We start from the raw sequence: 57671 nt of genomic DNA, 5'->3' as shown, positions 1-57671 counted from the left end.
GTGAGCTCAAGGGCGCCTCGGTGGACATGAGCAGCAGCGCGCACCTGCAGGTCAACGGCAGCAAGGTCCAGGCCACTGCCGGCGATCTCGATGTGCAGGCGCGGGAGGTGACACTGGGGGCGACCCGCAACGACCGTGACACAACCACCCGTACCACCGAAAGTGGTGGCGGGCTGACGGTAACCGGTGGCATCGACCGCCTGGGCAGTTTGTTCGAAGGCCATCACAACCGCGAGGTGCAAGCCGAACGCGACAGCAAGGTGCAGCGCAGCGAGTTGCAGGCCAGCGGCGATCTGAAATTGCGCAGTGATGCACTGCTCACTGAGGCCGCGCACGTCGAGGCCGGCAACACCCTGCAGGTGACCGCCAAACGCATCGACAACCGTGCAGCTCAGGATACCTATGAACATGAACAAAGCCGTGACGACTGGTCGGGTAGCCTGGGCGCCAGTATCGAATACCGCGACCTGACCCGCCCTATCGAACGCCTGGTGCTGGGTGAGGAAGCCCCGCGCTTCCAGCAAGCTTCGCCCGAAGACGCCATGGCACCGCCCAGCGTGGGGGCCGACATGACGGTCGAACACCTCAAGCGCCTGGAAAACCAGCGCCGTGGCATTGCTCAGGTCAGCGAGTTGTCTGCAGCAAAGGTCGAGGTCAAGGCTGACACACTGGCCGACCAGGGCACAGCCTGGCGGGCCAATGCCGGCTCGCTGAAAATCGAGGCGCAGCAGCACCAGGTGAGCGCCGCCGAAAATACCCAGGAAACCACCGTTCAACGCCTGGCCTATGGTGGCGACGCCCGCCTGGACACCAGCACCGGCGAGGACTTGAATGTACGCGCCGCCGGCAAAGGAGGGTCGCTGGATAAAAAGGATATCGCCAGCACCGCCGTGCCCGGCAGCCTCTACGGGCAACAGGGTATCCAGGTACAGCTGGGCAGCGATGGCCGCTACGAAGGGGCCCGCATCGATGGCGGTGAAGGCAGCGTGGTCATGCACAGTGCAGGGTCATTGGCCCTACCCCAGGCGACCGACCAGGCCGAACAGCAGTCACGCCAGCTCGATGGCAATGCCTGGGCCAAAGTCGGCAACCGCCCGGGCAGCACCGGTGTCGATGGCCGGGGCTATCTGGACCATGGCCAGAAGCTGAGCACGCAGAGCAAGGCACAAGTGGCACAAATCGACGCCAAGGGCGAAGTTCAACTGACCAGCACAGGCGACCTGTTGCTCGAAGGCACCCGCATTGGCAACCGCGAGGCCAAGGCCGGCGACATACGGGTGCAAAGCGGCGGCCAGTTGCAGGTCAAGGCGGCCAGTAACACCCAGCAGGCCACAGGCGCCAACCTGGGTGGCGGCATGGAGCTGGCGGCCAAGGCTGGCCAGACCCAGGGGGGAGCCATAGGCGGCCACTTCAGTCACGGCAAGCAGGACGAACATGCGCGTCAGGCGGTCGATGCCCAGTTTGCCAGCAACGGCACACTGACCCTGACCAGCAGCGCCCGCGAGGACATCGCCCTGCACCTGCAAGGCCTGCAGGCCTCGGCCGAACAGATCACCCTCGACGCCTCCAATGGCGGCATGCTGGTTGAAGCCTCTTCCAGCCAGGAGCGACGCGACAACCTCGACATCTCGGCCGGCGCCGGTTTCAACATGGCCAAGGGCGCCTTGGACACCCGCGGCCTGCATGGTCGGCTCAAGGTTGAGCTCGACAAGCGCGACAACCTCACCTGGAATACCAGTGACCTGCGCGCCGAGCGCATCGACCTGCAAAGCCGCGGCGATACCCGCATCGAGAGTGCCACCCTGGATGCAGGGCATATTGGCGGCGCAATCGACGGTGACCTGCGCATCGCCAGCCTCAAGGACAACGTCAACACCCTGAGCGTGAAGGGCGATGTCAGGCTGAGCCAGGAGAAAAACCCGCAGGGCTATGTCAACGCGGCCAAATCGGTGGCTGGCCCGCTGGGAGGCAAGGTCGAGACAAAGGCCGGTTCGGCCCTGAGCAAGGCAGACCCAGGGTTCTCACCGACCGTCAGCCTCGACGTGTCGCATGCACAGCGCGACAACGTAGCGCGTCAGACCATGCTCAAAAGCAGCGACGGCATCGACCTGCAGGTCGGTGGCAACGCTCATCTGGTAGGGGCACGCTTGCAGTCGGCCAAAGGCGACGTGAGGCTCGACGCCAACTCAGTCACCCAGGAAACGCTAAGCGGCAATGACTATCGCCGAGACCTGTCGTTGGATGCGTCCAACTCACCGGTGGATCTGGGCACGGCAATCGCCGAGATAGCCAAAAGCAAAATGGCGGCGGATGGGGAAAATGCGCTGGACCTGGGCGTGTTGAGAACCAGTGGGCATAGTCGCAGCGAGCAATGGGTTTCGAGCATGCAAGGGAAGAAGCACTAAGACGTAATCGCGGCCCTGGCAATTTGGGGGCATGAAATCTTGTGCCCTGCTGCTGACACCCAGACACCGCGTGTCCCCCGCTTCCATAGCGAATACCACAGCCCCATGGGCTTGTGATTACTCTGTGGGAGCGGGCTTGCCCGCGAAGAGGCCGGTACAGGTCAAGCCAGCCTGTGCAGCCCCCGCCACCGATCCAGCCCAAGCAACACCAGCCCTATCCCCCAGAAACCCGCCAGCACCCCGAGGGCGTTGAGCATCACCTGCCCATACCCCAGGCTGGCCACATCAATGAACGGGTAGGCATAGACGCCAATCTCACTCCCCCGCCACAACGCATAACCAAAGTAGACCGCCGGGTACACCGCCCACACCAGCAAATGCCATAGCCGCAACCTGCCCTTGGGCACCTCGCACCACCAGTACACGGCATACAGCACCGGCATCACGTCGTGCAGCAACTCGTCCGCCAGCCATTGCCAACCCTGTGGTTGCCACAAATGACGCAGCAGCACGCTGTAGGCCAGCGCCACCAGCACGATACTGGCGGCCACTGCAGAGCTTACCGATGGCGACAGGAAAAAGCGTTTGCCACGGCCTTCCCGGCCGAATGCGGCATAGCTGAGCACCGTCGCCACCAGGGTATTGGTCAGCACGGTGAAGTAGCCGAACACATTGATCAGGCCGCCAATCAAGCTGGCCTGTTCCTGCCAACGCGCCAGCAGTACCAGGTTCACCTGCACGGCCAGGCCGAACCAGCCCAGCACGGCCATGCCGGTCAGCCAAGGGCGACGCGACATGTCAGGCCTGGCGCTGCAGCTTCACGTACAGCTGCTCGACCTTCTCCCGCGCCCACGGTGTTTTGCGCAGGAACGTCAGGCTCGACTTGATGGTCGGGTTGCTCTTGAAGCAGCGCACATCGATGCGCTCGGCCAGGCCATGCCATTGGTAATGCGCCACCAGCTCGGTGAGGATCTGTTCAAGGGTCTTGCCGTGCAGCGCGTTGTGTTGGGCCGTGCTCATGCTGTGCTCCGTAGGAAAGATGCGCACCTTACACGAGTGTAGTGGTGGGCGGGATCCGTCGAGTCGACAGAAAAATCGCTGGCCAGAGGCAAAACCTCTGTGATGGAATAGTTATGTTATGTTGTAACACTAAAAAGCATCTGCCAAGGTACGCCCCATTCCCATGCTGTACACACCGCTTCGCCTCTCCCCCCTTGCCGTCGCACTTTGGCTGGCTGCATCCCCCAGCCAGGCCGTAGAACTTGAGCCGCAGGTCATCACCGCCAACCCGTTGGGCAACCGCCAACTGGCGGCTCCCAGCACCGTGCTCGAAGGCGACAACCTGCTGCAACAGCAGCACGGCAGCCTCGGTGAAACCTTGAACAAGCAGCCCGGTGTTGCCTCTACCTGGTTCGGCCCTGGCGCCAGCCGACCGGTGATCCGCGGCTTGGATGGCGACCGCATTCGTATCCTGCGCAATGGCGTCGGTGCCCTGGATGCCTCGTCGCTGTCCTATGACCACGCCGTGCCCCTGGACCCGGTGACGGTCGACCGCGTCGAAATCGTCCGCGGCCCGGCCGCCTTGCTGTATGGCGGTAATGCCATTGGCGGCGTGGTCAACACCTTCGACAACCGCATCCCGGACTCGCCGATCGAGGGCATCCACGGTGCCGGTGAACTGCGTTACGGCGGCGCCGACACCACCCGCAGCAGCGCCGGCAAGCTGGAGGCCGGCGACGGCGCCTTCGCCCTGCACCTGGATGCCAACAGCCGCCAGTTCAACGACCTGCGCATCCCGGGCTACGCGCGCAGCGCCAAGGTGCGCGATGCCGACGAGCCCGGCAGCAAACACCGCCTGGAAAACAGCGACGGTCGCCAGGACGGCGGCGCAATCGGTGGTAGCTACCACTGGGACCACGGCTACGCCGGCCTGTCGTACAGCGGTTACGACAGCAACTATGGCTCGGTGGCCGAGTCCGGCGTGCGCCTGGACATGAAACAGGATCACTACGCCTTCGCCTCCGAACTGCGCGACCTCGACGGCCCGTTCAGCTCAGTCAAGGTAGATGCCGGTTACACCGACTACGAACACAGCGAAATCGAGGAAGGCGAGGTCCATACCACCTTCAAGAACAAGGGCTACGAAGCCCGCATCGAAGCCCGTCACCAGCCGCTAGGACCGGTGGAAGGGGTCATTGGGGCCCAGGTCAGCCGTAACGAATTTTCGGCCCTCGGCGAGGAAGCCTTCGTCCCGCATACCGATACCGACAGCGTGGCGCTGTTCATGCTCGAACAGTGGCAAGCCACCGAGCGGCTGAACCTGAGCCTGGGCGCGCGCATGGAGCACACCCGCGTAGACCCAGACGCCAAAGGCAACGAGAACTTCGTCGACGCCGACAGCGCCAGCAGCTTCAACGCCTTTAGCCTGTCGTCGGGAGCTGTGTACCAGTTCGACCCAATCTGGTCGCTGGCCGCTAACCTTGGCTACACCGAGCGCGCCCCTACCTTTTACGAGCTGTACGCCAATGGCGCGCACGTAGCCACCGGCGCGTTTGAAGTCGGTGACACCGGCCTGAACAAGGAAAAGGCCATTTCCGCCGACCTGGCGCTGCGCTTCGACAACGGCACCCACAAGGGCAGTGTTGGGGTGTTCTACAGCCATTTTCGCAACTACATCGGCCTGATCGGCACGGGCAACCTGCGTGAGGGCGGACATGATCACGACTATGACGAGGATGACCACGACCACGATCATGACGACGGCTTCCCGGAATACCAGTACCAAGGCGTGCGGGCGCGCTTCTACGGGATCGAGGCCCAGGACCGCTGGCAACTGGTCGAGAACCGTTACGGCAGCTTTGCGCTGGAGTTGTCCGGTGACTACACCCGGGCCAAGAACCTGGACAGCGGCGAGCCACTGCCCCGCATCGCCCCGCTGCGCCTGAACAGCGGCCTGGTCTGGGAACTGGACCGCTGGCAGGCGCGGGTAGACGTGCAGCACGCTGCGTCGCAGCACCGCAAACCCGCCAACGAAACCAGCACCGATGGCTACACCACCTTGGGCGCGAGCGTTGGCTACCGCTTCGACATTGGTCAAAGCCAGTGGTTGGCGTTTGTGCGCGGCGAAAACCTGACCGACCAGACCGTGCGCTATGCCAGTTCGATCCTGCGCGATATCGCACCGGCGCCGGGGCGCAGTGTGGAAGTCGGGTTGCGTACCACCTTCTGAACCACAAGCGACGAAGATCGGTGTAGAAACGGGTTCACCCGCGAATACGATGGTAGGACAACCGGCGCATTCGCGGGTGAACCCGCTCCTACACCTGCCTCGATTAATGACGACTGTTGCCCGTTCAACAACAATCCTCTGCGACAATTTGTCTTTTTTTCTTATAACTTCCCCTATATCCTCCCCGCCGCAAGCTGAAACGCTTCATCGAACAATCTTGTCGCCATATCCATTGAGGGGCCCGCCCTTCGATGCGCTTGCCGTTTTTTTCAATAATCAAAAGATAGCGCTATCTCATGTTCCAACTGCCTAAAACCTGCTACATCGGCCTCGCCCTCAGTGCCTTGGCAACCCCCGCCGGCGCCAGCGAAATGTTCGCCAGCGACTCCCCTTGGATGCTCGGCGACTGGGGCGGAACCCGCAGCGAACTGCTGGAAAAGGGCTACGAGTTCACCCTTGGCTACACTGGCGAGATGGGCAGCAACCTGCACGGCGGCTACGACCACGACCGCACCGCGCGCTACAGCGACCAGTTCACCTTCGGCAGCCACCTGGACCTGGAGAAGATCCTCGGCTGGCACGACACCGAATTCCAGCTGACCGTCACCGAGCGCCACGGCGACAACATCAGCAACGACCGCATCAACGACCCGCGTGTCGGCGGCTTCACCTCCGCCCAGGAAGTCTGGGGCCGCGGCGAAACCTGGCGGCTGACGCAGATGTGGATCAAGCAGAAGTACTTCGACGGTGCGCTGGATGTGAAATTCGGCCGCTTCGGTGAAGGCGAGGACTTCAACAGCTTCCCTTGCGACTTCCAGAACCTGGCCTTCTGCGGCTCGCAGGTGGGCAACTGGGTGGGTGGCATCTGGTACAACTGGCCAGTCAGCCAGTGGGCCCTGCGCGTGCGCTACAACCTTACCCCTGAGCTGTACGCACAGGTCGGCGTCTTCGAGCAGAACCCTTCCAACCTTGAATCTGGCAATGGTTTCAAGCTCAGCGGCAGCGGCACCCAAGGTGCGGTAATGCCGTTCGAACTGGTATGGACCCCACGTATCCAAGGCTTGAAAGGGGAATATCGTGCCGGCTACTACTACAGTAATGCCAAGGCACAAGATGTTCTCAAGGACAGCAACGGTCAGCCGGCCGCCATCAGCGGCGCCGCCTACCGCAGCAGCTCGAGCAAGCACGGCTTGTGGATTGGCGCCCAGCAGCAGGTCACCTCGCTGGCGTCCGACCAGTCACGCGGCTTGAGCGTGTTCGCCAACGCCACCGTGCATGACAAGAAGACCAATGCCATCGACAACTATGTGCAGGCAGGACTGGTATTCAAAGGGCCCTTCGATGCCCGCGCCAAGGACGACATCGGTTTCGCCCTGGCCCGCGTACACGTCAACCCTGCCTATCGCAAGAACGCCCGCCTGGCCAACCAGGCCGCCGGCCTCTACGACTACGACAACCCAGGCTTCCTGCCCGTGCAGGACACCGAGTACAGCGCCGAGCTGTACTACGGCATTCATTTGGCCGACTGGCTCACGGTACGCCCCAACCTGCAGTACATCCGCCACCCGGGCGGGGTGTCGCAGGTCGATGGCGCCCTGATCGGCGGCCTGAAGATCCAGAGCAGTTTCTAACCCCTTTTTTGACCTGACGGAGAACCTACGATGAGCACTGAAGGTGCGAACCAAGGAAGCCGCTGGCTACCGCGCCTGATTGGCGCGCTGCTGTTGCTGATGGGCCTGGCCCTGCTGGCCGGCGGTATCAAGCTGAGCCAGCTGGGCGGATCGCTGTACTACCTGATCGCCGGTATCGGCTTTGCCCTTTCGGGCATCCTGCTGCTGGCCCAACGCCAGATCGCCCTAGGCCTGTATGGCCTGGTGCTGCTGGGCAGCACCGTTTGGGCCCTGCTCGAAGTGGGCCTGGACTGGTGGCAACTGGTGCCCCGTCTGGCCATCTGGTTCGCCATCGGCGTGGTACTGCTGCTACCGTGGGCACGTCGCCCGCTGATCGGCCCGGCCAGCAAAGCCAATACTGCACTGCTCGGCCTGGCAGTGGTCGCTTCGGGCGCTTGCGCGCTGGGCAGCCAGTTCACCCATCCCGGTGAAGTGTTCGGCGAACTGGGCCGCGACAGCAGCGAAATGGCCAGTGCCGCACCGGCCATGCCCGACGGCGAATGGCAGGCCTACGGCCGTACCGAGCATGGCGACCGCTACTCGCCGCTGCACCAGATCACCCCGCAGAACGCCTACCGTCTGGAAGAGGCCTGGCGCATTCGCACCGGTGATCTGCCAACCGAAAACGACCCGGTGGAGCTGACCAACCAGAACACCCCGTTGAAGGTCAACGGCATGCTGTACGCCTGCACCGCGCACAGTCGCCTGCTGGCGCTGGACCCGGACACTGGCGCGGAAATCTGGCGCTACGACCCGCAGGTCAAGAGCCCGACCGGGACCTTCAAGGGCTTTGCCCACATGACCTGCCGTGGCGTCTCGTACTATGACGAAAACCGCTACGTCAGCCGCGACGGCAGCCCGGCACCGAAAATTACCGACGCAGGCCAGGCGGTGGCCCAAGCCTGCCCGCGTCGTCTCTACCTGCCGACTGCAGATGCCCGCCTGATCGCCATCAACGCCGACAACGGCAAGGTCTGCGAAGGTTTCGCCAACCAGGGCGTGATCGACCTCACCACCGGCATTGGCCCGTTCACCGCCGGCGGCTATTACTCCACCTCGCCTGCTGCGATTACCCGTGACCTGGTGATCATCGGTGGCCACGTCACCGACAACGAGTCGACCAATGAGCCGTCCGGGGTGATCCGCGCCTACGACGTGCACGACGGCCACCTGGTGTGGAACTGGGACAGCAACAACCCGGACGACACCAAGCCATTGGCTGCCGGCAAAATGTACAGCCGCAACTCGGCCAACATGTGGTCGATCGCCAGCGTCGACGAAGACCTTGGCATGATCTACCTGCCGCTGGGCAACCAGACCCCGGACCAGTGGGGCGCCGACCGCACCCCGGGCGCCGAGAAGTACAGCGCCGGCGTGGTCGCCCTTGACCTGGCCACCGGCAAGGCACGCTGGAACTACCAGTTCACCCATCACGACCTGTGGGACATGGACGTCGGCAGCCAGCCGACCCTGGTACACCTGAAAACCGACGATGGCGTGAAACCGGCGATCATCGTACCGACCAAGCAAGGCAGCCTGTACGTGCTCGACCGCCGCGACGGCACGCCAATCGTGCCGATCCGCGAGATCCCCACCCCACAAGGCGCAGTGGAAGGCGACCACACCTCGCCCACCCAGGCCCGCTCCGACCTCAACCTGCTCGGCCCAGAGCTGACCGAACAGGCCATGTGGGGCGCCACGCCTTTCGATCAGATGCTGTGCCGCATCCAGTTCCGCGAGCTGCGCTACGAAGGCCAGTACACCCCGCCATCCGAACAAGGTTCGTTGGTCTACCCCGGCAACGTCGGTGTATTCAACTGGGGCAGCGTGTCGGTCGACCCGGTGCGCCAGCTGCTGTTCACTTCGCCCAACTACATGGCGTTCGTGTCGAAGATGGTCCCGCGTGAGCAGGTTGCCGAAGGCAGCAAGCGCGAGAGCGAGACCAGCGGCGTGCAGCCGAACACCGGTGCACCGTATGCAGTGACCATGCACCCGTTCATGTCGCCGCTCGGCGTACCGTGCCAGGCACCCGCCTGGGGCTACGTCGCCGCCATCGACCTGTTCACCAACAAGGTGGTGTGGAAACACAAGAACGGCACCACCCGGGACAGCACTCCGGTGCCGATCGGCCTGCCGGTTGGCGTGCCAAGCATGGGTGGCTCGATCGTCACCGCCGGTGGCGTCGCCTTCCTCAGCGGCACGCTCGACCAGTACCTGCGAGCCTATGACGTGAACAACGGCAAGGAGTTGTGGAAAGCTCGCCTGCCAGCGGGTGGCCAGGCTACGCCGATGAGCTACACCGGCAAGGACGGCAAGCAGTACGTGCTGGTGACTGCCGGCGGCCATGGCTCGCTGGGCACCAAGATGGGCGATTACATCATCGCTTACAAATTAGCTGAGTAAGCGACACCGCTCCCACAGGCTCAACCCTGTGGGAGCGGCCTTGTGTCGCGATTGGGTCGCGCAGCGGCCCCAACGCTCTAGAATGCTGGATGGATTCTGGGGCTGCTGCGCAGCCCAATCGCGACACAAGGCTGCTACCGAACCATTGAAACCCATCCCTCCCCGCCCCATCTAAGCACCATAGTCATTCACGCAGGTGCCCCATGAGCGACCAGCAGGATTTCCCGGAACACCCGGACGAACACAGCGAAGTCGAACACACCCTCCAGGCCGAAACCGGCCACGCCCTCGCCCTGCCCGGCCAGCAGCTGCCGGACAAGGTCTACGTCATCCCGATCCACAACCGCCCGTTCTTCCCGGCCCAGGTACTGCCGGTCATCGTCAATGAAGAACCCTGGGCCGAAACGCTCGACCTGGTGGCCAAGTCACCGGACCACTGCCTGGCGCTGTTCTTCATGGACACCCCGCCAGAAGACCACCGCCACTTCGACACCTCGGTACTGCCGCAGTACGGCACGCTGGTCAAGGTGCACCATGCCAGCCGCGAAAACGGCAAGTTGCAGTTCGTCGCCCAGGGCCTGTCCCGGGTGCGCATCCGCAACTGGCTCAAGCACCACCGCCCGCCCTATCTGGTCGAAGTCGAATACCCGCGCCAGCCCGCCGAGCCGACCGACGAGGTCAAAGCCTACGGCATGGCACTGATCAACGCGATCAAAGAGCTGCTGCCGCTCAATCCGCTGTACAGCGAAGAGCTGAAGAACTACCTCAACCGCTTCAGCCCCAACGACCCTTCGCCGCTCACCGACTTCGCCGCCGCGCTCACCTCGGCCACCGGCAACCAGTTGCAGGAAGTGCTCGACTGCGTGCCCATGCTCAAACGCATGGAAAAGGTACTGCCAATGCTGCGCAAAGAGGTGGAAGTCGCACGCTTGCAGAACGAGATCTCGGCCGAGGTCAACCGGCAGATCGGCGAGCACCAGCGCGAGTTTTTCCTCAAGGAACAACTCAAGGTCATCCAGCAAGAGCTGGGGCTGACCAAGGACGACCGCAGCGCCGACCTTGAACAGTTCGAACAGCGCCTGGAAGGCAAGACCCTGCCGCCCCAGGCACGCAAGCGCATCGATGAAGAGATGGGCAAACTGGCCATCCTGGAAACCGGCTCACCCGAATACGCCGTCACCCGCAACTATCTGGAATGGGCCACCGCCCTGCCGTGGGGCGTGTACGGCAAAGACAAGCTCGACCTCAAGCACGCGCGCAAAGTCCTCGACCAGTACCACTCCGGCCTCGACGACATCAAGGAGCGCATTCTCGAGTTCCTCGCCGTGGGCGCCTGGAAAGGCGAGATCAGCGGTTCGATCGTGCTGTTGGTAGGCCCGCCCGGGGTGGGCAAGACCAGCATCGGCAAGTCCATCGCCGAATCGCTTGGCCGGCCGTTCTATCGCTTCAGCGTCGGCGGCATGCGTGACGAAGCCGAGATCAAGGGCCACCGCCGCACCTACATCGGTGCTCAGCCTGGCAAGCTGGTGCAGGCCCTGAAAGACGTCGAAGTGATGAACCCGGTGATCATGCTCGACGAAATCGACAAGATGGGCCAGAGCTACCAGGGCGACCCGGCCTCAGCGTTGCTGGAAACCCTCGACCCCGAGCAGAACGTCGACTTCCTGGACCACTACCTGGACCTGCGCCTGGACTTGTCCAAGGTGCTGTTCGTGTGCACTGCCAACACCCTCGATTCGATTCCCGGGCCGTTGCTCGACCGCATGGAAGTGATCCGCCTGTCTGGCTATATCACCGAAGAAAAACTGACCATCGCCAAGCGCCACCTGTGGCCCAAGCAGCTGGAGAAGGCCGGCGTTTCCAAGACCAGCCTCAGCATCAGCGACAGCGCCCTGCGCCTGGTGATCGACGGTTATGCCCGCGAGGCCGGCGTGCGCCAGCTGGAGAAGCAACTGGGCAAACTGGTGCGCAAGGCCGTGGTCAAGCTGCTGGAAAACCCCGACGCCAAGCTTAAGATCGGCACCAAGGACCTGGAGACCGCACTCGGCATACCCGTGTTCCGCAGCGAGCAGGTACTGGCTGGCAAAGGCGTCATCACCGGCCTGGCCTGGACCAGCATGGGCGGCGCCACGCTGCCGATCGAGGCGACCCGCATCCACACCCACAACCGGGGCTTCAAGCTGACCGGCAAGCTGGGGGATGTGATGAAGGAGTCTGCCGAAATCGCCTACAGCTACATCAGCTCCAACCTCAAGCAATTTGGCGGGGATCCAGGTTTCTTCAACGAAGCGTTCATCCACCTGCACGTCCCCGAAGGCGCCACGCCGAAGGACGGCCCCAGTGCCGGCATCACAATGGCCAGCGCTTTGCTTTCACTGGCCCGCGACCAGTCTGCCAAAAAAGGTGTCGCCATGACGGGCGAGCTGACCCTCACCGGTCAGGTACTGCCGATTGGCGGCGTGCGCGAGAAGGTGATTGCAGCGCGGCGGCAGAAGATTTTCGAACTGATCCTGCCGGAGCCTAACCGCGGTGACTTCGAAGAACTGCCGGACTACCTGCGCGAAGGCCTGACAGTGCATTTCGCCAAGCGCTTTGCCGACGTGGCGAAAGTGCTGTTCTAGCCTGCACCGGCCTCTTCGCGGACAAGCCCGCGCCTGCACGGGTACACTATCCCTTCAGGCGCGGGCTTACTCGCGAAAGGGTCGGCACAGGCAGCACAAATTTCCTCGATCATCGGGTATCCTCAGGCCATCGCCAGCCTTCGGAGCCACCATGACCTCTCCTCGTCTGCTCGTTCCCCTGAGCTTCGCCCTGCTTTCTGCCTGCGCGCAACAACCCTCGCAGCCTGTTGACCTGGACGCCGAAAGCGAATGCCCCAAGCGCCTGCAGGTCGGCCAGATCCTCACGCTTACCCTGCCCAGCAACCCCACCACCGGCTACCGCTGGCTGGTACAGAACCCGGCGCCCAACGTATTGCAAAGCCTTGGCCCCGAGGTTTACAGCGCGCCTGAAGACACCGGTATCGTTGGCAGCTCGGGCCTATCGACCTGGCGCTTCCAGGCCCGCGCTACGGGCGAAGGGAACCTGGTGTTGGTCTACCAGCAACCCTGGGCCCCGGAAGTGCGCCCGGTACAGACCTTCGATTGCAGCATCCGGGTCAATTGAACGCAAAGCGCTGGTCAGCCAACCATGCATCAAGGCTGCGGTTTGGCTAGAATGCGCCCCCTGCCTATCACCAGCCGCCTGGATTCGCCGTGAGCAAACAACCCGACCGCCTTTTCTCCCAACCCCTGGAGCAGGTGCCCGACTTCGTCTTCAACGAAGACGTCGTGCGTGTGTTCCCGGACATGATCAAGCGCTCGGTGCCCGGTTACCCAACCATTGTCGAGAACCTCGGGGTTCTGGCCGCTCGGTTCGCCCAGCCAGGCACCGCACTGTACGATCTGGGTGCATCGCTGGGTGCCGTTACCCAGTCGCTGCGGCGCCATGTGCGCAGCGACGGCTGCAGGGTAATCGCGGTGGATAACTCCGCCGCCATGGTCGAGCGCTGCCGCCAGTACCTCACTGCGCAGGATTCGATGTTCCAGGAGTTGCTGCCAGTGCACGTGCTGGAAGCCGATATCCTTGCCCTGCCCTTCGAGCCCGCCTCGGTAGTGGCGATGAACTTCACCCTGCAGTTCATCGCACCTGACCAGCGCCTTGAACTGCTCGGGCGAATCCGCCAGGCGCTGCTGCCCGGCGGCGCGCTGATTCTGTCGGAAAAGCTGCGCTTCGCCGATGAGCAAGAGCAGGACCTGCTCAATGAACTGCACCTGGATTTCAAACGGGCCAATGGCTACAGCGAACTGGAGATCGCCCAGAAGCGCAGCGCCATCGAAAACGTGATGAAGCCCGATACACTCGAAACCCACCAGGAACGCCTACGCGCAGCCGGCTTCTCGAAAGTGGTCCCTTGGTTCCAATGCCTTAACTTCGCCTCGTTGATAGCCCTGCCATGATCGATCTGTCTCCCCTCGTCCGCCGCCTGACGGGCACGCCCCTGGCTTCCTGGTCGCAAGGCCTGCAAGCACAACTGGACGCCAAGCTGGAAAAGGGTCACGGTGACCTCGACCGCTGGCGCGGGGCGCTGGAAGCCCTGCCCGCCCTGCAACCCAGTGAGATCGACCTGGTCAACGGGTTGCGTCTGGATTGCGACTGCGACGACGCCACCCGCGCGCAGATGCGCCAGGCACTGATGGGCCTGTCGCCTTGGCGCAAAGGGCCGTTCGACCTGTTCGGCGTGCACGTTGACACCGAATGGCGTTCGGACTGGAAGTGGTCACGGGTCGGCCCGCACCTGGACCTCAAGGGCAAGCGTGTACTCGACGTGGGCTGTGGCAATGGCTACTACCAATGGCGCATGCTCGGCGCCGGCGCAGACATGGTGATTGGCGTCGACCCCAACTGGCTGTTCTTCTGCCAGTTCCAGGCCGTGCAGCAATACCTGCCGGAGTTGCCGGCCTGGCACCTGCCGTTCGCCCTGGAAGACCTGCCCGCCAACCTGGAAGGTTTCGATACCGTGTTTTCCATGGGCGTGTTCTATCACCGCCGCTCGCCCATCGAGCACTTGCTGGCGCTCAAGGACTGCCTGGTCAAGGGTGGCGAGCTGGTGCTGGAAACGCTGGTTATCGAGGGCGACGAAAACCAGGTGCTGGTGCCTGAGGACCGCTACGCACAGATGCGCAACGTCTGGTACCTGCCGTCGGTACCGGCGCTGGCCCGCTGGTTGCGCCGTGCCGGCTTCAGCGATGTGCGCTGCGTCGACGTGAGCGTGACCAGCGTCGAGGAGCAGCGCAGCACCGATTGGATGCGCTACCAGTCACTGAGCGACTTCCTCGACCCGAACGACCACAGCAAGACCGTCGAAGGCCTGCCTGCCCCTCGCCGCGCCACCCTGCTGGCGCGCAAATGAGAAAGGCGCCCGCAGGGGCGCCTGAATACACTTGCGGCGAGGAGCCGACAAATCAGCGCGAAGCCGCCACGATCAGCGCCTTCATTTCGGCCACAGCAGCCTTGAAGCCGACAAACAGGGCATGCGCCACCAGCGCATGACCAATGTTCAGTTCATTGATACCCTTGATCGCCGCTACCGCCTCGACGTTGTGGTAGTGCAGCCCGTGACCCGCATTGACGATCAGCCCCTGCCCCACGCCAAACGCCACACCCTCGACGATACGCTTGAGCTCTTCAGCCACATCGGTGGGGGTTTCGGCATCGGCATAACGGCCGGTGTGCAGCTCGATGGCCGGTGCACCAACCCGACGCGAAGCCTCGATCTGCCGTTCGTCGGCGTCGATGAACAGCGACACCTCGGCACCGGTACGCGCCAGCCGTTCCACTGCAGCCTTGATCCGCGCTTCCTGCCCTGCCACGTCCAGGCCACCTTCGGTGGTCAGCTCCTGACGGGTTTCGGGTACCAGGCAGATGTGCGCCGGCCGAATCTTTTCGGCAAAGGCCATCATCTCTTCGGTGACGCCCATCTCGAAGTTCATGCGGGTCTGCAGTACATCCTTGAGCAGCACGACGTCACGCTCCTGGATGTGCCGGCGGTCTTCGCGCAGGTGCACGGTGATGCCATCGGCGCCTGCTTCCTCGGCGTCCAGGGCAGCCTTGACCGGGTCAGGGTAGCGCGTGCCACGGGCCTGGCGCAGGGTCGCCACGTGGTCGATGTTGACGCCAAGAAGCATGCGGTTGCTGTGAGTCACGAAAGGCTCTCCTGAGGATTGAGCCCAACAGCATACGTCCTGATCAGCGCTTGCGAAACAGTTCCCGGCTGACCAGCGGTTTTGCCCCCAGGTGAACTGCCAGTGCCTGGCGCATCAGCCGCTTCGCGGCAAGCAAGGCGCCAGGGGCATCCCAGTCGGTTTGGGCCAGGGCCAGCAGTTCGGTGCCACGGAACAGGCCGGGCTGCGCCAGCTCAACACGCTCCAGGCCGGCGTCAACGCGCAAGCGGTACAGGCCATCGGCGGCAATGGGCTGCTCGTTGACGTCATGGTGCAAGGAAAACGCATAACCGAGTTCGTCCAGCAGCCGCCATTCGAACGAGCGCAGCAGGGGTTCCAGCGGGCGACCGGCGCTCAGTGCCTGCAAGGTCAAGGTGTAGTGCTCGAACAGGGCCGGGAACGGCGCTTCGGCAGGCAACAGGCGCATCAGCAGCTCATTGAGGTACAGCCCGCTGAACAGCGCATCGCCGTGAAGCCAGGCGGCGATGCCGGTGCTGTCCATGCGGCTGACATTCTTCAGTTCGCCACGCCCACGCAGCTCCACCTCCAGCGACACGAACGGTCGCACCAGACTACCGCCCTTACCCCGCGCGCGACGCAACACGGCACGCATGCGGCCCTGCGGGGTGAAGAAATCTACCAGCGCGCTGGTTTCCTTGTAGGCACGGCTGTGCAGTACGTAGGCTGGCTGGCCGACAGGTTGTTCCATTAAAAATCACTCGCGCCTAAAGTTGCACCGGCCCTTGTGGGAGCGGCCTTGTGTCGCGAAAAGGGCCGCAAAGCGGCCCCAGATTTTTAGCTTCGCAGCATAAATCGCCGGGGCTGCTGCGCAGCCCTAACGCGACACAAGGCCGCTCCTACAGGGACCAGCGCGCGGCTTACAGGTCGCCGTAGCCCAGCGAACGCAGTGCGCGCTCGTCGTCGGACCAGCCGCCCTTTACCTTGACCCACAGGTTGAGCATGACCTTGGAATCGAACAGCACTTCCATGTCCTTGCGCGCCTCGGAACCGATGCGCTTGATGCGCTCGCCCTTGTCACCAATGATGATTTTCTTCTGGCCATCGCGTTCAACCAGGATCAACGCGTGAATGTGCAGCACATGGCCCTGCTGCTTGAACTCCTCGATCTCCACGGTGATCTGGTACGGCAACTCCGCGCCCAGCTGACGCATGATCTTCTCGCGTACCAGTTCAGCGGCCAGGAAGCGGCTGCTACGGTCGGTGATCTGGTCTTCGGGGAAGAAATGATCGTTCTCGGGCAGGTGCTTGGCGATCTGTGCTTCCAGCGCTTCAAGGTTGTGCCCCTGCTGTGCGGAAATCGGCATCACCTCGGCGTTCGGCAGTTGCTCTTGCAGCCACTGCAGGTGCGGGATCAGCTCGGCTTTCTCTTCCATGCGGTCGGTCTTGTTGACCGCGATGATCAGCGGGCCGGTGACATACTGCACGCGCTCCAGAACCAGTTGGTCCTCGTCGGTCCACTTGGTACGGTCGACCACGAAGATAACCACGTCGACGTCCTTGAGGGCAGCGGAGGCGTTGCGGTTCATGTAACGGTTCAGGGCCTTGTCGTTGGCCTTGTGCATACCGGGGGTATCGACGTAGATGGCCTGCACATCACCTTCGGTCTTGATGCCGAGCATGTTGTGGCGGGTGGTCTGCGGCTTGCGCGAGGTAATCGCCAGCTTCTGGCCCAGGATGTGGTTGAGCAGGGTCGACTTGCCGACGTTGGGACGGCCGACAATGGCTACGTAGCCGCAGCGGGTCGGGTTGCTATCAGTCATTGCCATTCTCCACGCCCAGGGCGATCAGTGCAGACGCGGCGGCGACTTGCTCGGCAATACGCCGGCTAACGCCTTGACCACGGCTCTTGTTGTTCAGCAGTACCACTTCGCATTCGACGAAGAAGGTCCGGCAGTGTGGTTCACCCTGGATATCCACGACTTCGTAACGCGGCAGCTCACAGCTGCGCGACTGCAGGAACTCTTGCAGGCGGGTTTTCGGATCTTTATTGGTGTCGACCAGTGTCAGGCCTTCGAACTCATCGGCCAGCCAGGCCAGGATGCGCTCCCGGGCGGTGTCCATGTCGGCGTCCAGGTAGATGGCACCAATCAGTGCCTCCAGGGCGTCGGCCAGGATCGACTCGCGGCGAAAGCCGCCGCTCTTTAGTTCTCCAGAACCCAGGCGCAGGTAATCGCCCAGGTCAAAACCACGGGCCAGACGGGCCAGGGTCTCACCCTTGACCAACCGCGCACGCAGCCGCGACAACTGGCCTTCGCGGGCCTGCGGAAAACGCTCGAACAGCGCTTCGCCGGCAACGAAGTTGAGAATGGCGTCACCGAGGAACTCCAGGCGCTCATTGTTGCGCCCGGCGTAACTGCGATGGGTCAGCGCCAGGAGCATCTGGTCCTGGTTCTTGAAGGTGTAACCGAGCTTTCGCTCCAGACCGGCAAGGGAAGCACTCATGCGGCCACCCGATCGTTGTTCAACGCGTTGTTCAAATCAACATCCTGAAAGACTGTTTGGCTGTGGTCCGCCGATCGATTTGCGGCGAATCTCCCGATCCCTGAGAACACAGCCTATGTCAGAAATGCATTCGGCGCTGTCTGCTGGACAGCGCCGATGGGTATCAATGGATCAGGCCAACCCGCGACAGGTTGGGCAAGTGGCTGAGTTTGGGCTCTGGCCAGCTCATCCACACCGCGAAGGCCTTGCCGACAATGTTCCGGTCCGGAACCATGCCGTGCAGTTCCTTGGGAATGTTCGGGTCATCCCAGAAACGGCTATCGTTGGAGTTGTCGCGGTTGTCGCCCATCATGAAGTAATGGCCCGCAGGTACGGTCCACTGCTGGTCCGGCGGCATGCGATAACGGCTCATTTCCTTGCGGATCAGGTGTTCGGCCGCGCCGAGCTTTTCCTTGTACAGCTGAGCACTGCCCAGGGTACCCGGCTCGCTGCCCACCAGTTGTTCGGCAACGGGCTGGCCGTTGACGAACAGCCGCTTGTCGTTGGTGTAGCGGACCACGTCGCCCGGCAGGCCAACCACACGCTTGATGTAGTTGACATTCGGGTCGCTCGGGTAACGGAACACCATCACATCCCCGCGTTGCGGGTCACCGACCTCGATGACCTTCTTGTCGATCACCGGCAGGCGAATGCCGTACGAGAATTTGTTCACCAGGATGAAGTCGCCCACTTCCAGGGTCGGTTTCATCGATCCCGAAGGAATCTGGAACGGCTCGACCAGGAACGAACGCAGCACCAGCACGATGAACAGCACCGGGAAGAACGACTTGCCGTACTCGACCAGCAACGGCTCCTTGTTCAGCCGTTCGACCACCGCCATCTCAGGCTGGCTGACGCTGCCCTGATAGTTGGCGATTGCCGCACGCCGGCGCGGGGCCAGGAACAGCAGGTCGATCAAGCCCAGCAGACCGCAGATGAAGACGGCGATGACCAGCAACAGCGGGAAATTTAGCGACATAGGACCTAGCTATCCAACCTGAGCACGGCGAGGAAGGCTTCTTGTGGAATTTCCACATTGCCCACCTGTTTCATGCGTTTCTTACCGGCCTTCTGCTTCTCCAGCAGCTTCTTCTTACGGCTGACGTCACCGCCGTAGCACTTGGCCAGTACGTTCTTTCTGAGCGCCTTGACGGTTGTCCGCGCAATGATCTGGCCGCCAATGGCTGCCTGGATCGCTACGTCGAACATCTGCCGAGGGATCAGTTCCTTCATCTTCTCGGTCAACGCACGGCCTTTGTAGGCCGCGTTGTCGCGGTGCACGATCAATGCCAGGGCATCGACCTTGTCGCCGTTGATCAGCACGTCCAGCTTGACCAGGTTGGCCGACTGGTAGCGATCGAAATGATAATCCAGCGAAGCATAGCCGCGGCTGGTGGATTTGAGGCGGTCGAAGAAATCGAGCACCACTTCGTTCATCGGCATGTCGTAACGCACCTGCACCTGACTGCCGAGGAACTGCATGTCGCGCTGTACGCCACGCTTCTCGATGCACAGGGTGATGACGTTGCCCAGGTGCTCCTGCGGAACCAGGATGGTCGCGGTGACGATCGGCTCGCGGAAGTCGGCTACAGCCGAGACGTCCGGCAGCTTGGACGGGTTGTCGACAACAATGGTTTCGCCGGTTTTCAACTCCAGCTCGTAGATCACGCTGGGTGCGGTGGTGATCAGGTCCAGGTCGTATTCGCGCTCCAGGCGCTCCTGGATGATCTCCATGTGCAACATGCCCAGGAAACCGCAACGGAAGCCAAAGCCCAGCGCGTCGGAGCTTTCAGGCATGTACTGCAGCGAGGAGTCGTTCAGGGTCAGCTTCTGCAGAGCGTCGCGGAAATCCTCGAAGTCGTCGGAACTGACCGGGAACAGGCCGGCATAGACCTGCGGCTGGATCTTCTTGAAGCCTGGCAACACCTCGACTTCAGGGGTCGAGGACAGGGTCAGGGTGTCGCCAACCGGGGCACCGTGGATGTCCTTGATGCTGGCGATGATGAAGCCTACTTCGCCGGCTTTCAGATCAGCAGTCTGGGTGTGTTTCGGGGTGAAGACACCGACGCTGTCGACCAGGTGCACCTTGCCGGTGGACTTGACCAGGATCTTGTCGCCTTTCTTGACGCGGCCCTGGCGCACGCGCACCAGCGAGACCACACCCAGGTAATTGTCGAACCAGGAGTCGATGATCAGCGCTTGCAGCGGTGCATCGATCTCACCTTCTGGCGCGGGGATGGTGTGCACCAGGCGCTCGAGCACCTCGTCAACGCCCATACCGCTCTTGGCGCTGCAGGCCACGGCGTCGGTGGCATCGATACCGATGATCTTCTCGATCTCGTCCTTGACGCGGTCCGGGTCGGCCTGGGGCAGGTCCATCTTGTTCAGGACCGGCATGACCTCCAGGCCCTGCTCGATGGCGGTGTAGCAGTTGGCTACGGACTGGGCCTCCACGCCCTGGCCGGCGTCAACCACCAGCAGTGCCCCCTCACAGGCCGCCAGCGAGCGCGAGACTTCGTAGGTGAAGTCGACGTGGCCGGGCGTGTCGATGAAGTTCAGCTGGTAGGTCTTGCCGTCCTGCGCCTTGTAGTGAAGCGTGACGCTGTGGGCCTTGATGGTGATACCGCGCTCACGCTCCAGGTCCATGGAATCGAGCACCTGGGCTTCCATCTCGCGCGCCGACAGGCCACCGCACATCTGGATGAAACGGTCAGCCAGCGTCGACTTGCCATGGTCGATGTGGGCGATGATGGAGAAATTGCGGATATGACTCAAATCACTCACGGGTCAACACTCGAAAAGGCTGCGAGCCGGACGCCCGCCGAAAAATAGCCGGGAATTGTACCTTAAGCTGCTGGGTTATGGGAGATTCCTCTGTCCGACTGTACACAGCAATCATTCCCGCAATTGTGAATATTCATGAAAAAGGGCAGCCGAAGCTGCCCTTTCGCCTTGCGAAACCGCTTATTCAGCAAGCTTGAAGGTGATGAAGCTGGCACGGCCCTGACGCAGTACGCGCATCGACACGGAACGGTTCTTCGGCAGTTCCTTGGCGATTTCGGTGAATTCCTTGGCCGAACCGATGGCCTGGTTGTTCAGATGGCTGATGACATCACCCGGGCGCAAGCCGATCATGGCTGCCGGACCATCCTGCACTTCCTTGATGACCACACCACCTTTGAGCTCCAGGGATTTTTTCTGCTCGGCGGTCAGGTCGGCGACCGAGACACCCAGGCGGTTGCTGCTGCGCTCGGCGCTGCCTTCGGTGCCAGCGCCAATGTCAACGTCGTCATCCGGCAGCGCGCCGACGCTGATGTCCAGGTTCTGGCGCTTGCCATTGCGAATGATTTCCAGCTTGGCCTTCTCGCCATCCTTGAGGCCGCCTACCAAGTGCGGCAGATCGGCCGACATGACGATTGGCTGGCCGTTCATGCTAAGGATCACGTCGCCCACCTGCAGGCCGCCTTTGGCTGCCGGGCCGTTTTCCAGCACCTGGGCCACCAGGGCGCCCGCCGGCTTGTCCAGGCCGAACGATTCAGCCAGGTCCTTGTTGACCTCCTGAATCACCACGCCCAGCCAGCCGCGGCTGACCTTGCCGTCTTTCTTCAGCTGGTTGGAGACATCGATCGCCACATCGATCGGGATGGCGAACGACAGGCCCATGAAACCGCCAGAACGGGTGAAGATCTGCGAGTTGATCCCCACCACTTCGCCTTTCATGTTGAACAGCGGGCCGCCGGAGTTACCCGGGTTGATGGCCACGTCGGTCTGGATGAACGGTACGTAGGTGTCATTGGGCAGGGTCCGGCCCTTGGCGCTGACGATACCTTTGGTCACCGAATGGTCGAAGCCGAACGGCGAACCGATGGCCAGCACCCACTCGCCCACCTTGAGCTTCTCGGAGTCACCCAGCTTCACCGTCGGCAGGTTCTTGCCCTCGACTTTCAGCAGCGCCACGTCAGTGCGCGGGTCAGTACCGACCAGCTTGGCCTGCAGCTCGCTGCGGTCCGACAGGCGGACGATGATCTCGTCGGCATCGGCCACTACATGGTTATTGGTGAGCACGTAGCCATCACTGGAAATGATGAAGCCCGAGCCCAGCGACTGCGCCTCGCGCTGGCGGTCGCCGCGCGGCGAACGCGGCTGCTGGGGCATGTTGCGCTCGAAGAACTCGCGGAACATCGGCGGCAGGCCTTCCAGATCCGGCATCTGGTTTGCGGCGATCCGGCGGTCAGGCAGTTTCTGCTTGGTACTGATGTTGACCACCGCCGGCGAAGCCTGCTCCACCAGGGTGGTGAAGTCCGGCAGGGCTTCCTCGGCCTGGGCGGTGAGTACTTGGCCGAGCATCAGCACAGCGGCGAACATCATTAGGTAGGATTTCAAGCGTGGTATTGACATACGACTCCCGTCACAACGAGCGGTAGTTTGGAAAGACCCCTGCACAACGCAGAAAAGGCCAGGCTCTTCAAAGCCTGACCTATAGAAAATTTGCCGATGGATTGCAAATGACAATGCTTTAATTTCATTTCAGGCGTATGCCCACCTGCCTTGGCTCGGCACGCAAAAGCGCGCCATTACTGGCGCGCCTGGGCATCCTGGGGGCGCATCGACAGGGCGACGCGTTCTGCCGTACCCAGCGGAACTTCGCCAACTACGGTCACCATCACTTTGCCCTTGGGTGTATTCAGGCGACGCGAGACTGCCGAGGTCGGGCCTAGCTGGGTACGCATGTCGGTGCCGCCATCATCGCTCACTTGCTCGATGAACACCGAAAAACGCGCCAGGCCGTCGTCATACATCAGGCTGCTGACCGAACTGTTGCGCTTGGGATCACGGCGTACCGAGCTGTTGACCAGCTCGAAACCGGGTGGCAGCCAGTCCGAACGCCAACCCGCGACGGTATCATTGCTGCCGGCTGCCACATGCTGCACTGGCTTGCAGGCGGCACCTGGGCGCAAGTCTGCATCGCTGGGTATTTCATCGGTATCGAGACGGGTCATCTGGAAGCGTTCCAGCAACTGCCCCTTGTCGTTGAGCATCAACGAACGCAGCGGCAAACCCGAGTGACGGTCCAGATGCAATTCGAATGCATAGCGATGCTGGTCGCGTGGTGTGAGCGTAATGATCACGGCATCGCGCCCGGCGACCCGTGACTTGCCTGCCACACTCAAATTGTACCAACCCATCAGTTTCAGCGGATCAAGCACACGCGGTGCAGTATCCGGCGGCGCCGTGACACCGCTGGCCAAGGCCCCGCTGACACACTCCACCTTGCCATCCACGCGCACGATTTCCTGGGCGGCGCCATCAAGCTGCAACAGCCGCTCGCTGACTTTGCCGTCGTCGACCCTGTGCCAGATGTCGTGGGAGGAGAAACTGCCGTTGCGTTCGTAGACGAACGACCCTTGATAGCTCTGTTTTTGCTCGGCCTGTGCCAGCTTGTTCAGCCACTCACTCGCCTCAGGCGAAGAATTGGCCGCCAATGCTGGCACCGTCATGCAGCTGCCAATCAGCAGCGACAAGAGAGGTAGCGCGCGCATGATCCTCCTTACTTAACGGTTTTCCAGGCTGGCGGCGCGGGCATACGGCAAGGCGGTTTCAGTGCCCTTGAGCGCAGATTCCTGGGCATGCTGGCGCAGGTAGCCTGGCAGACGCTGATCCCAGCCGGCCTGGTTCTGCAGCACGCCATTGGCCATTGGCCCGGTCGGTTGCTCACTGCTTTCACTATAGCCTGCCAAAACGGCCGGGCCTTGCGCTTGTGGCACACTCAGGCCCTGCTGGACAGGCTGCTGGGCAGCAAGCTCTGCACCCGTGATCTCGTCCTGGTTGTACATACGCACACCGGCCAGTACCGCAACAGTAACCGAGGCGGCTACCGCCAGACGGCCAATGCTGCGCCAAGGGCCTTTCTTGACCTTGGCTGGCACGGCTTCGTCGGCCAGCGCCGCGGACACCGCAGAGGCGATATCCAGGTTAGGCAGCAGCAGCTCCTTGTGCATGGCTGCACGGGCAACCTGGTAACGCGACCAGGTGGCACGGGTTTCGGCGTCGTCGACGGCGTTCAACACCCGACGCAGTTCCAGTTCATCCGCTTCGTTATCCATCACCGCGGACAGCGATTCCTGCAAAGCTTCACGACTCATGGCGGTTCCTCTCTTGGCGCTGTCGCCGCTGTCTCAGGTTTCCTGCAACAACGGCTGCAGGGCTTTATCTATGGCCTCCCGAGCGCGGAAGATTCGAGAGCGCACGGTACCCACCGGACATTGCATGACACTGGCAATGTCTTCGTAACTCAGCCCGTCGAACTCGCGTAGCGTCAATGCAGTACGCAGGTCTTCGGGCAGTTGCTGGATGGTGCGATGGACAGTGCCTTCGATTTCATCCCGCAACAACGAGCGCTCTGGGGACTCGAGATCCTTGAGGCCATGATCGCCGTCGTAAAACTCCGCATCCTCGGAGCTCACATCACTGTCTGGCGGCCGTCTTCCACGGGACACCAGGTAGTTCTTCGCCGTGTTGATGGCGATGCGGTACAGCCACGTATAAAACGCACTGTCGCCGCGGAAGTTGCCAAGCGCACGGTAGGCCTTGATGAAGGCTTCCTGTGCTACATCCTGGGCCTCGTGGGTATCGTGGACAAACCGCACGATCAACCCGAGAATCTTGTGCTGATACTTCAGCACCAACAGATCGAAAGCTCGCCTGTCGCCGCGCTGAACGCGCTCTACAAGCTGCTGATCCTCTTCCTGGGTTAGCATGAACACTCCTCAGTGAACTCGAAGGAGCGTTGCATCAGCCATCGTTCAGGCTTGCAACCATAGACTCGGGCTTTGCGCAAAAGTTCTCCCCTCCAAGCAAGTTTCCTGCAGCCCTTGGTCGGCTTGCACGGAAGACGCGGCGCGGTCACGGCCGGCTACGTCGATAATCAGGTTTCAAATACACAGGGGTAAGCCTGGAAAGGCCTGCCGCCCTGCGTCGCCGCGGCAAATTGTGGCGTACGGGCAGCCTTCATAGGATTTCCGGCCATGTCGGAAAGTTCCCACAAAGGTTGTCGCAACCTGGCAGGTAGCATGGAAATGGGCCACCCGGGGCTGCTATAAAGACATCCCGACACGTTTAACGATAGTTTCACAATGCCATCCGCGCGTGACCATTGTGCCGTGCCCCTCCCAAAGATTACTAGTGTCCCGACATGAGCCAACAATTCCAACATGATGTCCTGGTGATCGGCAGCGGTGCCGCCGGTCTCAGCCTGGCACTTAACCTTCCCAGCCACCTTCGCGTTGCCGTGCTGAGCAAGGGCGACCTGGCCAACGGCTCGACCTTCTGGGCCCAGGGCGGCGTCGCTGCAGTGCTGGACAACACCGATACTGTGCAGTCGCATGTCGAGGATACCCTCAATGCCGGCGGCGGGCTGTGCCATGAAGACGCAGTGCGCTTTACCGTCGAGCACAGCCGCGAAGCGATCCAGTGGCTGATCGAGCAAGGCGTGCCCTTCACCCGCGATGAGCACTACAGCGTCGACGATGGCGGCTTCGAGTTCCACCTCACCCGTGAAGGGGGCCACAGCCACCGGCGCATCATCCACGCCGCCGACGCTACCGGCGCGGCAATCTTCACCACGCTGCTGGAACAGGCTCGCCAGCGCCCGAACATCCAGCTGCTGGAGCAGCGGGTGGCGGTCGACCTGATCACTGAACGCCGCCTGGGCCTGCCCGGCGAACGCTGCCTGGGCGCCTACGTGCTCGACCGCAACACCGGCGAGGTAGACACCTTCGGCGCGCGCTTCACCGTGCTGGCCACTGGCGGTGCGGCCAAGGTTTACCTCTATACCAGCAATCCTGATGGTGCCTGCGGCGACGGTATCGCCATGGCCTGGCGGGCCGGTTGCCGGGTGGCGAACCTGGAGTTCAACCAGTTCCACCCGACCTGCCTGTATCACCCGCAGGCCAAGAGTTTCCTGATCACCGAAGCCCTGCGCGGCGAGGGCGCCCTGCTGCGCCTGCCCAACGGCGAACGCTTCATGCCACGCTTCGACCCACGCGAAGAGCTGGCCCCACGGGACATCGTGGCCCGCGCCATCGACCACGAGATGAAGCGCCTGGGCGTGGACTGCGTATACCTGGACATCACTCACAAGCCCGCAGATTTCATCAAGAGCCACTTCCCCACCGTGTACGAGCGCTGCCTGGCCTTTGGCATCGATATCACCCGCCAGCCGATCCCGGTGGTACCAGCGGCGCATTACACCTGCGGCGGGGTGATGGTCGACGACTGCGGCCACACCGACGTACCTGGCCTGTATGCCATCGGCGAAACCAGTTTCACCGGCCTGCACGGCGCCAACCGCATGGCCAGCAACTCGCTGCTGGAATGTTTTGTGTACGGACGCGCCGCCGCTGCCGACATCCAGGCGCACCTGGGGCAAGTGGCCATGCCCAAAGCCTTGCCCGGCTGGGACGCCAGCCAGGTGACCGACTCGGACGAGGACGTGATCATTGCGCACAACTGGGACGAACTGCGGCGCTTCATGTGGGACTACGTCGGCATCGTGCGCACCAGCAAGCGCCTGCAGCGGGCCCAGCACCGCATTCGCCTGCTGCTGGATGAAATCGACGAGTTCTACAGCAACTACAAGGTCAGCCGTGACCTGATCGAGCTGCGCAACCTGGCGCAAGTGGCCGAACTGATGATCCTGTCCGCCATGCAGCGCAAGGAAAGCCGAGGGTTGCATTACACACTGGACTATCCAGGGATGCTGGACGAGGCCAAGGACACCATCCTCAGCCCGCTCTGAAAAGGGCGTCGCGGCCTTCGCGTGCTCGCCCGCTCCCACAGGGGGTTAACTGCCGTGCAGCATTGCGCAGTACCTGTGGGTGCGGGCGAGCCCAAGAAGAAACTGACCCGATCCTGATCTATGCCCGGCTCACCGCAGCCCAGCGCCGCCGGCTGAACTTCAATCGCACGCGCAATCGCCGATGCTCATCCGGCCCCAGCGCATCCCGCGGTAGGCACTGGCTCTGCCCCAACCACCGCCCCGCCCGCTCAAAGCGCAACACCACCAGCCCAGGCAAAGCCACGCTGTCCCGGCACAAGCGCACTGACTGCCACCCATAGGCACGGCTGAATACCTGCCAGCCCCGCACATCACGGCGCAGGCCGACAACAGCATGCTCATGGGTCAACAGGATACGTCGGGGAATGGCCCAGCCAGCGTGGGCCGTGCAGGCGGCGACAACCGAAAAGGTCAGCCACCCGGGCAGCGGGCTCGCCCACACGGCAAGCCACGCCAGTACCTGACAAGCCAGGTAGGCCACCAGCAGCAGGCGCGAGCCTTGCCAGCGGCACTCGAAGCACTCACTTGGGCTGGACACGGTCCAGAATGATGCGGACCATGCGCTGCAGTTCCGGGTCTTCGGACTCGGTGCGCTCCATGAACCAGCCGAACATGTCCTGATCCTCGCAGCTCAAGAGACGCACGTACAGTTCACGGTCGGTCTCATTGAGGGTGGGGTAGACTTCCTGGGTGAAAGGCACCAGCAGTACGTCCAGTTCCAGCATGCCGCGGCGGCTGTGCCAGAAAAGCCGGTTGAGTTCAGTTTGTTCGACCATGGGGCCCTCCTCGAATGGGCCGCCAGTATACAGCCAGGCGCGCGAAGCGACACCGGGCGTTGGTCTAGTCACCTACCTATTTTGTTACCGGCGTTCTATGATGGCCGCCAGTCTTTAGCCACCGCGATGACCCATGGCCGATTCCGCTTTCTTCTGCCCCCTGTCCCACGAGGGCATCCTCGCCGTCCGCGGCTCCGATGCAGGCAAGTTCCTGCAAGGCCAGCTGACCTGCAACATCAACTACCTCAGCCAGGAACACGCCAGCCTCGGCGCCCGCTGCATGGTCAAGGGGCGCATGCAGTCGAGCTTCCGCATAGTGCCCGAAGGCAACGGCTACTTGCTGGCCATGGCCAGTGAACTGCTCGACGCGCAACTGGCCGACCTGAAAAAATACGCCGTGTTCTCCAAGGCCACGCTGACCGACGAAAGCACCGCATGGGCACGCTTCGGCCTGCAAGGTGGCGACGCTGCACTGCAGGCGCTGGGGCTTTTCGTGCCCGCAGCCGCCGGTAGCACCGTGCGCCATGACGGGCTGATCGCGATCGCCGTGTCCGCCGGCCGGGTTGAGCTGTGGGTGCCGGCGGCTGACGCCGAGCCTGTACGCCAGGCCCTTGCCGCAGCGCTGCCCGAAGGCACGCTAAACGACTGGCTGCTGGGCCAGATTCGCGCAGGTATCGGCCAGGTCATGGGCCCGACCCGTGAACTGTTCATCCCGCAGATGATCAACCTGCAGGCCGTCGACGGCGTCAGCTTCAAGAAAGGCTGCTACACCGGCCAGGAAATCGTCGCCCGCATGCAGTACCTGGGCAAACTCAAGCGCCGCCAGTACCGCCTGGCCCTGGACCAGCAGGCCATTCCGGCCCCGGGCGCCGAGATTTTCTCACCCACCCATGGGTCGTCGGTCGGTGAAGTGGTCATTGCTGCCGGCAACGGCACGGGCTGCGAACTGCTCGCGGTGCTCAGCGCCGAGGCAGTGGAAGACGGCAACCTGCACCTGGGCAGCCTCGAAGGCCCGCGCCTGCAGGTGCTGACCCTGCCTTACGAACTGGACCGCGACCGGGAAATCCAGCGCTGACCAGCCTGCCCCACCCCTGTGGCGGGGCCGCACCACCACTGCGGTAGACATGCCCATGAACAAGCTGGCCGAGTTGGTTCAAGCACAATTGCTTGACGCCATCGAAAAGGATGACCTGGTCCTGCCAACCCTGCCCGAGGTTGCCTTGAGCATCCGTGAAGCAGCGGAAGACAGCGAGATCAGCGTAGCGGCCCTGAGCAAGGTGATTGGCCGCGACGCGGCCCTGTCAGCGCGCCTGATCAAAGTCGTCAACAGCCCACTGCTGCGTGCTGCGGTCGAAGTGACCGACCTGCATACCGCCATCACGCGGCTAGGCATCAACTACAGCTGCAACCTGGCCATCGGCCTGGTGATCGAGCAGATTTTTCATGCCCGCTCGTCGGCCGTCGAGCAGAAACTGCGCGATATCTGGGCCAGTAGCCTGGAAGTGGCGGGCATCAGCTACGAAATCTGCCGCCGCTTTACACCTCTCAAGCCTGACCAGGCCACCTTGGGTGGGCTGGTCAACCAGATTGGCGCGCTGCCGGTACTCATCTATGCCGAAGAGCACAACGAACTGTTGTCCGACCCGGTTTGCCTGCATTACGTGATCGAGCAACTCCAGCCGGTGCTGGGGGACAAGATCCTCAAGGCCTGGGAGTTTCCGGAGCAGTTGGTCAACCTGCCGAGCCAGGTTCATGACCTGGACCGCCAGACTGACAAGATCGATTACATCGACATCGTGCAGATCGCCCGCTGCATCAGTCAGCGCGGGCGCCACCGCCCCTTGGCTGCGCTGCCGGCTTACCGCCATCTGGGGCTGCCGTTTGGCACCGAGCTGGAGGTCGATGAACTGCTAGAGGCGCGGAGCATGTTGCGCTGAGCTGTAACAGCCTGCCAGGGCCCTTTCGCAGGTGAGCCCGCGAAAGCGGCCGACCCAGGCAAACCCTCAATCCGCAATAAAACTCACCCGCACCCGCAACCCGCCCTTCTCGCCATCATGCAGGCTCACCTGCGCCAGGTGCGCCCGACAGATCTCGCCAACGATCGCCAGCCCTAACCCACTGCCCTGCGCACTTCGCCGGTAGAACCGCTCGAACACCCGTTCGCGCTCGGCCTCGGGAATACCTGGCCCGTCGTCTTCCACTTCCAGCACTGCCGGCGCCATTACCCGCAAAATCACATTGCCACCCGCTGGCGTATGCGCCAAGGCATTGTCCACCAGGTTGCTCAACAACTCGTTGAGCAATGTCGGCTCCCCCTTCAGCCACACCGGCGCCTCGGCCTCCAGCGCCAACGCCACCCCGCGCTTGTGCGCCAAAGGCGCCATGGCCATGCCCAGCTCGCGGGCCAGCTGGCTCAAGTCCAGACGCTGCGCACCGCCTTCGGCAATCGCCCGTGCACCATTCTCGACCCGTGCCAGCGACAACAGCTGGTTGGCCAGGTGGGTCAGCCTGTCGGTGCCCTGGGCGGCAGACTCCAAGGTCTGCCGCCACTCCTGCGGCTCGGCCGAGCGCAAGCCCAGCTCGACACGTGCCTTCAACGCCGCCAGCGGCGTTCGCAGTTCGTGGGCCGCGTCGGCAATGAACTGCGCCTGGCGCTCGAACTGGCCGCGCAAGCGCTCGGTAAAGTGGTTCAAGGCGCGCACCAGCGGGCCCAGCTCGCGCTGTACCTGTACCACCGGCAACGCTCGCAAGTCGTCCGGCTGACGTTCCTCCACCGCTGTGCGCAGGCGCTCCAACGGGCGCAACGCGGCACTCACGGCAAACCACACCATCACCAACGCCCCCAGTGCCAGCATGCCCAGGCGCAGCAGGGTATCGGCCATCAACCCTCGGGCCATGCGCACCCGCGCTTCCTCGGTTTCGGCTACGCGAATTTCTGCCATACCGTTCATGTTCGGCTCGCTGACCGGCTTCAGCAGGCTGACCACACGAACGTCCTGGCCCAGGTAAGTGGCGTTGTAGAACCGTGCCAGTGCCGGATAGTCATCGGTGCGTGGCGTGCCAGGCGGCGGTGGCGGCAGGTTCTCGTAGCCAGAAATCAGCCTTTGCTTGATATCCAGCACCTGATAGTAAATGCGCCCCGCACTGTCATAGGCGAACGTGTCCAGCGCCACGTAAGGCACATCCGCGCTCAACGAACCATCGCGCTGCGACAGGCCCGCGGCGATGGTTCTCGCCGAAGCCAGCAGGGTGCGGTCGTAGGCGGTGTCGGCGGCCTCGCGGCCATTCCAGTAGGCGCTAAGGCCGCTGGCCAGCATCAGCACCACCAGCAACAGCGCCAAATTACCCAGCAAGCGCCCGCGCAGGCTGCCGTTGTCACGCATCGCGGTGCTCAAGCAAATAACCCAGACCGCGGAAGGTGACGATGGCCACAGGGTGCCCGTCGAGCTTCTTGCGCAGCCGGTGAATGTAGATTTCGATGGCGTCAGGGCTGGCCTCTTCGTCCAGGCCAAACACCTGGGCAGCCAGCTGCTCCTTGCTCATCACCCGGCCCGGGCGAGCGATCAGCGCTTCCAGCACGCTCTGCTCGCGCGAGGTCAGCGTCAGGTTGTCGTCACCGAGGGTGAAGCGCCGGGTGTCCAGGTCATACACCAGCGGCCCACAGCGTTGCTGGCGCTCGCCACCGAGCACACTGCGGCGCAGCAAGGCCTTGACCCGCGCCTCCAGCTCGGTCAGCTCAAACGGCTTGGCCAGATAATCGTCAGCGCCCAGGTTCAGGCCATGGACCCGGTCCTTGACGTCACTGCGCGCAGTCAGCATTAGCACCGGCAAGGTCTTGCCGCGACCTCGCAAGCGCGCCAGTACCTCAAAGCCGTCCATGCGCGGCAGGCCGACATCCAGCACGGCCACGGCGTATTCCTCACTGGCCAGCGCCAGGTCGGCAGCCACGCCGTCATGCAGCACATCCACGGTCAGGCCATGGCTTTTCAAGGCCAGGGCCACGCTTTCGGCCAGTTGCAGGTGGTCTTCGACCAGTAGCACACGCATCGGATTCTCCCTGCTCGGGTGGGACGGTGGCGCGGAGTGTACCGCTGTCACCACGCCTGTGAAGCCCCTCGTGACAAACCTTTCACGCTGAAAGGTTAGCGAAAGGTTCGTTGCCTAGCATCGCACCACGGTCGCCCTTCGCGCCGAAAAAAGCACCAGCAAGGTGCAACGAATAAGAACAATAAACGGAGTCATCGACGATGCTGTCATTGCAGCCGCAGGCGTTCGCGCCTACCCGTTCCTTTACCGCACGCCCCTCGGCCATCGCCAGCGCCCTCGCGCTTGCCGGTGTCGCCCCGATGAGCCAGGCCGCCTTCTTCGAAGACAGCACGACCACCTTCGAAACCCGCAACATGTACTTCAACCGCGACTTCCGCGACGGCACCAGCGCGCAGCAATCCAAGCGCGATGAATGGGCCCAGGGCTTCATCCTCAATTTCGAGTCTGGCTACACCGATGGCACCGTAGGCTTTGGCCTGGATGCATTGGGCATGCTCGGCATCAAGCTCGACTCCAGCCCCGACCGTACCGACAGCGGCCTGCTGCCGACCCACGATGACGGCAAGGCTGCTGACGAATACTCCAAGCTGGGCCTGACCGGCAAGGTGAAGATCTCCCAGACTGAACTCAAGATCGGCACCCTGATCCCCGAACTGCCAACCCTGCAACCCAACGACGGGCGTATCCTGCCGCAAACCTTCGAGGGCGGCCTGCTCACCTCCAAGGAGATCAAGGGCCTGACCTTCACTGGTGGCCGCATAGACAAAGCCAAGGACCGCAACGACACCAACTGGGAAGACCTGGCGCTGAACAACAAGAACGGCCGCTTCGGTGGCAGTTTCAGCGCTGACAATCTGGCGCTGGGCGGGCTCGACTACCAGTTCACCGATCGCATCACCGGCAGCTACCACTTCGCCCAGCTCGACGATATTTACCGCCAGCACTTCATCGGCATGGTCGCCACACAGCCATGGGGCCCGGGCACCCTGGGTGCCGACCTGCGCCTTGCCATGAGCGACGACGCCGGTGCAGCCAAGGCCGGCAACATCGACAACACCACCGTGAACGGCATGCTCAGCTATGCCCTGGGCGGGCACAAGGTCAGCGCCGCCTGGCAGCAGTTGTCCGGCGAAAGTGCCTTCCCGTATGTGGATGGCGCCGACCCGTACCTGGTCAACTTCGTCCAGATCAATGACTTCGCCGGGGCCGACGAACGCTCCTGGCAGGCGCGCTACGACTACAACTTCGCCGCGCTCGGCGTACCGGGCCTGACCTTCATGACCCGTTACATCAGCGGTGACAACGTCAGCCGTGCTGCCGGTGGCGAAGGCAAAGAGTGGGAACGCAACACCGAACTGAAGTACGTGGTACAAAGCGGCCCGTTGAAGAACGTCGCCGTGCGTCTGCGCAACGCCACCTTCCGCTCCAACTTCGCCCGTGACGCGGATGAAGTGAGGCTGTTGGTCAGCTACAGCGTGGCGCTGTGGTAACCCCATAGCGGTAATCCGATAACAACAACACTCACGGAGATCGACGATGACCTTTTCACTGCGCCGCCTCGTCCTCGCTACCGGCTGCCTGCTGTTGGCCGGCAACGCCCTCGCTGCAGAACCGAAACGCCCCGAATGCATCGCCCCCGCCTCCCCTGGCGGTGGCTTCGACCTGACCTGCAAGCTGGTGCAAAGCGCACTGGTACAAGAAAAGATCCTCAGCAAGCCGATGCGCGTCACCTACATGCCCGGCGGTGTCGGCGCGGTCGCATACAACGCCGTGGTCGCCCAGCGCCCGGCAGACGCCGGCACGCTGGTGGCCTGGTCCAGCGGCTCACTGCTTAACCTGGCCCAGGGCAAATTCGGCCGTTTCGACGAAAACGCGGTGAAATGGCTGGCTGCCGTCGGCACCAGCTACGGTGCCATCGCAGTGAAGAGCGACTCGCCCTACAAGACTCTTGATGACCTGGTCGCAGCGCTGAAGAAAGACCCGAGCAAGGTCGTGATCGGTTCCGGCGGTACCGTCGGCAGCCAGGACTGGATGCAGACCGCGTTGATCGCCAAGGCCGCAGGCATAAACCCGCGCGACCTGCGCTACGTGGCCCTGGAGGGCGGCGGCGAAATCGCCACGGCATTGCTGGGCGGCCATATCCAGGTCGGCTCTACCGACATTTCCGACTCCATGCCGCACATCCAGAGCGGCAACATGCGCATCCTCGCGGTGTTCTCTGAAAACCGCCTGGACGAGCCGGAAATGAAAGACATCCCTACTGCCAAGGAGCAGGGCTACGACATCGTCTGGCCGGTGGTGCGCGGTTTCTACCTGGGGCCAAAAGTGAACGACGAGGACTACGCCTGGTGGAAGGCCTCGTTCGACAAGATGCTGGCCTCCGAGGACTTCGCCAAGCTGCGAGACCAGCGCGAGCTGTTCCCGTTCGCCATGACCGGCGAAGAGCTGGACGGCTATGTGAAGAAGCAAGTGGCTGACTACAAGGCGCTGGCCAAGGAATTCGGCCTGATCCAGTAAGCCTGTCGGACTCACTCCCCCCCTGTGGGAGCGGCCTTGTGTCGCGATCGGGCGCGAAGCGGCCCCTGGCACAGCCGATACGATGCTTTGGACAGATCGCATCGGCAGATTTAGCGGCCGCTTCGCGCCCGATCGCGACACAAGGCCGCTCCCACAGGATTTGCATCTCACTTGAGCAATCCCAACGAGGATTCCCCAATGATCCTTCAACGCATTTTCGCCCTGGCCCTGCTGGCGGTGTGTGCCGCCCTGGCCGTGATGGCCTGGCCCTATCAGGCTGCATTCTCCTATGAACCGGTGGGCCCGCGCGCTTACCCGCTGCTGGTGCTCGGCCTGATGGGGCTGGGCCTGCTGTACCTGGTGTTCCGCCCAACGCCCATCGTGCGCAAGGATGACGAACCGGAACTGGACCGCGAGACCCTGATCAAGATCACCGCCTGTGTCGGCCTGCTGATCATCTTCGCCGCCACTTTCGAAGCGCTCGGCTTCATCCTCAGCGCCATCCTGGTCGGCCTGCCCATGGCTCGGCTGTACGGTGGCCGCTGGCTGCAAAGCGCCATTGTGGTGGCCGGCATGAGCATTTTCCTCTACTGGCTGTTCGACCGTGTGATGGACGTGCCCCTGCCCCTTGGCCTGCTGAGCGTACTGGAGAACTGACATGGATACCTTGAGCTACCTGGGCCAGGGCTTCGGCATTGCCCTGTCCCCCTACAACCTGGTCACCGCCCTCTCCGGCACCTTGATCGGCACCGTGGTCGGCTTGCTGCCGGGCCTGGGCCCGATCAACGGCGTGGCCCTGCTGATCCCCATCGCCTTTGCCCTCGGCCTGCCGCCGGAATCGGCGCTGATCCTGCTGGCCGCGGTGTACCTGGGCTGCGAATATGGCGGGCGTATCAGCTCGATCCTGCTGAACATCCCGGGCGAAGCCTCGACCGTCATGACCACCCTCGATGGTTACCCGATGGCCCGCCAGGGCCTGGCCGGTGTTGCCCTGTCGCTGTCGGCCTGGAGCTCGTTCATCGGTGCCTTGATCGCCACCTGCGGCATGGTGTTGTTCGCCCCACTGCTGGCGAAATGGGCCATCGCCTTCGGCCCGGCGGAGTACTTTGTGCTGATGGTGTTCGCCATCGTCGCGCTGGGTGGCATGGCCGGTGACAAACCACTGAAAACCTTCATTGCAGCACTCATCGGCTTGTTCCTGTCGGCGGTCGGCATCGACGCCAACAGCGGCGTTTACCGCTTCACCGGTGACAGCGTGCACCTGGCCGACGGTATTCAGTTCGTGGTGCTCGTGCTGGGCCTGTTCTCCGTCAGCGAAATCCTCCTGCTGCTGGAAAAGACCCACCATGGCCACCAAGCGGTCAAGGCTACCGGCCGCATGCTGTTCAACTTCAAGGAAGCGGCCTCGGTGTTCCTGGTCAACATCCGTTGCGGCCTGCTCGGTTTCATCATGGGTGTTCTACCCGGCGCCGGCGCAACGCTGGCCAGCGCCGTGGCCTACATGACCGAGAAACGCATGGCCGGGGAAAGCGGCAAGTTCGGCAAAGGCGATGCCCGCGGCCTGGCAGCGCCGGAAACTGCCATTGGTGCGTCCTGCTGTGGCGCCCTGGTCCCGATGCTGACCCTGGGCGTACCGGGCTCTGGCACCACGGCCGTGATGATCGGCGCCCTGACCCTGTACAACATCACCCCTGGCCCACTGCTGTTCGAACAGCAGCCAGATATCGTCTGGGGCCTGATCGCCTCGCTGTTCGTCGCCAACATCATGCTGGTGATCCTCAACATCCCGATGATCCGCATCTTCACCCGCATCCTCGCCGTGCCAAACTGGGCGCTGGTGCCGGTGATCGCCATCATCACCGCGATCGGCGTTTACGCCGTGCATGCCACTACCTTCGACCTGTTCCTCATGGTCGGCATCGGCATCATGGGCTACATCCTGCGCAAGCTGGACTTCCCTCTATCGCCGATTCTGCTGGGCTTTATCCTCGGCGGGCTGATGGAGCAGAACCTGCGTCGGGCGCTGTCGATCTCCAACGGTGAACTGGGCATCCTCTGGTCCAGCCCGATCAGCATGGGCGTCTGGGCGCTGGTAGTGCTGATGCTCGCCCTGCCGCTGCTGCGCATCTGGCGCAAACGCAGCCTGCAACGCCGGGCCCTGGCCGATGCCTGATCGGTCGTTGCCATTGTTTGTCGCGACCGGGCTGGTCGGCATTGCTGGCGGTTTTGCCGCCAGCAAGGTCGGCTGGCCTTTGCCATGGATGGTCGGCTCATTGCTGGCGATCATCCTGGTGCGCTGCCTGACGCGTTGGCAGCTGTCGGAAATCCCCAACGGCCGCAAGTGCGGGCAGTGGATCATCGGCATCGGTATTGGCCTGCACTTCACCCCCGCGGTGATCGAGCAGGTGGCCAGCCATTTCGCGCTGATCTTCTTCGGTGCGTTGTTCACCACCCTGTCCAGCGTGATCAGCGTATGGCTGCTGCGGCGAACCGGCGAAGACCGCGCCACCGCGTTCTTCGCCAGCATGCCTGGCGGTTCGGGAGAGATGGTCAACCTTGGGGCGCGCAATGGCGCGGTGCTCAGCCAGGTGGCGGCAGCACAGAGCTTGCGTGTGCTGGCAGTGGTGCTGTGCGTGCCGGCGCTGTTCAAGTTTCTGCTGGGTGACGGGGTACCACTGAACCACACCGGTAGCGTGAGCTGGGGCTGGCTGGCATTGATTGCGCCCTTGGGCGTTGCCGTTGCCTTGCTCTGGCAGCGCTTGCGCCAGCCCAACCCCTGGCTGTTCGGGCCATTGCTGGTAGCGGCTACGGTCAGCCTGGCCGGCAACCTGCAGATCGCCCTGCCCAATGGCGCCAGCCAGATCGGCCAGTGGCTCATCGGCAGCGGCCTTGCCTGCCACTTCAACCGCGCGTTCTTCCGCCGCGCACCGTCGTTCCTGGGGCGCACCTTGATGGCCACGGCGTTGTGCATGGCGATTGCCGCCAGTGCCGCGTGGGTGCTGAGCATGATGACTGCACTGGACTTGCGTTCGCTGACACTGGGGATGATGCCTGGCGGGATCGCCGAAATGAGCCTCACGGCCGAAACGTTGCAATTGTCAGTGCCGCTGGTGACGGCGCTGCAGGTGATGCGCCTGATCCTGGTGTTGTTTCTGGCAGAACCGCTCTTCCGGTTGTGGGACAACAGGCATTCGAGCTGCAAGTACCCTGAAGATAGATAGTTACCACTTGCCCAATGCCCGGGTGAATAGAGTCGGATTGCTGCCCTGATCGCCAGCAAACCCACACTTCCCGGCATTCAAGAGGTAATGATGAAAGTCCGTCTTTCTTGCAACTATCGCTCGGCTATTGCCTGGGCATGCCTTGCCATCAGCGCAGGCAGCCTTGCCGCAGAAACACCTGCCCCCGTCCAGATCAACGTCGTGGCTATCAATGATCTTCACGGCTACCTGGAACCCAACCCCCAGGACTACGCCGGCGCGCAAGGCGCTACCCGCCTGACCTACGGCGGCATCGCCACACTCGGCGCCATGCTCGATGAACTGCGAACGCAGGACCCCGATCTGCTGTTCATCGGGGCAGGCGACTTGATAGGGGGCAGCCCCGCCATTTCTGCGCTGTGGGCTGACGAGCCTGTGCTTGAGGCCTTGAACGCGATGGGCATGATTGTCAGCGCATCCGGGAACCACGAACTGGATGCAGGCAAGGCCGAGTTTCTTCGTCAGATCCAAGGAGGATGCGAGTCAACGCGCCCTGAAAAGGCCTGCAAGTTTCGCGGCAATTATCCAGGAAGTGGCTTCCCTTACATAGCGTCCAACCTGATCGATACCACCACGGGCGAGCGCTTGCTACCGGCCTATCACATTCAGCAGGTAAAAGGGGTCAAGATAGCGTTCGTCGGTGCAGTGCCGCGCAACATGGAAAAAGTGGTCTCGGCCAGAGCATTCGCAGGGCTCAAAGCCACAGATGAAGCGCAAGCCATCAATGACGTGATTCCAGAGCTCAAGGCCAAGGGTGTGAATGCAATTATTGCGGTCATGCACCAAGGAGGGGATACCGTCGAACCGTTCGACACGCAGGATTGCAGCCAGCTAAGTGGCACGATCGTCGACGTGGCGAAGCGGCTGGATCCTGCGGTAGATGCTGTCATCAGCGGTCACTCGCATGCCAGCTATCAATGCAAGGTGGGTGACGTGAGCATCACTCAGGCTGGCAAGTACGGCCACTTCCTGACCCAGTTGAAGTTGCAGGTAACGCCCGGCACCCATCACGTCACGAACATCACCGCCCGCAATATTCCTGCTGACCCACAGAACTACATGCCGAATGCCAAGTTGACGAGCTTGCTGGAGGAAGTGCGTCAGCGGTCCGGGGAAAAGTTGCTCGAACCCATAGGACGCATCTCGACGACAGAACTTGACCGCAAAGAAAATGCCGCCGGTGAAACAACCTTGGGGAACCTGGTCACGGATGCCCAATTGGCCATGACCCAAGCGTTTCAGACACAAGTTGCCTTTCTCAACCTGGGTGGGCTGCGCAGTGATCTTATCCAGCCTGCCGATAGCGACCTGACCTACGAACAATTATTCGCCGTACAACCTTTCAATAACCCACTGGTGGTTCAGGAACTGACAGGCAAGCAGATTACCGAACTGCTCAACCTTCAATGGAACAGGGGCAGTTTCAATCCGCTGCAAGTATCGAAGGGTTTTCATTATGAGTGGGATGGTTCACGGCCTGTCGGCAGCCGTGTCGTCGAGGGGAGTGTGCGTCTTCACGGCAAACCCGTTGAGCCGTTGACCCATTATCGCGTCGTCAGCAACCTTTTCCTGGCCGATGGAGGCGGTGGCTTGGCCACTTTCAAAGAAGGAAGGCGACGCCAGGACACCGGCATCACCGACCTTGAAGCCTTGGTGGAATACGTGCGCCAAAACCATGAGCGGGGGATTGCCATTGGCCAGCGCAGCGAGCCGCGCATCAGCATGACGCCCTGAGCGATTGCGTACCCCACCGCGGTTTCTCACAGCGGGGGCAGTGTCCAGTCGATGGGCCCGAGCCCCCGCTGCTCGAGGAAGCTGTTGGCACGGCTGAAATGCCCGCAACCGATGAACCCGCGATACGCCGACAGCGGCGAAGGATGGACCGACTTCAAAACCAGATGTTTTGTACCGTCGATCAGCTTCTGCTTGCTCTGTGCATGCGCCCCCCATAGCAGGAATACCACGTTCGGGCATTGCTCACTGACCACCTGGATAATCCTGTCGGTAAACAATTCCCAGCCTTTCTTGGCATGCGACGCGGCATTGGCGCGCTCGACGGTCATGGTCGTGTTGAGCAACAGAACGCCTTGTTCTGCCCAGCTTTGGAGGTAGCCGTGGCTGGGGATCGGGATGTTCAGGTCGCGCTGCAGCTCCTTGTAGATATTGACCAGCGACGGCGGCGTGGCCACGCCCGGTTGCACCGAGAAGCACAAGCCATGTGCCTGGCCCGGCCCGTGGTACGGGTCCTGACCGAGGATGACCACCTTCACCTGGCCCAGCGGTGTCGAATTGAGCGCATTGAAGATCAGCGGCCCTGGCGGGTAGATCTCCTTGCCGGCAGCGTACTCGCCACGCAGGAACTCGCGCAGCTGGTGCATGTAAGGCTGGTCGAATTCACCGCGCAATGCGGCCTTCCAGCTGGGTTCGAGTTTGATGCGATCGTCGTCAGTCATGGGGCCTTCCATAAACAATGGCGCGACACTAGGTAAGCCCTTCGCGCTTGTCAAACGATCCGACCGACGACCGGCATGATCGGCCAGGCAAGCCATACTTGAGCGATGACTTGCGAGAGGTAGTCCATGACCATTCACTGCGAGGTACTCACCGGCGTCGATGGCGCCCGCATCGGCATCGCCACCCTGGATGCGCCCAAGGCGCTCAATGCCCTGAACCTGCCAATGATCGAGGTGCTGGGCGAACAACTGCATGCCTGGGCCCGCGACCCGGGTATCGTCTGCGTGCTGCTGCGCGGCAACGGGGCAAAAGCCTTTTGCGCAGGCGGCGATGTCCGTGCGCTGGCGCAAGCCTGCCGCGACCACCCCGGCAGTGTCCCACCGCTGGCGGCCTCCTTCTTCGCCGCCGAATACCGCCTGGACTTTGCCCTTCACACCTACCCCAAACCGTTGTTGTGCTGGGGCCATGGGCATGTGCTGGGTGGCGGCATGGGGCTGCTGCAAGGCGCCAATGTACGTATCGTCACACCCAGCAGCCGGCTGGCCATGCCGGAAATCAGCATCGGCCTGTACCCTGACGTAGGCGCCAGTTGGTTCCTGGCCCGGCTGCCGGGCAAGCTGGGTTTGTTCTTCGGCCTGACAGGTGCGCCGATCAATGCCCGCGATGCCCTTGACCTGGGCCTGGCTGACCGTTTTCTGGGCGAGCACCAGCAAGAGGCCTTGATCGAGGAGTTGGTGCAACTCAACTGGCAGGAGCAGACCGCCATACAACTGAACAGCTTGCTCAAGGCCGAGCAGCATCGTGCCTGCGCCGAGCTGCCTGATGCCCAGTGGCTGCCACGACGGCATGAGATCGATCAGTTACTCGACGTGGCTGATGCGGCTTCAGCCTGGCGCGCGCTGGAAAGGCTCAAGCAGCATGACGACCCATTGCTGGCAGATGCCGGCCACCGTCTGCATGAGGGTTGCCCGCTGACGGCGCATCTGGTCTGGGAGCAGATCCGCCGGGCGCGGTACCTGTCGTTGGCGCAAGTGTTCCAGATGGAATACAGCATGAGCCTGAACTGTTGCCGCCACCCTGAATTCAGTGAAGGCGTGCGCGCTCGCCTGCTGGACAAAGACAACCAGCCGCGCTGGCACTGGCCTGATGTGGCGCAAGTGCCGGCGGCGGTAGTCGAGGCGCATTTTGCCAAGGCGTGGGAAGGGCGGCACCCATTGGCGGATGTGGGTTAGCCTGCTGATCCGGGGGCTGCTTTTCAGCCCCCGCCTCCGCTCAGCTAGCGCTGCCAGTTTCCTCCTCGCTCCTGCCCGCGCCGCCCGTCCCAACGCCCGCGGTCGTCAACCTGCCGATTGGAGTGCCGGTCGCCCTGCCGGTAACGCTTGCTGTCATTGCGATAGTCATGACGATCCCGGTCCTGCCGGTAATCCTGCCGCTGGCGATTGCCGTAGTCATAGCGCGGGTTGCCATGCCACTGGTTCATCCGCGGCTGTGAATAGGGCCGGTAATGGGGCACAGGGGCCGACCGATTGTAGTAACGGGGAGCAGGCTGATAGTAGTAGCGCGGTGCAGGCGCCACATAGTAACGGTCATAGCGGTAATACCCCGGTGCCACATAGCGGTCGGTGGAGTAGTAGTCCGAACGGTAATAGCCCCCGCGCTCATGGTACGGGGCGCAGGCCGAAGTCATCAGCCCCAGCAGGGTGATCAACAGGATTCGATAGGACATGGCGGCCTCCTGGACCGCTGGAGTGCCCGAACAGCGGCGCTGGCGAGCGTCGATACGAGATGCGTCAATCGACACTGACTAAGACAGCGGCGTGCAGGTGCAGTGCCATTTCTGCAATAACTTGATACAGGTGAAATCACCCTGAAAAACTTGCAGTCATTTGTCGGCCATCTCACTAGAATAAGCGGCTTGGCACACATCACGGGAAGATCATGCCCTTACGTTCCGCTCTGTTCTCGCAACGCTCGCTGATCGTTACCCTGCTCGTGTTACTGGCCTGCGGCTTCCTGGCCACCTCGCTGCTAAGCTACTTCTCCTCGCGCAGCGCCATCCGCGACGGCATCATCAATACCGAATTGCCGCTGACCTCCGACACTGTCTACTCGGAAATCCAGAAAGACCTGATCCGCCCGGTGCTGATCGCCTCGATGATGGCCCAGGACACCTTCCTGCGCGACTGGGTGCTGTCCGGCGAACAGGATACCCAACGCATGACCCGCTACCTGAGTGAGGTCCTGGGCAAGCAGGACATCTTCACGTCCTTTTTCGTGTCCGATCGCACGCTGACCTACTACCAGGCCAAGGGCGTGCTCAAGCACGTCGAACCGGGCACCTGGCGTGATGCCTGGTATTTCCGTCTGCGTGAACTCAAGGCCCCTTATGAGATCAACGTCGATCTGGACATGGCCAACCAGGACAGCCTGACCGTGTTCATCAACTACCAGGTGCACGACTACCAGCAGCGCTTCATCGGCGCGGCAGGCGTAGGGCTGAGCGTATCTTCGGTGGTCAAGCTGATTGATCAGTACCAACGCCGCTACCAGCGCGCGGTGCTATTCACGGATGCCAAGGGCAAGGTGCTGCTGACCGGCTCCGAGGGTGGCCCGCATGGCTTGCAAGTCGGCCAGTCACTTAAGGACAACCCTGAGCTGAAGGCCATGCTGGCCGAGCAACTGGTGCCAGGCGAAGGCAGCCATGAGTACCATGACAGCGAAAACCACAGCCACTTTCTCAACGTTCGCCACCTGCCCGAACTGGACTGGTACCTGTTGGTGGACAAACGCGAAACCGGCGTCCTCGACCGCATTCGCCACGCGCTGTACCTGAACCTGGCGATCTGTACGATGATCACCCTGGTGGTGCTGGCACTGGTGCATGCCATGGTCCGCCGCCACCAGGCCAGCACCGAAGCCTTGGCCACGCTCGACAGCCTCACCGGCTTGCACAACCGGCGCAGCTTCGACCTGCTCGCCGCCCAGGCGCTGCGAGAAGCCCGGCGCGACAGTAGCCCTATGGTGGCCTTGCTGATCGATCTGGACCACTTCAAGGCGCTGAACGACAACCACGGCCACCTGGCAGGTGACGAAGTGCTACGCCAATTCGCCAATGTGCTGCAAGGCAGCCTGCGTCAGTCAGATATACTGTGCCGCTGGGGCGGTGAGGAATTCATCGTGCTGCTGCGCGAAGCTGAAGGCCGCCAGGCCATCGAGGTGGCGGAAAAGATCCGCCGACGCACCGAGCAGCTGACCTTCAGTTACGACAACCAGCCGCTGCGGCTGACCACCAGCATCGGCCTGAGCAGCCTGCAACCGGGGGATACCCTGCACGCCCTGCTGACCCGCGCCGACCGCGCGCTTTATCGTGCCAAGCAGGCTGGCCGCAACCGTGTCTGCAGTGAAACCCGCCATGAATGACAAGCAACACTGCCCCGCTTGCGGTGCCCTCAACCAATGCAGCCTGGCCGACCCACGCCGTGCCACCCAGGCGTGTTGGTGCTACAGCGTGACCATCGACCCGGCCGTGCTCCAGGCCCTGCCCGACGAGCTGCGTAACAAGGCCTGTCTGTGCCCGCGCTGCGCCGCCGTTGAAGAACAGCTCCGTCCATCCGCTGCCCACTGATCGTTGCCATGCGCCTTGACCGTTTCCTCGCCAACCTGCCCAGTTACAACCGCCAGCACGTTCGCCTGATGCTGGCGCAACGCCGCGTGCGAGTGGATGGCCAGGTAGTCAGCGACCCGCTGACCGACGTGCGTGAATTCAGCCGCGTAGAGCTGGACGAGCAACTGCTGCAGGCCGGCCGCCCGGCCCGCTACCTGATGCTGTACAAGCCCACTGGCTGCGTAAGCGCCACCCACGATCCGCAACACCGTACCGTTCTCGACCTGCTGCCAGCGGCGTTGCGAGATGACCTGCACATAGCCGGGCGCCTGGATTTCAACACGACCGGCCTGATGATCCTGACCAACGATGGCCAGTGGTCACGGCGCCTGACCCAGCCTGCCACCAAGCTGCCCAAGCATTATATGGTGGACACAGAGGACGAGATTGGCGAGCACTATGTGGCCAAGTTTCGCGAGGGTTTCTATTTTGCCTTCGAAGACCTCACCACCCAACCTGCCCAGCTGGACATCCTCGGCCCCCACCGAGCCCGGCTGGCGATCGTCGAGGGGCGTTACCACCAGGTCAAGCGCATGTTCGGGCATTTCAACAACAAGGTGATCGGGCTGCATCGGGAGAGCATGGGGGCGATCCGGCTGGATCCGGGGTTGGCGCCGGGGGAGTATCGTGAACTGACGGCCAATGAGATAGCCACTGTCTAGGCCGTGACAGACAGCCCACGTCGTCACACGACCGCTCAGCGACAAAAGTCACATTACTTACCGAACGGCACTTGCGCGATCCCCAACCCACTGCTTGAATCCAAATCGTCAGTCTGCATGTGACTACCAAGTCACACCTGCAATCAATGACACTTTTTGCCGGCCACCCAAAGCCTTGATGCCTTGGGGCACGGCAAATTGCCCGCCAAAAACAATACCGTCGACGCAAGTGCCAAGGATCGACACAGGGCCCCGGATTATCTTCAGGCAAATGCCTACCTGTCATAAAGAACGTGCACCCTAGGTGACGCGAATACCCTTTTTGCGCCAGGAGTCGATGACATGAGGCCAGAAATCGCTGTACTTGATATCCAAGGTCAGTATCGGGTTTACACGGAGTTCTATCGCGCGGATGCGGCCGAAAACACGATCATCCTGATCAACGGCTCGCTGGCCACCACGGCCTCGTTCGCCCAGACGGTACGTAACCTGTACCCACAGTTCAACGTGGTTCTGTTCGACCAGCCTTATTCAGGCAAGTCCAAGCCGCACAACCGTCAGGAACGGCTGATCAGCAAGGAGACCGAGGCGCATATCCTCCTTGAGCTGATCGAGCACTTCCAGGCAGACCACGTGCTGTCTTTTTCGTGGGGTGGCGCAAGCACGCTGCTGGCGCTGGCGCACCAGCCGCGGTACGTGAAGAAGGCGGTGGTGAGTTCGTTCTCGCCAGTGATCAACGAGCCGATGCGCGACTATCTGGACCGTGGCTGCCAGTACCTGGCCGCCTGCGACCGTTATCAGGTCGGCAACCTGGTCAATGACACTATCGGCAAGCACTTGCCGTCGCTGTTCAAACGCTTCAACTACCGCCATGTGAGCAGCCTGGACAGCCACGAGTACGCACAGATGCACTTCCACATCAACCAGGTGCTGGAGCACGACCTGGAACGTGCGCTGCAAGGCGCGCGCAATATCAACATCCCGGTGCTGTTCATCAACGGCGAGCGCGACGAGTACACCACAGTCGAAGATGCGCGGCAGTTCAGCAAGCATGTGGGCAGAAGCCAGTTCAGCGTGATCCGCGATGCGGGCCACTTCCTGGACATGGAGAACAAGACCGCCTGCGAGAACACCCGCAGTGTCATGCTGGGGTTCCTCAAGCCAACCGTGCGTGAACCCCGTCAACGTTACCAACCCGTGCAACAGGGGCAGCATGCATTTGCCATTTGAGCGGCTCGGCGCCTTGTAGCCAATACCCGCAAGCCACGGGGCGCCGACAAGCTTTTTTATAACTTGGGCTTCTAATTCGCTGAAGGTTCTGGTAAAAAGTCGAGCTCAGATGCGGGTATAGTTTAGTGGCAAAACGAAAGCTTCCCAAGCTTTAGTTGAGGGTTCGATTCCCTCTACCCGCTCCACATCGCATTCCCGCATGGCGTTCCAGCAACGTCATCGCAGTCAAAAGGAGCCTAGGCTCCTTTTTTCGTTTTTCACCTGCTTGACCTGGCCCATGGCCATTTACCCACCGATCCGCTTCAATGCGCATCGGGTTTTTGCGTGCGCAAGCGAAACGGCTTGTGGCGGATATGCTCACTGGATTCGTGAAACCATTCGAAAGGACAACGCATGTTTCTCTCCCGCTGGCTACCGGGCCTTGCCAACCTGCTGCATTACCGCCGCGAATGGTTCCACGCCGACCTGCAAGCTGGCCTGTCGGTAGCCGCGATCCAGATTCCCATTGCCATTGCCTATGCGCAGATCGTCGGGCTGCCGCCGCAATATGGCCTGTACGCCTGCGTGCTACCGATGATGGTCTATGCGCTGATCGGTAGCTCGCGCCAGCTGATGGTCGGCCCCGACGCCGCCACTTGCGCGATGATCGCCGGTGCCGTGGCACCGCTGGCCATGGGCGACCCGCAGCGCATCGTCGAACTGTCGGTGATCGTCACCGTGCTGGTCGGCGTGATGCTGATTGCCGCGGGCCTGGCGCGGGCCGGTTTCATCGCCAGCTTCTTCTCGCGGCCGATCCTGATCGGCTACCTCAACGGTATCGGCCTGAGCCTGATCGCCGGGCAGCTGTCCAAGGTGGTGGGCTTCAAGATCGAGGGCGACGGTTTCATCCTCAGCCTGATCAACTTCGTCCAGCGCCTGGGGGAAACTCACTGGGTCACATTGATCATCGGCCTGGCCGCCCTGGGCCTGCTCATCTGGCTGCCACGGCGCTACCCGCGCCTGCCCGCAGCCCTCACGGTAGTGGCGCTGTTCATGCTGCTGGTTGGCCTGTTCGGCCTTGACCGCTTCGGCGTCGCCGTCCTTGGGCCGGTACCTTCAGGCATCCCGCAACTGGCTTGGCCACACAGCAACCTGGCGGAAATGAAGAGCCTGCTGCGCGACGCCCTGGGTATCGCCACCGTCAGCTTCTGCAGCGCCATGCTTACCGCACGCAGCTTTGCCGCCCGGCATGGCTATGCGATCAACGCCAACCACGAATTCGTCGCCCTGGGCGTGAGCAACCTGGCGGCCGGGGTTTCCCAGGGCTTTGCCATCAGCGGTGCCGACTCGCGCACTGCAGTCAACGACATGGTCGGTGGCAAAAGCCAGCTGGTGGGCATCATCGCGGCACTGGTGATCGCCCTGATCCTGCTGTTCTTCACCGCGCCCATGGCCTGGATCCCGCAGGCTGCGCTGGGCGCCGTGCTGCTGATGGCGGGTTGGGGGCTGATCGACATCAAATCGCTGGGGCATATCCGGCGTCTAAGCCGCTTCGAGTTCTGGCTGTGCCTGCTGACCACGGCGGGCGTACTGGGCCTGGGTGTGCTGCCCGGCATCGTGTTTGCCGTGACCCTGGCGATCCTGCGCCTGCTTTACAGCATCTACCAGCCCACCGATGCCGTACTGGGCTGGCTGCCAGGCACCGAAGGCCAGGTGGACATCCGCAAGTTCAAAGACGCCCGCACCGTGCCTGGCCTGGTGGTGTACCGCTTCGACGACGCCATCCTGTTCTTCAATGCCGACTACTTCAAGATGCGCCTGCTTGAAGCCGTGCAAAGCCAGGACCAGCCTAAAGCCGTGCTGTTCGATGCCGAAGCGGTAACCAGCATCGATGTCAGCGGCATCGCCGCCCTGCGCGAAGTGCGTGACACCCTGGCGGCTCAAGGCATCCTCTTCGCCATCGCTCGCGCCCGTGGCACTTTCCTGCGCATGCTGGTGCGCTCGGGGATGGCGCGGGACATGGAAGAAAAACTGCTATTCGGCTCGGTACGCGCAGGGATTCGTGCGTACCGCGTGTGGCGCAACCAAAACCGCAGCGTGCAAGTGACAGAACAGGGTTGAGCGGCTTTCATCCTGTTCAACGTGCTGCGCCTGTGCTGGCCCTTTCGCGGGTAAACCCGCTCCTACATGGACTTGTAGGAGCGGGTTTACCCGCGAAAGGGCCAGCACAGGCAGCACAAAACCATCACCTTGACACCAACCCTCGCACACCTTGCATGACATGCTAAAGTCGCCCCGTTCCCCGCACCACCCAACGGATCCAGCATGCCCGCACTTGATGCCACCCTTACCCCCTGGCCAGAACTCGCCGCCCGCTATCCCTGCGACGCCCTGCTGCTGGGCAACGGCGCAAGCCGCGCAGTATGGAAGCCGTTCGGCTACTTCTCGTTGTTCGAGCAGGCGCAACGCGCAGGCCGCAAGAAAGGCCTGGCGGTCAGTGACCAGGCACTGTTCAAGTCCTTGGCCACGGAACTGTTCGAGCCGGTGCTCAGCGCCCTCAACACCACCGTGCGTACCAATGCCGCACTGGCGATCAACTCCACCGCGCCGCTGAACCGCTACTACTCGATCAAGGAAGCATTGATTCACGCCGTGCGCACGGTGCATCTGCCCTGGCCATTGATGCCGCCGGCCACCCTGGCAACCCTCAATCAGGCCCTGCGCGGCTATCGAAGCGTCTACACCAGCAACTACGACCTGGTGCTGCCATGGGCCGTGCAGCACGCCTCGAATGGCTTCGCCGAACTGTTCGACGAACAAGGCTATTTCGACGTGCGACGCACCGGCAGCGAAGGTACCCGGGTGCTGCACCTGCATGGCGGCCTGCACCTGCTCAAGCTGCCCGACGGCACCACCCGCCAGCGCAGCGCTGAAAGCGCCGAACTGCTCGATGGGTTTGCGGTGAATATCCCGGGTGAAGTCCCGCTGTTCGTCAACGAAGACCGCAGCGACGAGAAACTGCGCGCGATCCGCAACTCGGACTATCTGAGCTGGTGCCTGGGGCAGCTGGCGCAGGAAAGCCAAGGGATATGCCTGTTCGGGCAGCATCTGGACAGCAGTGACCGGCACCTGCTCGACGCTGTTCGCCAAGCCCATCCGCAACAGCTATCCATCGCCATTCGGCCGCTGGGCGAGGCGTCGGTGATCAATCAGAAGCAGCATTTTGCAGATCGTTTCGGGGATTTGCCGGGGACGGTGCTGCATTTCTTCGATGCCAGCACCCATCCGTTGGGGCAGGCAGCATTGGCTATCGAAGTGCCCCCTGCTCGGCGCTGACAGAGTGCCCGGCAGGCGTGCCGGTGGGTGGCGTCAGAGCAACCCATCCGCGCGCAACAACGTTTCCAGGCAATGCTCCTGCACCCCGTAGAACGCTTTGAGCTGGGCAATCTTCTCCAGCAACGCCCCGTTATCCCCCGCCTGCCGCCGCTTCACCGCAAGAATCATCTTGTTCTTGTTGGTGTGCTCCAGCGAGATGAACTCGAACACCTTGGTTTCATAGCCACAGGCTTCCAGGTACAGCGCACGCAGGCTGTCGGTCAGCATCTCGGCCTGCTGGCCCAGGTGCAGGCCATACTGCAGCATGGGCTGCAGCAACCCCGGGCTGTGCAGTTGCGGGCGGATCTGCTTGTGGCAGCACGGCGAGCACATGATGATCGCGGCGTTGCAGCGGATGCCGGTATGGATGGCGTAGTCAGTGGCGATATCACAGGCATGCAAGGCGATCATCACCTCGATGGCCTCAGGCACCACGCTGCGCACATCACCACACTGGAACTCCAGGCCCGGGTGGTCGAGGCGTGCGGCCGCGGCGTTGCACAGGTCGACCATGTCCTGGCGCAGCTCCACGCCGGTCACCTGTGCGTCACGGCCCAAACTGTTGCGCAAGTAGTCATGCATGGCAAAGGTCAGGTAGCCCTTGCCCGAACCGAAGTCGGCCACCCGCAGCGCCTGTTCCGGCGACACAGGTGCATTGGCCAGGGCGTGATCAAAAACCTCGATGAATTTGTTGATCTGCTTCCACTTGCGTGACATGGACGGGATCAGTGCGCCTTGTGCGTCGGTCACACCGAGGTCGCGCAGAAACGGCCGCGACAGCTCCAGATAACGCTTCTTCTCGCGGTCATGCCCGCTGCCCGCATCGGCCACGCGCGGTGCCTGGGCACCGTGGCGCTGGAGCATCGGTTTGCCCTTCTTGCTGAAGGTCAACTGCACTTCGCCGTCAGCATCGAACAGATGAGCATTGCGGAAGCTGTCCGGCAGCAGTTCGGCAACCAGCACCTGGGCCTGATCCAGCGGCAGGTTGCGGGTGATGTCGCGGGTCTGGTGGCGGTAGACCAGCGACAGGCACGGCTGGCCCTTGACCTGCAGCGGCTTGGCAATGATCCGTTGCAAGGTCTGGTCGGCACCGACATGGCGCGCCAGCACCAGCTTGACCAGGGTTTCGCCGTGCAGGGCGGCGTTCAGCAGGTCGAGAAACTGAGCGCGCGCATCCGGCGCGCAAGAGGCAGAAGTACTGGCGGACATGAAAAAGGGGGCCTTGGGTAGCGGAACGCCTATTCTAACGTGCCGCAGGCACCCTGTGGGAGCAGGCTTGCCCGCGAACACCGGCAAAGCCGGTGGCAGACGCCGTATCGCCTGATTCGCGGGCAAGCCCGCTCCTACAGGGAATCCAGCAAGGCTGGGCGCGCCTTCAGTCGAGAATCACCAAGCGGTTGGGCAACTCGTTGCGTGCATGGGTTGGCGGCACGTGCTGGCTAAGCAGCTCGCCACACGCTTCGATGCACTCGACAAAGCCCTGCAAGGTGCGGCCCTGGCGCACCTGCTCGGCCAAGCGGGCACCGATGGCCGCGCGGGCTTCGGCATCCAGGCAGTGTTCGATACCCCGATCGACCAGGATCTCCACATGCTGCTCTGCCTCGCTGACGAAAATCAGCACGCCCGTGGCGCCTGCTGTGCGCTGCAGGTTCTGCTCGCGAAACTGCTGCTGGGCCAGGCGCGAAGCACGCCAGCGGCGCAAGGTACGGGGGATCAGCCAGTCGGCCAGGCGCGGGTTGCGCAGCAGCAGGCACAAAACGACGAACAGCAGCACGTTGCCCATCAGCACGCCACGCACGCTGGGCCAAGCCAGCAGCCAGTGCAACAGACCGGGCACGGTCAGTGCCAGCACGGCGGCCCACAACAACGGCCAATACGCATAATCGTCGGCACGACGGGCAAGCACCGTCACCAGTTCGGCATCGGTACGCCGTTCGGCACAGGCAATGGCTTCGGCAATCTGCCGCTGATGGTATTCGTCGAAGGGGGTCATGCCGTCGGTCTCTTGAGCGTTCTTATAGTTGTTATCCCGGCATTCGGGGCTTCATCCGCAGGCGACATATTCAGGCATAATCCGCCGCTGGAAGAATTGCCTGCAAATCGTACAACAATAGCCGCCTGAAAACTTCGGTCGCGCACGTATCACCGTGGATACGGCAGAGGCCCCAAAACGGAATTGATGATGAAACTGTCTTTGCTGGGCCTGGCCATGGGCCTTGCCAGTCAGGCGGCCCTCGCCGCCCCCACCGCCCCGCCCCTGCAGGACAAGCAGGCATTCATCGAGCATCTGATCAGCCAGATGACCGAAGCCGAGAAAATCGGCCAGTTGCGCCTGATCAGCATCGGCCCGGAAATGCCCCGCGACAAGATCCGCGAGGAAATCGCCGCCGGCCGTATCGGTGGCACCTTCAACTCCCGCACTGCCCCCGAAAACCGGCCGATGCAGGACGCGGCCATGCGCAGCCGCCTGAAGATCCCGATGTTCTTCGCCTACGACACCGTCCACGGCGAGCGCACCATCTTCCCGATCGGCCTGGGTATGGCCGCTACCTGGGACATGGAGGCCGTCGCCAAGGTCGGCCGCACCGCCGCGATCGAAGCCTCGGCCGACGCCCTGGACATGACGTTCGCGCCAATGGTGGATATCGCCCGTGACCCGCGCTGGGGCCGCACCAGCGAAGGTTTCGGCGAAGACACCTACCTGACTTCGAAAATCGGCCAGGTAATGGTGCGCTCGTTCCAGGGCAGCAGCCCGGCCAACCCCGACAGCATCATGGCCATCGTCAAGCATTTCGCCTTGTATGGCGCCGTGGAAGGTGGGCGCGACTACAACACGGTCGATATGAGCCTGCCGAAAATGTACAACGACTACCTGCCACCCTATCGCGCCGCGCTCGATGCGGGTGCCGGTGGCGTGATGGTAGCGCTGAACTCGATCAACGGCGTACCGGCCACCTCCAACACCTGGCTGATGAACGACCTGCTGCGCAAGGAGTGGGGCTTCAAGGGTGTGACCATCAGCGACCACGGTGCCATCCAGGAGCTGATTCGCCACGGCGTCGCCCGTGATGGCCGTGAAGCCGCCAAGCTGGCGATCAAGGCCGGCATCGACATGAGCATGAACGATACCCTGTACGGCGAAGAGCTGCCGGGCCTGCTGAAGTCCGGCGAGGTGACCCAGCGCGAACTGGACCAGGCGGTGCGTGAAGTGCTGGGTGCCAAGTACGACATGGGCCTGTTCAAGGACCCGTACGTGCGCATCGGCAAGGCCGAAACCGACCTGAAGGACTACTACGGCAACGACCGCCTGCACCGCGAAGCTGCGCGTGACGTGGCACGCCGCAGCCTGGTGCTGCTGGAAAACCGCAACCAGACCCTGCCGCTGAAAAAGACCGGCACCATTGCCTTGGTCGGCCCGCTGGCCGATGCCCCGATCGACATGATGGGCAGTTGGGCCGCCGACGGTAAGCCCGTTCACTCGGTGACCGTGCGCGAAGGCTTGCGCCGCGCCGTGGAAGGCAAGGCCAAGCTGGTCTACGCCAAAGGCTCCAACGTCACGGGCGACAAGGCGATCTTCGATTACCTGAACTTCCTCAACTTCGATGCCCCGGAAATCGTCGATGACCCACGCCCGCCTGCGGTGATGATCGATGAAGCAGTCAAGGCGGCGAAGCAATCCGACGTCGTGGTAGCAGTGGTCGGCGAGTCCCGCGGCATGTCCCACGAGTCGTCGAGCCGCACCACCCTGGAGATCCCGGCCAGCCAGCGCGAGCTGATCAAGGCGCTCAAGGCCACCGGCAAACCGCTGGTGCTGGTGCTGATGAACGGCCGGCCGCTATCCATCAGTTGGGAGCGCGAGCAGGCCGACGCCATCCTGGAAACCTGGTTCGCCGGCACCGAAGGCGGCAATGCCATCGCCGACGTGCTGTTTGGCGACTACAACCCCTCCGGCAAGCTGGCCATTACCTTCCCACGGTCGGTGGGGCAGATCCCGATGTACTACAACCACACGCGCATCGGCCGGCCGTTCACGCCGGGCAAGCCGGGCAACTACACCTCGCAATACTTCGAAGAACCCAACGGGCCGCTTTACCCGTTCGGCTATGGCTTGAGCTACAGCAGCTTCGAGCTGTCCGGCCTGAACCTGTCGAGCAAGGATCTCAAGCGCGGCGATACGCTGGAAGCCAAGGTAACGGTCAAGAACACCGGCAAGGTTGCAGGCGAGACGGTGGTACAGCTGTACCTGCAGGATGTGTCGGCGTCGATGAGCCGCCCAGTGAAAGAGCTGAAAAACTTCCAGAAGCTGATGCTTGAACCGGGTGAAACCCGCACGTTGACCTTCCGCATCAGCGAGGACGACCTGAAGTTCTACAATGGCCAGTTGCAGCGGGTTGCCGAACCAGGGGAGTTCAATGTCCAGGTAGGGCTGGATTCCCAGGCGGTGCATCAGCAGAGTTTTGAATTGCTTTGACTGAAATAGGCCGCCTGTTCCGGCCTCTTCGCGGATAAAACCCGCGCCTACAGGTGCTGCAGAGTACCTGTAGGCGCGGGTTTACCTGTGAAGAGGCCGGCCCCGATATCCCACCACCGGATCCGCCCCCGATGCCCTTTTCCTTTCGCGCCCTGCGTCTGGGGCTGATCACCCTGCTGATCGTGCTGGGTACCGCACTCAGCGCCGGATGGGCCATGCACCAGGCCAAGCGCCAGGCCATGGAAGACGACGCCAAGCGTGCCAGCCAGCAACTGGGCCTGTACGCCAACGCACTGCACACCCTGATCGATCGCTACCGTGCCCTCCCCGCCGTGCTGGCGCTGGACCCGGAGCTGATTACAGCCTTGCGCGGCCCGGTCGACGAAAAGGTTCAGAACGCCCTGAACCTCAAGCTCGAACGCATCAATGGCGCCGCCAATTCCTCCACCCTCGAGCTGCTCGACCGCACCGGGCTGGCCATTGCCGCCAGCAACTGGCGGCTGCCCAGTAGCTACGTCGGTTCCAACTACGGTTTCCGCCCCTACTTCAAGCAAACCCGCAGCCAGGGCAGTGGCCGCTTCTATGCCGTGGGCGTGACCAGTGGCGTGCCGGGCTACTTCCTCGCCAGCGCGGTGAACGACGAGCACGGCCGATTCCTTGGCGCCATGGTGGTGAAGCTGGAGTTCCCCGAGCTGGAACGCGAATGGCGACAGGGCAACGATATCCTGCTGGTCAGCGACGCCCGAGGCATCACTTTCATCGCAAACCAGGATGGCTGGCGTTACCGCGAACTTCAGCCGCTCAGTGGCGCCGACCGTGCGGAGCTGGCCGAAACCCGTCAGTACGACAAGCAACCGCTGGTGCCGCTACACCATCAGGTGCTGACGCGGTTTGCCCCCTACAGCACCCTAAGCCGCGTGCAAGGCCCCGAGGGTAGTACCGAGTACCTGTGGGAAAGCCTGCCGCTGGAAGGCGAAAACTGGACCTTGCACCTGCTGCGCAAACCGCAGGTCGCTGCCGACGGCCGTAATGCCGCGCTTGGCGCCGCCGCCGTCTGGCTGAGCCTGGTGTTCGCCGCCCTTTTCGTCAGCCAACGCCTGCGCCTGGCACGCCTGCGCCAGCGCAGCCGGCAAGAACTCGAACGCCAGGTCGAGGAGCGCACCCGCGAGCTGCGCACTGCCCAGGAAGGCTTGGTGCAATCAGCCAAGCTGGCCGCACTCGGGCAGATGTCAGCGGCCATGGCCCACGAAATCAACCAACCGCTGACCACCCAACGTATGCAGCTGGAAACCCTGCGCCTGCTGCTTGACCATGGTCGCCATGACGAAGCGCGGCAAGCGCTGGAGCCACTGGAACAGATGCTCACGCGTATGGCAGCACTTACCAGCCACCTGAAAACCTTTGCCCGCAACAGCCCGATGGGCCTGCGCGAACGCCTTGACCTGGCAACCGTGGTCGACCAGGCCTTGCACCTGCTGGAAGCGCGACTTCGCAACGAAGAAGTGGAAGTGGCTCTGTACCTGGCACGTCCGGCCTGGGTACGCGGCGATGCCATCCGCCTGGAGCAGGTGCTGATAAACCTACTGCACAATGCACTCGACGCCATGCTCGACAAGCGTTACAAACGCCTGGAAATCCGCATCGAACCCGACGGGGAGCTATGGCGCCTGAGTGTGCTCGACTCGGGTGGCGGCATTGCCGAAGCCGACCTGGCCAAGGTCTTCGACCCGTTCTTCACCACCAAACCGGTGGGGGAAGGGCTGGGGCTGGGCCTGGCCATTTCTTACGGCATCGTCCACGAGGCCGGCGGCCAGCTGCGGGCCGAAAACCTGCCTGGCGGCGCGCGCCTGGGCCTTACCCTGCCCCGTGACCTGGAGCCTGTATGTTGAATTCGGTGATCGTCGTCGATGATGAAGCCAGTATCCGCACTGCTGTCGAGCAATGGCTGAGTCTGTCTGGCTTCAGCGTGCAGTTGTTCGCTCACGCCGAAGCGTGCCTGGCACACCTGCCGCAGCACTTCCCTGGGGTGATCATCAGCGATGTGCGTATGCCGGGCATGGATGGCCTGCAATTGCTCGAACGCCTGCAGGCGAACGACCCCGACCTGCCCGTGATTCTGCTGACCGGTCACGGTGATGTACCGATGGCGGTAGAAGCCATGCGCATGGGGGCCTATGACTTCCTGGAAAAACCCTTCACGCCGCAAGACTTGCTGGGCAGCCTGCGCCGCGCCCTTGAAAAACGCCAGCTGGTGCTTGAGAACCGCCGGCTCCACGAGCAGGCCGACCTCAAGTCACGCCTGGAAGTCACGCTACTGGGCATGTCCCAGGGCCTGCAACAGCTGCGCCGGCAAGTGCTGGACCTGGCCGGCCTGCCGGTGAACGTGCTGATCCGCGGTGAAACCGGCAGTGGCAAGGAGCGGGTGGCCCGCTGCCTGCACGACTTTGGCCCCCGTGCCGCCAAGCCCTTTGTAGCCCTTAACTGCGCAGCCATCCCCGAGTCGTTGTTCGAGGCCGAACTGTTCGGCCATGAGAGCGGCGCCTTCACGGGCGCCCAGGGTAAACGAATCGGCAAGCTGGAATATGCCAACGGTGGCACCGTGTTCCTCGACGAAATCGAGAGCATGCCACTGGCCCAACAGGCCAAGCTGTTGCGGGTGATACAGGAGCAGAAGCTGGAGCGCCTGGGGGCCAACCAGAGCATCAGCGTCGACCTGCGCATCATTGCTGCGACCAAGCCCGACCTGCTCGAGGAGGCTCGTGCCGGGCGCTTCCGCGAAGACCTGGCCTACCGCCTGAACGTGGCCGAATTGCGCCTGGCACCGCTGCGCGAGCGGCGGGAGGACATTCCGCTGCTGTTCGAACACTTTGCCCGTGCTGCAGGTGAAAAGCTTGGTCGCACCGCCCCGCCGCTATCGGCTGCACAGCTGGCGCAGCTGCTGTCACATGACTGGCCTGGCAACGTGCGTGAGCTGGCCAATGCGGCGGAGCGGCATGCGCTGGGCCTGGGTTCGCCAAACATCGAGGTGGCACCTGCCGGGCAGTCGCTGGGCGAGCAGATGGAAGCATTCGAGGCGCAATGCCTGCGCGCGGCCTTGCGTCAGTATGGGGGCGAGATCAAGTCGGTGATGGAGGCATTGCAACTGCCGCGGCGCACCCTTAACGAAAAGATGCAACGGCATGGGCTGGTGCGCGAGGATTTTATTGGGCAGGCATGAGCGGAAATCCGCTTATGACCAAGACCTGGTAGGCAAAAAACCGCTCATGACATCGAGGTTTTGGACTGCTTTGTAGCCCTTTGCGGTCAAGCCCGCTCCTGCAAAGGGCGGCGCAACACCACTACTGTGCCGGCTCGGGCTATTTGATGCCCTCAAATGAATCAGCCCGCACCCATTTGGCACACCTTCTGCAATTGCCTTGGCAAGCTGCGCCACGGCGCGCTCCACAAAAACAACGAGAAGGTATCCCTCATGGATAACGCCACCTCCCTGCCCGCCGGGGCGGCCACCGCGCCTGCCGCAGAAAAAACCACCGCCAGCCGCCTGAAGTCGATTTTCAGCGGGTCCATCGGCAACATGGTCGAATGGTACGACTGGTACGTCTACGCCGCATTCTCGCTGTACTTCGCCAAGGCCTTCTTCCCCGCCGGCGACTCCACCGCACAACTGCTCAATACCGCTGCGATCTTCGCCGTGGGCTTCCTGATGCGCCCGATCGGTGGCTGGCTGATGGGCCTGTACGCCGACCGCAAGGGCCGCAAGGCCGCGCTGATGGCGTCGGTATTGCTCATGTGCGCAGGCTCGCTGGTCATCGCCCTGACCCCAGGTTATGAAACCATCGGCGTCGCCGCACCTGTCCTGCTGGTCATCGCGCGCCTGCTGCAGGGCCTGTCGGTGGGTGGTGAATACGGCACCTCGGCCACCTACCTCAGCGAGATGGCCAGCAAGGAGCGCCGTGGTTTCTTCTCCAGCTTCCAGTACGTGACCCTGATCTCTGGCCAGCTCATCGCCCTGGCGGTACTGATCGTCCTGCAACAGACCCTGACCACCGAGCAATTGTACGCCTGGGGCTGGCGCGTGCCGTTCGTGATCGGTGCGCTGTGCGCCGTGGTGGCCCTGTACCTGCGTCGCGGCATGGAAGAAACCGCCTCGTTCACCAAGAAGGAAAAGGCCAAGGAAAGCCTGATGCGCACCCTGCTGCGTCACCCCAAGGAGTTGATGACCGTCGTCGGCCTGACCATGGGCGGCACCCTGGCCTTCTACACCTACACCACCTACATGCAGAAATACCTGGTCAACACCGTGGGCATGAGCATCAGTGACTCGACCACCATCTCGGCCGCCACGCTGTTCCTGTTCATGTGCCTGCAGCCGGTGATCGGTGGTCTGTCCGACAAGATCGGCCGCCGTCCGATCCTGATCGCCTTCGGC

At 62.5% G+C, this 57671-nt stretch carries 48 protein-coding genes and 1 tRNA gene (2 of these 49 only partly in view); 29 read left to right on the top strand and 20 right to left on the bottom strand.

What is annotated here, in order from left to right; translation table 11 throughout:
- Positions 1-2405 carry the 3' portion of a hemagglutinin repeat-containing protein gene (locus FQ668_RS06695; protein WP_019436551.1) on the top strand. The gene continues 2122 nt to the left of window position 1, outside the view, so only the last 2405 of its 4527 coding nucleotides appear in the window; its start codon lies beyond the left edge, outside the window; the stop codon is at positions 2403-2405.
- 161 nt (positions 2406-2566) lie between these two features.
- Here the strand turns inward: FQ668_RS06695 and FQ668_RS06690 are convergent, their stop codons facing one another.
- Both FQ668_RS06690 and FQ668_RS06685 read right to left on the bottom strand, forming a co-directional pair.
- Positions 2567-3202 carry a Pr6Pr family membrane protein gene (locus tag FQ668_RS06690; protein WP_014592204.1) on the bottom strand — a complete coding sequence of 212 codons (636 nt, stop codon included), beginning with the start codon at positions 3200-3202 and terminating at the stop codon, positions 2567-2569.
- A gap of 1 nt (position 3203) precedes the next feature.
- Complete coding sequence (locus FQ668_RS06685) at positions 3204-3425, bottom strand: VF530 family DNA-binding protein (RefSeq protein WP_012053596.1); 222 nt, start codon at positions 3423-3425, stop codon at positions 3204-3206.
- Positions 3426-3588: 163 nt separating this feature from the next.
- Between FQ668_RS06685 and FQ668_RS06680 the strand changes: the two genes are divergently transcribed.
- From FQ668_RS06680 to cmoB, 7 genes are all read left to right on the top strand, one after another.
- Positions 3589-5634, top strand: coding sequence for a TonB-dependent receptor (locus tag FQ668_RS06680; RefSeq protein WP_144179943.1), 2046 nt, complete (start codon positions 3589-3591; stop codon positions 5632-5634).
- Positions 5635-5930: 296 nt separating this feature from the next.
- Entirely contained in the window at positions 5931-7265 is a 1335-nt protein-coding gene (locus FQ668_RS06675) for a carbohydrate porin (protein WP_014592206.1), read from the top strand.
- 30 nt (positions 7266-7295) lie between these two features.
- Positions 7296-9707 carry a glucose/quinate/shikimate family membrane-bound PQQ-dependent dehydrogenase gene (locus tag FQ668_RS06670; protein ID WP_014592207.1) on the top strand — a complete coding sequence of 804 codons (2412 nt, stop codon included), beginning with the start codon at positions 7296-7298 and terminating at the stop codon, positions 9705-9707.
- Between the two features lie 203 nt (positions 9708-9910).
- Entirely contained in the window at positions 9911-12328 is a 2418-nt protein-coding gene (lon, locus tag FQ668_RS06660) for an endopeptidase La (protein WP_019436552.1), read from the top strand.
- A gap of 151 nt (positions 12329-12479) precedes the next feature.
- Positions 12480-12872: a protease inhibitor I42 family protein gene (locus FQ668_RS06655; RefSeq protein WP_014592209.1), complete on the top strand. Its 393-nt coding sequence runs from the start codon at positions 12480-12482 to the stop codon at positions 12870-12872.
- Positions 12873-12961: 89 nt separating this feature from the next.
- Positions 12962-13705, top strand: coding sequence for a carboxy-S-adenosyl-L-methionine synthase CmoA (gene cmoA, locus FQ668_RS06650; protein WP_014592210.1), 744 nt, complete (start codon positions 12962-12964; stop codon positions 13703-13705).
- Entirely contained in the window at positions 13702-14658 is a 957-nt protein-coding gene (gene cmoB / locus FQ668_RS06645; protein WP_014592211.1) for a tRNA 5-methoxyuridine(34)/uridine 5-oxyacetic acid(34) synthase CmoB, read from the top strand. The genes cmoA and cmoB overlap by 4 nt, the downstream gene beginning before the upstream one ends.
- 52 nt (positions 14659-14710) lie before the next feature.
- Here cmoB and pdxJ read toward each other — a convergent pair whose 3' ends face one another.
- The 10 genes from pdxJ to rpoE form a co-directional block, all read right to left on the bottom strand.
- The gene (gene pdxJ / locus FQ668_RS06640; protein ID WP_014592212.1) at positions 14711-15451 is read right to left on the bottom strand and encodes a pyridoxine 5'-phosphate synthase; all 741 of its coding nucleotides are present in this window, start codon (positions 15449-15451) and stop codon (positions 14711-14713) included.
- A 43-nt stretch (positions 15452-15494) separates the two neighbouring features.
- Positions 15495-16178: a DNA repair protein RecO gene (gene recO, locus FQ668_RS06635; protein ID WP_014592213.1), complete on the bottom strand. Its 684-nt coding sequence runs from the start codon at positions 16176-16178 to the stop codon at positions 15495-15497.
- A 169-nt stretch (positions 16179-16347) separates the two neighbouring features.
- Positions 16348-17250, bottom strand: coding sequence for a GTPase Era (era, locus tag FQ668_RS06630; protein ID WP_003252061.1), 903 nt, complete (start codon positions 17248-17250; stop codon positions 16348-16350).
- The gene (gene rnc, locus FQ668_RS06625) at positions 17243-17932 is read right to left on the bottom strand and encodes a ribonuclease III (RefSeq protein WP_003252059.1); all 690 of its coding nucleotides are present in this window, start codon (positions 17930-17932) and stop codon (positions 17243-17245) included. The genes era and rnc overlap by 8 nt, the downstream gene beginning before the upstream one ends.
- A gap of 163 nt (positions 17933-18095) precedes the next feature.
- A complete protein-coding gene (gene lepB / locus FQ668_RS06620; RefSeq protein WP_003252057.1) occupies positions 18096-18950 on the bottom strand; it encodes a signal peptidase I in 855 nt (284 codons plus the stop codon).
- A 5-nt stretch (positions 18951-18955) separates the two neighbouring features.
- Positions 18956-20755 carry a translation elongation factor 4 gene (gene lepA / locus FQ668_RS06615; RefSeq protein ID WP_010952535.1) on the bottom strand — a complete coding sequence of 600 codons (1800 nt, stop codon included), beginning with the start codon at positions 20753-20755 and terminating at the stop codon, positions 18956-18958.
- Between the two features lie 180 nt (positions 20756-20935).
- Positions 20936-22369, bottom strand: a complete 1434-nt coding sequence (locus FQ668_RS06610) for a DegQ family serine endoprotease (protein ID WP_019436553.1) — start codon at positions 22367-22369, stop codon at positions 20936-20938.
- Positions 22370-22545: 176 nt separating this feature from the next.
- On the bottom strand, positions 22546-23511 hold the full coding sequence (locus FQ668_RS06605) for a MucB/RseB C-terminal domain-containing protein (RefSeq protein WP_014592215.1): 966 nt from the start codon (positions 23509-23511) through the stop codon (positions 22546-22548).
- A gap of 12 nt (positions 23512-23523) precedes the next feature.
- Positions 23524-24114: a sigma-E factor negative regulatory protein gene (locus tag FQ668_RS06600; protein ID WP_003252050.1), complete on the bottom strand. Its 591-nt coding sequence runs from the start codon at positions 24112-24114 to the stop codon at positions 23524-23526.
- Positions 24115-24147: 33 nt separating this feature from the next.
- Complete coding sequence (rpoE, locus tag FQ668_RS06595) at positions 24148-24729, bottom strand: RNA polymerase sigma factor RpoE (protein ID WP_003252049.1); 582 nt, start codon at positions 24727-24729, stop codon at positions 24148-24150.
- A 434-nt stretch (positions 24730-25163) separates the two neighbouring features.
- Between rpoE and nadB the strand changes: the two genes are divergently transcribed.
- Positions 25164-26768: an L-aspartate oxidase gene (nadB, locus tag FQ668_RS06590; protein ID WP_019436554.1), complete on the top strand. Its 1605-nt coding sequence runs from the start codon at positions 25164-25166 to the stop codon at positions 26766-26768.
- 118 nt (positions 26769-26886) lie between these two features.
- Here the strand turns inward: nadB and FQ668_RS06585 are convergent, their stop codons facing one another.
- Together FQ668_RS06585 and FQ668_RS06580 are read right to left on the bottom strand one after the other, a co-directional pair.
- Entirely contained in the window at positions 26887-27345 is a 459-nt protein-coding gene (locus FQ668_RS06585) for a protein YgfX (RefSeq protein WP_119713331.1), read from the bottom strand.
- Positions 27329-27583, bottom strand: coding sequence for a succinate dehydrogenase assembly factor 2 (locus tag FQ668_RS06580; protein WP_003252043.1), 255 nt, complete (start codon positions 27581-27583; stop codon positions 27329-27331). Before FQ668_RS06580 ends, FQ668_RS06585 begins: the two co-directional genes overlap by 17 nt.
- Positions 27584-27716: 133 nt before the next feature.
- Between FQ668_RS06580 and FQ668_RS06575 the strand changes: the two genes are divergently transcribed.
- Together FQ668_RS06575 and FQ668_RS06570 are read left to right on the top strand one after the other, a co-directional pair.
- Positions 27717-28658 (top strand): folate-binding protein YgfZ, encoded by a 942-nt coding sequence (locus FQ668_RS06575; protein ID WP_019436555.1) that lies wholly within the window; start codon positions 27717-27719, stop codon positions 28656-28658.
- A 55-nt stretch (positions 28659-28713) separates the two neighbouring features.
- Positions 28714-29520 (top strand): HDOD domain-containing protein, encoded by an 807-nt coding sequence (locus FQ668_RS06570; protein ID WP_026031798.1) that lies wholly within the window; start codon positions 28714-28716, stop codon positions 29518-29520.
- Positions 29521-29586: 66 nt separating this feature from the next.
- On the opposite strand, the gene FQ668_RS06565 is transcribed toward FQ668_RS06570, so the two are convergent.
- Together FQ668_RS06565 and FQ668_RS06560 are read right to left on the bottom strand one after the other, a co-directional pair.
- Positions 29587-30966, bottom strand: a complete 1380-nt coding sequence (locus FQ668_RS06565) for a sensor histidine kinase (RefSeq protein ID WP_014592221.1) — start codon at positions 30964-30966, stop codon at positions 29587-29589.
- Positions 30959-31630 (bottom strand): response regulator, encoded by a 672-nt coding sequence (locus FQ668_RS06560; RefSeq protein WP_010952527.1) that lies wholly within the window; start codon positions 31628-31630, stop codon positions 30959-30961. The genes FQ668_RS06565 and FQ668_RS06560 overlap by 8 nt, the downstream gene beginning before the upstream one ends.
- Positions 31631-31830: 200 nt before the next feature.
- Here FQ668_RS06560 and FQ668_RS06555 point away from each other — a divergent pair, with 200 nt between their 5' ends.
- The 6 genes from FQ668_RS06555 to FQ668_RS06530 all read left to right on the top strand — a co-directional run bounded on the left by FQ668_RS06555 (position 31831) and on the right by FQ668_RS06530 (position 39141).
- Positions 31831-33120, top strand: coding sequence for an OprD family porin (locus FQ668_RS06555; RefSeq protein WP_014592222.1), 1290 nt, complete (start codon positions 31831-31833; stop codon positions 33118-33120).
- 46 nt (positions 33121-33166) lie between these two features.
- Positions 33167-34147 carry a tripartite tricarboxylate transporter substrate binding protein gene (locus tag FQ668_RS06550; RefSeq protein ID WP_119713330.1) on the top strand — a complete coding sequence of 327 codons (981 nt, stop codon included), beginning with the start codon at positions 33167-33169 and terminating at the stop codon, positions 34145-34147.
- A 198-nt stretch (positions 34148-34345) separates the two neighbouring features.
- A complete protein-coding gene (locus tag FQ668_RS06545) occupies positions 34346-34804 on the top strand; it encodes a tripartite tricarboxylate transporter TctB family protein (RefSeq protein ID WP_014592223.1) in 459 nt (152 codons plus the stop codon).
- A gap of 1 nt (position 34805) precedes the next feature.
- Positions 34806-36320, top strand: a complete 1515-nt coding sequence (locus FQ668_RS06540) for a tripartite tricarboxylate transporter permease (RefSeq protein ID WP_119713329.1) — start codon at positions 34806-34808, stop codon at positions 36318-36320.
- The gene (locus FQ668_RS06535) at positions 36313-37368 is read left to right on the top strand and encodes an AbrB family transcriptional regulator (RefSeq protein WP_041167068.1); all 1056 of its coding nucleotides are present in this window, start codon (positions 36313-36315) and stop codon (positions 37366-37368) included. Before FQ668_RS06540 ends, FQ668_RS06535 begins: the two co-directional genes overlap by 8 nt.
- Positions 37369-37458: 90 nt before the next feature.
- Positions 37459-39141 (top strand): bifunctional metallophosphatase/5'-nucleotidase, encoded by a 1683-nt coding sequence (locus FQ668_RS06530; protein WP_041167069.1) that lies wholly within the window; start codon positions 37459-37461, stop codon positions 39139-39141.
- A 26-nt stretch (positions 39142-39167) separates the two neighbouring features.
- On the opposite strand, the gene ung is transcribed toward FQ668_RS06530, so the two are convergent.
- Positions 39168-39860 carry a uracil-DNA glycosylase gene (gene ung / locus FQ668_RS06525; RefSeq protein ID WP_014592227.1) on the bottom strand — a complete coding sequence of 231 codons (693 nt, stop codon included), beginning with the start codon at positions 39858-39860 and terminating at the stop codon, positions 39168-39170.
- Positions 39861-39986: 126 nt separating this feature from the next.
- On the opposite strand from ung, the gene FQ668_RS06520 reads away from it, so the two are divergent.
- Positions 39987-41093 carry an enoyl-CoA hydratase/isomerase family protein gene (locus FQ668_RS06520; protein ID WP_014592228.1) on the top strand — a complete coding sequence of 369 codons (1107 nt, stop codon included), beginning with the start codon at positions 39987-39989 and terminating at the stop codon, positions 41091-41093.
- 44 nt (positions 41094-41137) lie between these two features.
- Here FQ668_RS06520 and FQ668_RS06515 read toward each other — a convergent pair whose 3' ends face one another.
- Positions 41138-41587, bottom strand: a complete 450-nt coding sequence (locus FQ668_RS06515) for a hypothetical protein (RefSeq protein WP_014592229.1) — start codon at positions 41585-41587, stop codon at positions 41138-41140.
- Positions 41588-41799: 212 nt separating this feature from the next.
- On the opposite strand from FQ668_RS06515, the gene FQ668_RS06510 reads away from it, so the two are divergent.
- The 7 genes from FQ668_RS06510 to FQ668_RS06480 all read left to right on the top strand — a co-directional run bounded on the left by FQ668_RS06510 (position 41800) and on the right by FQ668_RS06480 (position 48732).
- Positions 41800-43281 carry a diguanylate cyclase gene (locus FQ668_RS06510; RefSeq protein ID WP_014592230.1) on the top strand — a complete coding sequence of 494 codons (1482 nt, stop codon included), beginning with the start codon at positions 41800-41802 and terminating at the stop codon, positions 43279-43281.
- Entirely contained in the window at positions 43274-43486 is a 213-nt protein-coding gene (locus FQ668_RS06505) for a cysteine-rich CWC family protein (protein WP_003252007.1), read from the top strand. Before FQ668_RS06510 ends, FQ668_RS06505 begins: the two co-directional genes overlap by 8 nt.
- Positions 43487-43494: 8 nt before the next feature.
- Positions 43495-44187: a pseudouridine synthase gene (locus FQ668_RS06500; protein ID WP_144179941.1), complete on the top strand. Its 693-nt coding sequence runs from the start codon at positions 43495-43497 to the stop codon at positions 44185-44187.
- Between the two features lie 342 nt (positions 44188-44529).
- Positions 44530-45417, top strand: coding sequence for a (R)-3-hydroxydecanoyl-ACP:CoA transacylase (gene phaG / locus FQ668_RS06495; RefSeq protein WP_014592232.1), 888 nt, complete (start codon positions 44530-44532; stop codon positions 45415-45417).
- A gap of 111 nt (positions 45418-45528) precedes the next feature.
- Positions 45529-45602 (top strand) — tRNA-Gly (locus FQ668_RS06490).
- Between the two features lie 208 nt (positions 45603-45810).
- A complete protein-coding gene (locus FQ668_RS06485) occupies positions 45811-47517 on the top strand; it encodes a SulP family inorganic anion transporter (RefSeq protein ID WP_019436560.1) in 1707 nt (568 codons plus the stop codon).
- A 204-nt stretch (positions 47518-47721) separates the two neighbouring features.
- Complete coding sequence (locus FQ668_RS06480) at positions 47722-48732, top strand: DUF4917 family protein (protein WP_019437038.1); 1011 nt, start codon at positions 47722-47724, stop codon at positions 48730-48732.
- Positions 48733-48765: 33 nt separating this feature from the next.
- Here FQ668_RS06480 and FQ668_RS06475 read toward each other — a convergent pair whose 3' ends face one another.
- Together FQ668_RS06475 and FQ668_RS06470 are read right to left on the bottom strand one after the other, a co-directional pair.
- Complete coding sequence (locus tag FQ668_RS06475) at positions 48766-49980, bottom strand: SAM-dependent methyltransferase (RefSeq protein WP_019437039.1); 1215 nt, start codon at positions 49978-49980, stop codon at positions 48766-48768.
- 166 nt (positions 49981-50146) lie between these two features.
- The gene (locus FQ668_RS06470) at positions 50147-50764 is read right to left on the bottom strand and encodes a TPM domain-containing protein (protein ID WP_014592236.1); all 618 of its coding nucleotides are present in this window, start codon (positions 50762-50764) and stop codon (positions 50147-50149) included.
- A gap of 186 nt (positions 50765-50950) precedes the next feature.
- Here FQ668_RS06470 and bglX point away from each other — a divergent pair, with 186 nt between their 5' ends.
- From bglX to FQ668_RS06450, 4 genes are all read left to right on the top strand, one after another.
- The gene (gene bglX / locus FQ668_RS06465) at positions 50951-53242 is read left to right on the top strand and encodes a beta-glucosidase BglX (RefSeq protein ID WP_014592237.1); all 2292 of its coding nucleotides are present in this window, start codon (positions 50951-50953) and stop codon (positions 53240-53242) included.
- A gap of 131 nt (positions 53243-53373) precedes the next feature.
- Positions 53374-55131: an ATP-binding protein gene (locus tag FQ668_RS06460; RefSeq protein ID WP_019437968.1), complete on the top strand. Its 1758-nt coding sequence runs from the start codon at positions 53374-53376 to the stop codon at positions 55129-55131.
- A complete protein-coding gene (locus FQ668_RS06455; protein ID WP_014592239.1) occupies positions 55125-56459 on the top strand; it encodes a sigma-54 dependent transcriptional regulator in 1335 nt (444 codons plus the stop codon). Before FQ668_RS06460 ends, FQ668_RS06455 begins: the two co-directional genes overlap by 7 nt.
- Before the next feature lie 252 nt (positions 56460-56711).
- Positions 56712-57671, top strand: the 5' portion of a protein-coding gene (locus FQ668_RS06450; RefSeq protein WP_003251986.1) for an MFS transporter. Its footprint extends 360 nt past the window's final position; only the first 960 of its 1320 coding nucleotides appear in the window; it begins with the start codon at positions 56712-56714; its stop codon lies beyond the right edge, outside the window.

The organism is Pseudomonas sp. Kh14 (assembly GCF_900291005.1).
GTDB lineage: Bacteria > Pseudomonadota > Gammaproteobacteria > Pseudomonadales > Pseudomonadaceae > Aquipseudomonas > Aquipseudomonas alloputida.
The sequence above is the reverse complement of the archived record's forward strand: the minus strand, read 5'-3'. Positions and strand labels throughout refer to the sequence as shown.

Coding starts and splice junctions, on each gene's coding strand:
- FQ668_RS06505 (WP_003252007.1), top strand. CDS start 43,274: ATGAATGACAAGCAACACTGCCCCGCTTGCGGTGCCCTCAACCAATGC.
- FQ668_RS06570 (WP_026031798.1), top strand. CDS start 28,714: ATGAACAAGCTGGCCGAGTTGGTTCAAGCACAATTGCTTGACGCCATC.
- FQ668_RS06675 (WP_014592206.1), top strand. CDS start 5,931: ATGTTCCAACTGCCTAAAACCTGCTACATCGGCCTCGCCCTCAGTGCC.
- FQ668_RS06690 (WP_014592204.1), bottom strand. CDS start 3,202: ATGTCGCGTCGCCCTTGGCTGACCGGCATGGCCGTGCTGGGCTGGTTC.
- FQ668_RS06515 (WP_014592229.1), bottom strand. CDS start 41,587: ATGTCCTATCGAATCCTGTTGATCACCCTGCTGGGGCTGATGACTTCG.
- FQ668_RS06500 (WP_144179941.1), top strand. CDS start 43,495: ATGCGCCTTGACCGTTTCCTCGCCAACCTGCCCAGTTACAACCGCCAG.
- FQ668_RS06550 (WP_119713330.1), top strand. CDS start 33,167: ATGACCTTTTCACTGCGCCGCCTCGTCCTCGCTACCGGCTGCCTGCTG.
- nadB (WP_019436554.1), top strand. CDS start 25,164: ATGAGCCAACAATTCCAACATGATGTCCTGGTGATCGGCAGCGGTGCC.
- FQ668_RS06480 (WP_019437038.1), top strand. CDS start 47,722: ATGCCCGCACTTGATGCCACCCTTACCCCCTGGCCAGAACTCGCCGCC.
- FQ668_RS06520 (WP_014592228.1), top strand. CDS start 39,987: ATGACCATTCACTGCGAGGTACTCACCGGCGTCGATGGCGCCCGCATC.
- FQ668_RS06485 (WP_019436560.1), top strand. CDS start 45,811: ATGTTTCTCTCCCGCTGGCTACCGGGCCTTGCCAACCTGCTGCATTAC.
- FQ668_RS06680 (WP_144179943.1), top strand. CDS start 3,589: ATGCTGTACACACCGCTTCGCCTCTCCCCCCTTGCCGTCGCACTTTGG.
- FQ668_RS06540 (WP_119713329.1), top strand. CDS start 34,806: ATGGATACCTTGAGCTACCTGGGCCAGGGCTTCGGCATTGCCCTGTCC.
- FQ668_RS06580 (WP_003252043.1), bottom strand. CDS start 27,583: ATGGTCGAACAAACTGAACTCAACCGGCTTTTCTGGCACAGCCGCCGC.
- FQ668_RS06575 (WP_019436555.1), top strand. CDS start 27,717: ATGGCCGATTCCGCTTTCTTCTGCCCCCTGTCCCACGAGGGCATCCTC.
- rnc (WP_003252059.1), bottom strand. CDS start 17,932: ATGAGTGCTTCCCTTGCCGGTCTGGAGCGAAAGCTCGGTTACACCTTC.
- FQ668_RS06605 (WP_014592215.1), bottom strand. CDS start 23,511: ATGCGCGCGCTACCTCTCTTGTCGCTGCTGATTGGCAGCTGCATGACG.
- FQ668_RS06685 (WP_012053596.1), bottom strand. CDS start 3,425: ATGAGCACGGCCCAACACAACGCGCTGCACGGCAAGACCCTTGAACAG.
- recO (WP_014592213.1), bottom strand. CDS start 16,178: ATGGAACAACCTGTCGGCCAGCCAGCCTACGTACTGCACAGCCGTGCC.
- lepB (WP_003252057.1), bottom strand. CDS start 18,950: ATGTCGCTAAATTTCCCGCTGTTGCTGGTCATCGCCGTCTTCATCTGC.
- FQ668_RS06670 (WP_014592207.1), top strand. CDS start 7,296: ATGAGCACTGAAGGTGCGAACCAAGGAAGCCGCTGGCTACCGCGCCTG.
- FQ668_RS06530 (WP_041167069.1), top strand. CDS start 37,459: ATGAAAGTCCGTCTTTCTTGCAACTATCGCTCGGCTATTGCCTGGGCA.
- FQ668_RS06545 (WP_014592223.1), top strand. CDS start 34,346: ATGATCCTTCAACGCATTTTCGCCCTGGCCCTGCTGGCGGTGTGTGCC.
- FQ668_RS06535 (WP_041167068.1), top strand. CDS start 36,313: ATGCCTGATCGGTCGTTGCCATTGTTTGTCGCGACCGGGCTGGTCGGC.
- bglX (WP_014592237.1), top strand. CDS start 50,951: ATGATGAAACTGTCTTTGCTGGGCCTGGCCATGGGCCTTGCCAGTCAG.
- lon (WP_019436552.1), top strand. CDS start 9,911: ATGAGCGACCAGCAGGATTTCCCGGAACACCCGGACGAACACAGCGAA.
- FQ668_RS06600 (WP_003252050.1), bottom strand. CDS start 24,114: ATGAGTCGTGAAGCTTTGCAGGAATCGCTGTCCGCGGTGATGGATAAC.
- phaG (WP_014592232.1), top strand. CDS start 44,530: ATGAGGCCAGAAATCGCTGTACTTGATATCCAAGGTCAGTATCGGGTT.
- FQ668_RS06555 (WP_014592222.1), top strand. CDS start 31,831: ATGCTGTCATTGCAGCCGCAGGCGTTCGCGCCTACCCGTTCCTTTACC.
- era (WP_003252061.1), bottom strand. CDS start 17,250: ATGACTGATAGCAACCCGACCCGCTGCGGCTACGTAGCCATTGTCGGC.
- FQ668_RS06610 (WP_019436553.1), bottom strand. CDS start 22,369: ATGTCAATACCACGCTTGAAATCCTACCTAATGATGTTCGCCGCTGTG.
- rpoE (WP_003252049.1), bottom strand. CDS start 24,729: ATGCTAACCCAGGAAGAGGATCAGCAGCTTGTAGAGCGCGTTCAGCGC.
- FQ668_RS06560 (WP_010952527.1), bottom strand. CDS start 31,630: ATGCGTGTGCTACTGGTCGAAGACCACCTGCAACTGGCCGAAAGCGTG.
- FQ668_RS06470 (WP_014592236.1), bottom strand. CDS start 50,764: ATGACCCCCTTCGACGAATACCATCAGCGGCAGATTGCCGAAGCCATT.
- FQ668_RS06460 (WP_019437968.1), top strand. CDS start 53,374: ATGCCCTTTTCCTTTCGCGCCCTGCGTCTGGGGCTGATCACCCTGCTG.
- FQ668_RS06475 (WP_019437039.1), bottom strand. CDS start 49,980: ATGTCCGCCAGTACTTCTGCCTCTTGCGCGCCGGATGCGCGCGCTCAG.
- ung (WP_014592227.1), bottom strand. CDS start 39,860: ATGACTGACGACGATCGCATCAAACTCGAACCCAGCTGGAAGGCCGCA.
- FQ668_RS06455 (WP_014592239.1), top strand. CDS start 55,125: ATGTTGAATTCGGTGATCGTCGTCGATGATGAAGCCAGTATCCGCACT.
- FQ668_RS06655 (WP_014592209.1), top strand. CDS start 12,480: ATGACCTCTCCTCGTCTGCTCGTTCCCCTGAGCTTCGCCCTGCTTTCT.
- cmoB (WP_014592211.1), top strand. CDS start 13,702: ATGATCGATCTGTCTCCCCTCGTCCGCCGCCTGACGGGCACGCCCCTG.
- FQ668_RS06510 (WP_014592230.1), top strand. CDS start 41,800: ATGCCCTTACGTTCCGCTCTGTTCTCGCAACGCTCGCTGATCGTTACC.
- FQ668_RS06565 (WP_014592221.1), bottom strand. CDS start 30,966: ATGCGTGACAACGGCAGCCTGCGCGGGCGCTTGCTGGGTAATTTGGCG.